Annotated in this window: 50 protein-coding genes, 1 tRNA gene and 3 pseudogenes (1 of these 54 only partly in view); 24 read left to right on the top strand and 30 right to left on the bottom strand. The window is 62.6% G+C overall.

The window, feature by feature from the left end; genetic code table 11:
* Positions 1–1059, bottom strand: partial view of an amidohydrolase family protein gene (locus tag WKH79_RS02385; protein WP_341859490.1) — the 5' portion only. The gene continues 945 nt to the left of window position 1, outside the view; the window shows 1059 of its 2004 coding nt (coding positions 1–1059); the start codon lies at positions 1057–1059; its stop codon lies off the left edge, out of view.
* Positions 1060–1453: 394 nt separating this feature from the next.
* Here WKH79_RS02385 and WKH79_RS02380 point away from each other — a divergent pair, with 394 nt between their 5' ends.
* Entirely contained in the window at positions 1454–2959 is a 1506-nt protein-coding gene (locus WKH79_RS02380) for an acetyl-CoA acetyltransferase (RefSeq protein WP_341859489.1), read from the top strand.
* A gap of 8 nt (positions 2960–2967) precedes the next feature.
* Here the strand turns inward: WKH79_RS02380 and WKH79_RS02375 are convergent, their stop codons facing one another.
* The 8 genes and pseudogenes from WKH79_RS02375 to WKH79_RS02340 form a co-directional block, all read right to left on the bottom strand.
* A complete protein-coding gene (locus WKH79_RS02375) occupies positions 2968–3171 on the bottom strand; it encodes a hypothetical protein (RefSeq protein WP_341860082.1) in 204 nt (67 codons plus the stop codon).
* Positions 3172–3222: 51 nt separating this feature from the next.
* Positions 3223–4145: pseudogene (locus tag WKH79_RS02370) on the bottom strand (molybdopterin molybdotransferase MoeA); the annotation flags it as partial.
* Positions 4146–4153: 8 nt separating this feature from the next.
* Complete coding sequence (gene moaC / locus WKH79_RS02365; protein ID WP_160767098.1) at positions 4154–4633, bottom strand: cyclic pyranopterin monophosphate synthase MoaC; 480 nt, start codon at positions 4631–4633, stop codon at positions 4154–4156.
* Between the two features lie 126 nt (positions 4634–4759).
* A complete protein-coding gene (locus tag WKH79_RS02360; RefSeq protein ID WP_341859488.1) occupies positions 4760–6961 on the bottom strand; it encodes an EAL domain-containing protein in 2202 nt (733 codons plus the stop codon).
* A gap of 242 nt (positions 6962–7203) precedes the next feature.
* On the bottom strand, positions 7204–7803 hold the full coding sequence (locus WKH79_RS02355) for an SDR family oxidoreductase (RefSeq protein WP_341859487.1): 600 nt from the start codon (positions 7801–7803) through the stop codon (positions 7204–7206).
* Positions 7804–7848: 45 nt separating this feature from the next.
* A complete protein-coding gene (locus tag WKH79_RS02350; protein ID WP_341859486.1) occupies positions 7849–9228 on the bottom strand; it encodes an NAD-dependent succinate-semialdehyde dehydrogenase in 1380 nt (459 codons plus the stop codon).
* A 184-nt stretch (positions 9229–9412) separates the two neighbouring features.
* On the bottom strand, positions 9413–10459 hold the full coding sequence (locus tag WKH79_RS02345; RefSeq protein ID WP_050599976.1) for a LacI family DNA-binding transcriptional regulator: 1047 nt from the start codon (positions 10457–10459) through the stop codon (positions 9413–9415).
* Positions 10460–10465: 6 nt separating this feature from the next.
* Positions 10466–11800, bottom strand: coding sequence for an MFS transporter (locus WKH79_RS02340; protein ID WP_063506432.1), 1335 nt, complete (start codon positions 11798–11800; stop codon positions 10466–10468).
* Between the two features lie 162 nt (positions 11801–11962).
* Between WKH79_RS02340 and WKH79_RS02335 the strand changes: the two genes are divergently transcribed.
* The 3 genes from WKH79_RS02335 (at position 11963) to WKH79_RS02325 (ending at position 16519) form a co-directional block, all read left to right on the top strand.
* Positions 11963–14440, top strand: a complete 2478-nt coding sequence (locus WKH79_RS02335; RefSeq protein WP_341859485.1) for a TonB-dependent receptor — start codon at positions 11963–11965, stop codon at positions 14438–14440.
* Positions 14441–14519: 79 nt separating this feature from the next.
* Positions 14520–15635: a glycoside hydrolase family 68 protein gene (locus WKH79_RS02330; protein WP_341859484.1), complete on the top strand. Its 1116-nt coding sequence runs from the start codon at positions 14520–14522 to the stop codon at positions 15633–15635.
* Entirely contained in the window at positions 15632–16519 is an 888-nt protein-coding gene (locus WKH79_RS02325; protein ID WP_341859483.1) for an ROK family protein, read from the top strand. The genes WKH79_RS02330 and WKH79_RS02325 overlap by 4 nt, the downstream gene beginning before the upstream one ends.
* 38 nt (positions 16520–16557) lie before the next feature.
* Here WKH79_RS02325 and WKH79_RS02320 read toward each other — a convergent pair whose 3' ends face one another.
* The 10 genes and pseudogenes from WKH79_RS02320 to WKH79_RS02275 form a co-directional block, all read right to left on the bottom strand.
* Positions 16558–17205 carry an ankyrin repeat domain-containing protein gene (locus WKH79_RS02320; RefSeq protein ID WP_233996593.1) on the bottom strand — a complete coding sequence of 216 codons (648 nt, stop codon included), beginning with the start codon at positions 17203–17205 and terminating at the stop codon, positions 16558–16560.
* An 82-nt stretch (positions 17206–17287) separates the two neighbouring features.
* Positions 17288–18967, bottom strand: a complete 1680-nt coding sequence (locus WKH79_RS02315) for a catalase (RefSeq protein ID WP_156488974.1) — start codon at positions 18965–18967, stop codon at positions 17288–17290.
* A gap of 342 nt (positions 18968–19309) precedes the next feature.
* On the bottom strand, positions 19310–20599 hold the full coding sequence (locus WKH79_RS02310; RefSeq protein WP_341859482.1) for an O-acetylhomoserine aminocarboxypropyltransferase: 1290 nt from the start codon (positions 20597–20599) through the stop codon (positions 19310–19312).
* Positions 20600–20720: 121 nt separating this feature from the next.
* Entirely contained in the window at positions 20721–21791 is a 1071-nt protein-coding gene (gene arsB / locus WKH79_RS02305; protein WP_341859481.1) for an ACR3 family arsenite efflux transporter, read from the bottom strand.
* Positions 21788–22288 carry an arsenate reductase ArsC gene (locus WKH79_RS02300; RefSeq protein ID WP_341859480.1) on the bottom strand — a complete coding sequence of 167 codons (501 nt, stop codon included), beginning with the start codon at positions 22286–22288 and terminating at the stop codon, positions 21788–21790. The genes arsB and WKH79_RS02300 overlap by 4 nt, the downstream gene beginning before the upstream one ends.
* Before the next feature lie 8 nt (positions 22289–22296).
* Entirely contained in the window at positions 22297–22767 is a 471-nt protein-coding gene (locus tag WKH79_RS02295) for an ArsI/CadI family heavy metal resistance metalloenzyme (RefSeq protein ID WP_160767109.1), read from the bottom strand.
* On the bottom strand, positions 22764–23105 hold the full coding sequence (locus WKH79_RS02290; RefSeq protein WP_063512438.1) for a metalloregulator ArsR/SmtB family transcription factor: 342 nt from the start codon (positions 23103–23105) through the stop codon (positions 22764–22766). The genes WKH79_RS02295 and WKH79_RS02290 overlap by 4 nt, the downstream gene beginning before the upstream one ends.
* Before the next feature lie 1197 nt (positions 23106–24302).
* Positions 24303–25199 (bottom strand): annotated as a pseudogene (locus WKH79_RS02285) (IS3 family transposase); the annotation flags it as partial.
* On the bottom strand, positions 25126–25413 hold the full coding sequence (locus tag WKH79_RS02280; protein WP_341859479.1) for a hypothetical protein: 288 nt from the start codon (positions 25411–25413) through the stop codon (positions 25126–25128). The pseudogene WKH79_RS02285 and the gene WKH79_RS02280, both read right to left, overlap by 74 nt.
* Positions 25414–25487: 74 nt before the next feature.
* On the bottom strand, positions 25488–25781 hold the full coding sequence (locus tag WKH79_RS02275) for a hypothetical protein (protein WP_341859478.1): 294 nt from the start codon (positions 25779–25781) through the stop codon (positions 25488–25490).
* 751 nt (positions 25782–26532) lie between these two features.
* Between WKH79_RS02275 and WKH79_RS02270 the strand changes: the two genes are divergently transcribed.
* The 10 genes from WKH79_RS02270 (at position 26533) to WKH79_RS02225 (ending at position 36357) form a co-directional block, all read left to right on the top strand.
* Positions 26533–27840 carry a hypothetical protein gene (locus WKH79_RS02270; protein WP_341859477.1) on the top strand — a complete coding sequence of 436 codons (1308 nt, stop codon included), beginning with the start codon at positions 26533–26535 and terminating at the stop codon, positions 27838–27840.
* A 450-nt stretch (positions 27841–28290) separates the two neighbouring features.
* Positions 28291–30111, top strand: coding sequence for a class I SAM-dependent DNA methyltransferase (locus WKH79_RS02265; RefSeq protein WP_341859476.1), 1821 nt, complete (start codon positions 28291–28293; stop codon positions 30109–30111).
* Positions 30108–31448 (top strand): restriction endonuclease subunit S, encoded by a 1341-nt coding sequence (locus WKH79_RS02260; protein ID WP_341859475.1) that lies wholly within the window; start codon positions 30108–30110, stop codon positions 31446–31448. Before WKH79_RS02265 ends, WKH79_RS02260 begins: the two co-directional genes overlap by 4 nt.
* Positions 31445–31804 (top strand): hypothetical protein, encoded by a 360-nt coding sequence (locus WKH79_RS02255; RefSeq protein WP_341859474.1) that lies wholly within the window; start codon positions 31445–31447, stop codon positions 31802–31804. Before WKH79_RS02260 ends, WKH79_RS02255 begins: the two co-directional genes overlap by 4 nt.
* On the top strand, positions 31804–32886 hold the full coding sequence (locus WKH79_RS02250; protein ID WP_341859473.1) for a DUF4268 domain-containing protein: 1083 nt from the start codon (positions 31804–31806) through the stop codon (positions 32884–32886). The genes WKH79_RS02255 and WKH79_RS02250 overlap by 1 nt, the downstream gene beginning before the upstream one ends.
* Positions 32887–32896: 10 nt before the next feature.
* Positions 32897–33394, top strand: a complete 498-nt coding sequence (locus WKH79_RS02245) for a hypothetical protein (protein WP_341859472.1) — start codon at positions 32897–32899, stop codon at positions 33392–33394.
* Positions 33342–33896 carry a recombinase family protein gene (locus WKH79_RS02240; RefSeq protein WP_341859471.1) on the top strand — a complete coding sequence of 185 codons (555 nt, stop codon included), beginning with the start codon at positions 33342–33344 and terminating at the stop codon, positions 33894–33896. Before WKH79_RS02245 ends, WKH79_RS02240 begins: the two co-directional genes overlap by 53 nt.
* Before the next feature lie 244 nt (positions 33897–34140).
* Positions 34141–34788: a hypothetical protein gene (locus WKH79_RS02235; RefSeq protein WP_341859470.1), complete on the top strand. Its 648-nt coding sequence runs from the start codon at positions 34141–34143 to the stop codon at positions 34786–34788.
* Positions 34789–35323: 535 nt separating this feature from the next.
* A complete protein-coding gene (locus tag WKH79_RS02230) occupies positions 35324–35689 on the top strand; it encodes a PRC-barrel domain-containing protein (RefSeq protein WP_341859469.1) in 366 nt (121 codons plus the stop codon).
* A gap of 80 nt (positions 35690–35769) precedes the next feature.
* The gene (locus tag WKH79_RS02225) at positions 35770–36357 is read left to right on the top strand and encodes a hypothetical protein (RefSeq protein ID WP_341859468.1); all 588 of its coding nucleotides are present in this window, start codon (positions 35770–35772) and stop codon (positions 36355–36357) included.
* A 9-nt stretch (positions 36358–36366) separates the two neighbouring features.
* On the opposite strand, the gene WKH79_RS02220 is transcribed toward WKH79_RS02225, so the two are convergent.
* From WKH79_RS02220 to WKH79_RS02200, 5 genes are all read right to left on the bottom strand, one after another.
* A tRNA-Met gene (locus WKH79_RS02220) sits at positions 36367–36443 on the bottom strand.
* Positions 36444–36685: 242 nt separating this feature from the next.
* Complete coding sequence (locus tag WKH79_RS02215; RefSeq protein ID WP_050599982.1) at positions 36686–37213, bottom strand: 2'-5' RNA ligase family protein; 528 nt, start codon at positions 37211–37213, stop codon at positions 36686–36688.
* Positions 37210–38181, bottom strand: coding sequence for an endolytic transglycosylase MltG (gene mltG / locus WKH79_RS02210; RefSeq protein WP_160767111.1), 972 nt, complete (start codon positions 38179–38181; stop codon positions 37210–37212). The genes WKH79_RS02215 and mltG overlap by 4 nt, the downstream gene beginning before the upstream one ends.
* Before the next feature lies 1 nt (position 38182).
* Entirely contained in the window at positions 38183–39442 is a 1260-nt protein-coding gene (fabF, locus tag WKH79_RS02205; RefSeq protein WP_063506692.1) for a beta-ketoacyl-ACP synthase II, read from the bottom strand.
* Positions 39443–39536: 94 nt separating this feature from the next.
* Positions 39537–39773 carry an acyl carrier protein gene (locus WKH79_RS02200; RefSeq protein WP_006834437.1) on the bottom strand — a complete coding sequence of 79 codons (237 nt, stop codon included), beginning with the start codon at positions 39771–39773 and terminating at the stop codon, positions 39537–39539.
* Positions 39774–39929: 156 nt separating this feature from the next.
* Here WKH79_RS02200 and WKH79_RS02195 point away from each other — a divergent pair, with 156 nt between their 5' ends.
* Positions 39930–40361, top strand: coding sequence for a PA2169 family four-helix-bundle protein (locus WKH79_RS02195; protein ID WP_063512431.1), 432 nt, complete (start codon positions 39930–39932; stop codon positions 40359–40361).
* A 91-nt stretch (positions 40362–40452) separates the two neighbouring features.
* Here the strand turns inward: WKH79_RS02195 and aspS are convergent, their stop codons facing one another.
* Together aspS and WKH79_RS02185 are read right to left on the bottom strand one after the other, a co-directional pair.
* Entirely contained in the window at positions 40453–42270 is a 1818-nt protein-coding gene (gene aspS / locus WKH79_RS02190; RefSeq protein ID WP_341859467.1) for an aspartate--tRNA ligase, read from the bottom strand.
* 121 nt (positions 42271–42391) lie between these two features.
* A complete protein-coding gene (locus WKH79_RS02185; RefSeq protein ID WP_341859466.1) occupies positions 42392–43249 on the bottom strand; it encodes a cupin-like domain-containing protein in 858 nt (285 codons plus the stop codon).
* 210 nt (positions 43250–43459) lie between these two features.
* On the opposite strand from WKH79_RS02185, the gene rnd reads away from it, so the two are divergent.
* Together rnd and WKH79_RS02175 are read left to right on the top strand one after the other, a co-directional pair.
* On the top strand, positions 43460–44662 hold the full coding sequence (gene rnd, locus WKH79_RS02180; protein WP_341859465.1) for a ribonuclease D: 1203 nt from the start codon (positions 43460–43462) through the stop codon (positions 44660–44662).
* A 24-nt stretch (positions 44663–44686) separates the two neighbouring features.
* Positions 44687–45583, top strand: coding sequence for a hydrogen peroxide-inducible genes activator (locus tag WKH79_RS02175; protein WP_050599989.1), 897 nt, complete (start codon positions 44687–44689; stop codon positions 45581–45583).
* Positions 45584–45634: 51 nt separating this feature from the next.
* On the opposite strand, the gene pgsA is transcribed toward WKH79_RS02175, so the two are convergent.
* The gene (gene pgsA / locus WKH79_RS02170) at positions 45635–46228 is read right to left on the bottom strand and encodes a CDP-diacylglycerol--glycerol-3-phosphate 3-phosphatidyltransferase (RefSeq protein ID WP_050599990.1); all 594 of its coding nucleotides are present in this window, start codon (positions 46226–46228) and stop codon (positions 45635–45637) included.
* Between the two features lie 113 nt (positions 46229–46341).
* Here pgsA and WKH79_RS02165 point away from each other — a divergent pair, with 113 nt between their 5' ends.
* Positions 46342–47679, top strand: a complete 1338-nt coding sequence (locus WKH79_RS02165; RefSeq protein WP_063511354.1) for an MFS transporter — start codon at positions 46342–46344, stop codon at positions 47677–47679.
* Here the strand turns inward: WKH79_RS02165 and WKH79_RS02160 are convergent.
* Positions 47676–47870 carry a hypothetical protein gene (locus tag WKH79_RS02160; protein WP_050599991.1) on the bottom strand — a complete coding sequence of 65 codons (195 nt, stop codon included), beginning with the start codon at positions 47868–47870 and terminating at the stop codon, positions 47676–47678. The genes WKH79_RS02165 and WKH79_RS02160 overlap by 4 nt on opposite strands.
* A gap of 149 nt (positions 47871–48019) precedes the next feature.
* Between WKH79_RS02160 and WKH79_RS02155 the strand changes: the two genes are divergently transcribed.
* Positions 48020–49687, top strand: coding sequence for a thiamine pyrophosphate-binding protein (locus WKH79_RS02155; protein WP_341859464.1), 1668 nt, complete (start codon positions 48020–48022; stop codon positions 49685–49687).
* Positions 49688–49700: 13 nt separating this feature from the next.
* Here the strand turns inward: WKH79_RS02155 and WKH79_RS02150 are convergent, their stop codons facing one another.
* Positions 49701–50108 carry an EVE domain-containing protein gene (locus WKH79_RS02150; protein ID WP_341859463.1) on the bottom strand — a complete coding sequence of 136 codons (408 nt, stop codon included), beginning with the start codon at positions 50106–50108 and terminating at the stop codon, positions 49701–49703.
* Positions 50109–50269: 161 nt separating this feature from the next.
* Between WKH79_RS02150 and WKH79_RS02145 the strand changes: the two genes are divergently transcribed.
* The 5 genes and pseudogenes from WKH79_RS02145 (at position 50270) to WKH79_RS02125 (ending at position 55559) form a co-directional block, all read left to right on the top strand.
* Entirely contained in the window at positions 50270–51961 is a 1692-nt protein-coding gene (locus tag WKH79_RS02145; RefSeq protein ID WP_063512901.1) for an EAL domain-containing protein, read from the top strand.
* A 45-nt stretch (positions 51962–52006) separates the two neighbouring features.
* On the top strand, positions 52007–52816 hold the full coding sequence (dapF, locus tag WKH79_RS02140; protein ID WP_341859462.1) for a diaminopimelate epimerase: 810 nt from the start codon (positions 52007–52009) through the stop codon (positions 52814–52816).
* Positions 52813–53988 carry a MiaB/RimO family radical SAM methylthiotransferase gene (locus tag WKH79_RS02135; protein WP_341859461.1) on the top strand — a complete coding sequence of 392 codons (1176 nt, stop codon included), beginning with the start codon at positions 52813–52815 and terminating at the stop codon, positions 53986–53988. Before dapF ends, WKH79_RS02135 begins: the two co-directional genes overlap by 4 nt.
* Positions 53985–54912 (top strand): annotated as a pseudogene (gene ftsY, locus WKH79_RS02130) (signal recognition particle-docking protein FtsY). The gene WKH79_RS02135 and the pseudogene ftsY overlap by 4 nt, the downstream one beginning before the upstream one ends.
* A complete protein-coding gene (locus WKH79_RS02125; protein WP_341859460.1) occupies positions 54912–55559 on the top strand; it encodes an inner membrane-spanning protein YciB in 648 nt (215 codons plus the stop codon). Before ftsY ends, WKH79_RS02125 begins: the two are co-directional and overlap by 1 nt.
* Before the next feature lie 156 nt (positions 55560–55715).
* Here the strand turns inward: WKH79_RS02125 and WKH79_RS02120 are convergent, their stop codons facing one another.
* Positions 55716–57659 (bottom strand): potassium transporter Kup, encoded by a 1944-nt coding sequence (locus WKH79_RS02120; protein WP_341859459.1) that lies wholly within the window; start codon positions 57657–57659, stop codon positions 55716–55718.
* Positions 57660–57671: the final 12 nt, after the last annotated feature.

Raw genomic sequence — 57671 nt, 5'->3', positions numbered from 1 at the left:
TTTGCCCTCGATAAATCCCGACCGGCTGATGCGAGGCCCCGCGATAATACCCTCGTCGATCCGTTCGATGAGCCCGTCCAGGACTTCGTTCTCATTTCCCATGTCACGGACTGACGTGACGCCCGCCACGATGTTCATCAGGGCATTGTCCTGGCCTATGTGGCCGTGCATTTCGTACATGCCGGGAACAAGCGTGCCCCCCGCCCCGTCGATCACGGTTTCGCCTTCGGTCGGGAGACTGCCCAAGTCCTCGATACTGGCAATGCGCTCGCCGTATATGACGACATCCCTGGCTTCCGTCAGGGCAAGCGTTTTCGGATCGAAAATGCGCACGTTGCGAATGCGAACCGGACCATCGAAGTTGCGGGCGGCCTTTGCCTGTATTTCAACAAAGCGCTGCGTCGAGTAACGTTCGGCTTCGGCGCGAAGCGCCTCGTCAGCCGCTTCATAGCCTTTCCGAACGATCGCGAAACGAGGGTCCGCGACCGAGAATAAATTCAGGTCCTGATCAAGGGTGATATGGGCCGGATCGGTCGACAGCCCTGTGATTTCGTAGGTGGTGACGGTCACCTCCCCTTCGGCCCCGTCGTAGGTCGCAGTATCACGCGCCCTGATCCGGGCAGTTCCGCCGGGAAGCACCGCCATTTCAGCGTGTGGAGTCGCAAGCAGGGCTCTGGCGAGCAAGGAAATGCCCCAAGGGCTCCCGTTCTGGTCGATGTAGAATGAACACGCGTCTGCCGAACCTGGGCCAGTCGAGTCCTGCCAGCTCGCCTTCCCGTCAGTGCAGGCATAGCTCTCGTTCACCGGGTTCCCGAAAGTGGTGCGGCCCGTGATGGTCCAGTTGGTCGGGATGCCCTCCGCATCGACCTCCACCTTCTCCCTGATAGTCGGACCTCTGCCATTCTGCTTGTAGTCGAACTCGATGTTCGACGTGTTGCCAGCGGTTTCGACTTCCAACCCGCCTACATCATCGCCGCCAAAGAGGACGCGATATTGGTAAGTCTCGGCCGACGCGGCAGTTGAAAGCAACACGGCTACGGAAACGACAAGAAACTTCATGGCAGGCCCCCTGATTGAGGCGCCAACCTTAGGCGGGATTGGTAACTTTACAATCAGATTGGACGCAAATCTGGCTGCTGACACGCTCAAGAACCCTGGGGGCGCCTGGATGCACGGCGGGGTTGTCGGGACCGTTTTCAGCGCCCAACTGCGGAACCACGGTCGGTTTGCTGCATCTCTTTTGGCGATTGGAGTAGCGGCGCTGCTTCTATGCGTCTTCCACTAAGTCTTCGTGAACGCAACGCATGCGATCGAACGTTTGCAAGCTCAGTCACTGCGTGAGCGTCTGCATCGGCGAGGTTGCTGCCTCTCCCCATCCTATGAGGGCGATCCTCAAGTTTCGGTTGCAGCATGCAACCTGCTTGCTAGGCATGGCGGTGAGAGGAGAGCGAGCGTGACCGAGCAGGATCCAGAGACCATTCCCGTTATTATCGGTGTTGGCCAGATCAACGACCGGCCCGAACAGCCGGGTGACGGCCTGGACCCCGTCGGGTTGATGGCCGAAGCGCTGCGGCGCGCGGATGCCGATGCGGGCGGCGGCGTACTCGAGGACTGCGATTCGCTGGCGGTTGTCGCGCAGCTGGCGTGGCCGCAACTCAATCCGGTGGATGGCAAGGTAGCCGAGGCGCTCGGCATCGATCCGTCGCATTGCATACAGACGGCCATGCCCAACGGCGACAGCCCGATCCTGCTACTCAACGAGGCTGCCAATCGCATCGGTCGGGGAGAATCCCGGATTTGCGCAGTTACCGGGGGCGAGGCGCTGCGGACTGCGGGTCAGCTGGCTGCACTCAAGGCCCGCGATGGCGGCGAGAAACCCAATGCGCTGCGCGACGCATCGCACCGCGTGCGCAAGGGCTATGCGCAAAGCTATGGGCTTACGGTCCCGACCGATGTCTATCCGCTGTACGAGAACGCCGGCCGCGCGGCCTATGGCCAAACGCTCGCACAGGGGCAGGCCGAAAGCGGGACCATCTGGGCGGGCATGAGTGAAGTCGCGGCTGCTGGCGAGGGTGCGTGGATTACCAAGCCGGTGAACGCGGAGTACGTCATCACGCCATCCGATCGCAACCGCCCGATCGCCTTTCCCTATACCAAGCTGCAGGTGGCCAATTCCTCGGTCAATCAGGGCGCGGGCTTCCTCGTAACTTCGCTCGCGGAAGCACGGCGGCGCGGGATCCCGGACGAGGCGCTGGCCTTCATCGGCTATGGCGCAGCGGCGCATGAAAGCGACAATTTCCTCGACCGGGACCGCTACGATGCTTCACCCAGCCTCGCGACATCGATCGAGCGCGCGATGCAGTTGAACGCGGTCGGCACCGAAGATCTGGCCCATGTCGAACTGTACAGCTGCTTTCCCTGTGTCCCGAAAATGGCCCGCCGGGTGCTTGATTGGCCCCTCGATCGGCCGGCCACGGTGTTTGGCGGATTGACCTTCGGAGGCGGCCCGATCGGCAATTACATGAGCCATGCGGTCGTCGCCATGGTGCAGAAGCTGCGCGGGACCGGGGATAAGGGCCTGTTGTTCGCCAATGGCGGCTATGCAACGCACAATCATACTATCCTGCTTGCGGGGACGCCCACCGGCGCTGCCTTCCCGCACGACTTCGACTATCAGGCCGAAGCCGACGCGCGCCGCGGCGCTGTCCCCACGCTCGACCGGACCTACGAGGGGCCGGCGACGATCGAGAGCTATACGGTCCATTATGGCCGCGACGGTTCGCCCAAATCGGGTGTGATCGTGGCCCTCACCCCTTCGGGCAGCCGCACCCTTGCCGGCGTGGCAGGAGAAGATGCCGCCATGATCGCGTTCCTGACGGACGGCATGCGTGAACCGGTAGGCAGTGCCGGCAATGTGACCCGCGGCGACGGCGACCTGTCAATGTGGATGCGCGGCTAGCCACCCGTTCAGAACAGCAGAGCGGATACCGTATTGCCTGCTTCCAAGCCGGCCTGGCTGGATGGGCAGCGGATCAGCCAGTCGGCGCGGGCCAAGCCGCCCTGCACTCCGCTGTCCTGGTTGCCCAGTACTTCGAGGCCTGCCTGGCCCCAATGCGCCCTGGCGAAGGTCTCGCGGTCACCCGTCGCAGGCAGCGGCGTGGCCAGCGGCATGTCGCGCCAGGCATGATACCCCTCGCCGCCCTGCAAGCGCTCGAGTATCGGAACGAGGAACAGCCGCGCGGTCACCATGGCCGAACTGGGATTGCCCGGGAGTCCGAGAACGAGCCGTGCGCCAGCCCGCCCGAGCCACACCGGCTTGCCCGGCTTGATCGCCAGCCTGTCGAAGACCAGCTTAAGCCCATGCGGCGCGAACATGGGTTTGGCGAAATCACGATCGCCGACCGATGCTCCGCCGATGACAATCACGATATCGGCACTCTCCAGCAATTCGCCCGCCTGCCGCTCGAGCGCGGGTAAATCGTCCTGTGCGCGGCACCGCGAAGTTACGCGGGCACCGGCATCTTGCGCCAGCGACGCGATTGCCAGCGAGGTCGAGTCCGGAATGGCGTAGGGCGCCAACTGCGCGGATCCCGGTTCGGCCAATTCGTCCCCGGTGGCGATGATCGCAATCGCTGGCTGACGATGCACGGTGATCTCGGCGACATCGGCGGCCGCTGCCGCCACCAGCGTCTTCGCATCAAGGCGGGCGCCCCTGCGCAGCAGGACTGCGCCCTTTTCAAAATCGCTGCCACGCTGCCGCACGTGTTTCGCAGGGCCGAACCCCGCGGCGAACCGTACCGTGTCTGCATCGCGCTGCGCATACTCCTGCATGATCACGCAATCGGCACCGTCGGGAAGCGGTGCGCCGGTGAAGATGCGAACCGCCTCTCCCCCGGCAGGACGCCGGCGAAAGGGGCGCCGGGCCGCGCTTCGCCCGCGACCTGGACGGGTTCACCCCCAGCGATATCGCTTTCGCGCACCGCATAGCCATCCATCGCTGAAACGCTGTGCCGCGGAGACGGAATCGCCGCGCGAATATCCGCAGCCAGCACGCGCCCGGCGCCTGCGCTCAGAGGGACGGTTTCGATTTCCAGCGGCGCGACATGGGACGCGATCAGCGCCGACGCTTCACCGAATGTCTTCATGGCAGCTGTCATCGCGGGAGCTGCCAGGCGCCCGAAGCGCCGCCCTCCTTCTCGGTCACGCGGATTTCGCCGATGGTCATGCCCTTGTCGGCTGCCTTGAGCATATCGAACAGCGTAAGGCAGGCAACCGATACTGCAGTCAGCGCCTCCATTTCGACCCCGGTTCGCCCCTCGGTACGGACTACGGCTTCAACGATAAATCCGGGCAGGCTCAGGTCCATGGCGATCGCGACGTCGATCTTGCTGAGCGGCAAGGGATGGCACAGCGGGATCAGATCCGCCGTGCGCTTGGCAGCCATTACCCCGGCCAACTCAGCCGTTGCGATCACGCTGCCCTTGGGGGCCTTGCCTTCCTCTACCAATGCCAGCGTTTCGGCAGAACACGACAAGCGACCCTGCGCCCGCGCGCGCCGCGCGGTGACCGGCTTGTCCCCCACATCGACCATTCGTGCACGACCGTCCTGATCGAGATGCGATAGCTTGGGCAAATGCGGATCCTTGTCGGGTGAAGAAGAGAACCGCCGCTCTATCTCGTGAGCGTATCCGGCGACAACCCATCTCGCTGGGAAGAATTACCGCAATACGGACCATAGGACCTATATCTCAAGCAAGCTTTACCTTTGGAAAGGTGATGAGCCACTCTGACGGGCTGGCTGAAAAAATCGATGTTGTAACGGCGCGCGCGAGCGAGATGTCCCGAGCCGAAGCCGCCCGTTCGGCGGTGCTATTTCTCGCGCGTCAGCGGAAGCGGCCACGCGGACGGTGCCAGCGCTTCCTGCCGGTCGAGTTCCCAGTTTGCGAGGCTGCGCACCTTCGTGCTGTGCGGCCAGTGGTACTGTGCCAGCAGGTCCCGCGTGCCCTCTTCGTCGAGCGGATAACCGAGGTGATAGCCCTGCCCGAACTCGGCACCAAGCTCGCGCGCGGTTTCCCGATCGCCCGAAGTAGCGATGAATTCGGCGACGCTTTCGAGCTTCATCGCGGCAATCATCTTCACCACCCCGCGGAGCATGTCGCGCCCCTGAGGATGGCGCGCCCGCTTGATCAGCGACCCGTCGATCTTGACCTTGTCGAAGCAGAATCTCGCGCAGATAGACCAGCGAGGCGAAACCGGCGCCGAAATCGTCCAGCGCCACCCGGCATCCGGCCTCGCGCAGCATGTCGACATTGCGCCTGGCGGTAGCGAAATCGACCAGCATCGCGGTCTCGGTGATTTCCAGTTGCAGACGCTCGGCCGGGTAATTCTTCTGCTTGATCAGGGCGACGATTTCGCTCGCCGCGTCGCCGCCGCAAATATGCGCTGCGCTTAGATTGAACGACAGACGGCACGATGCCGGCCATTCGGCAGCGAAGTCCACTGCGCGCGAAAGCAATGCGAGAGTGATCGGCCGGATACAGCCGATCCGCTCCGCGATCGGGATGAACTGCCCCGGAGATATATTGCCGAGCACCGGGTGCTCCCAGCGCGCCAGCGCTTCGAACGACGAGAGCTGTCCGGTCCGCAGGTTGAAGATCGGCTGGTAGGCCAGCGAAAGCTGATCCAGCGCGCCCTCCTCGAGCAGCGCGGTCTCGATCGCGTGGAGACGCTTGTTCTTGTCGCGTATCTCTGCGTCGAACAGCTTCGTCTCGATCATATCGTTGCGTTTGGCAAAATAAAGCGCTGCATCGGCATCGCGCAGCGCCTGGTCGACATCTGGGGCGTCCTCGCCAAGCAAGCGAGCGCCAGCGCACGCCCCGATGCTGACCTGCGCATTCGCCAGACGCATTGGTTTGCACAACTGCCTTAGCGCCTTGTCACACACATCGACCAATTGCCCCAGTTCGGCGAGGCAGGAAGATCCCGCGATGAATACGCCAAACTCGTCGCCGCCCAGACGGCCCACGACCGTTCCCTGGGGCAGAACGCGCTGAAGTCGAAGCGCGACCTGGCGCAAGACTATGTCGCCCGCATGGTGGCCGTACAGATCGTTGATCGGTTTGAACCGGTCGAGATCGATCACCGCCAACAGGCCGCACTGCCCACCGTCGAGCTTCGCCTCGATGTCGTGGATGAAGGCCAGCCGGCTGCGCAATCCGGTAAGATTGTCGGTTTCCGCCTGATATTGCGCGTTGCGCCGCGCATCGGCCAGCTCGGTATTGGTGCGCTCCATTCGCAGCAACGCCGCGTCCGCATCGTATTGGGCCTGGAACAGCCGCAACTGCGTCCGGTGACTGGTTTCGGCAATATAGAAATTGACGGCCGTAAGGACGACCGTCGCGACCGAAGCCGGGATATTGGATGCAGCGAAAAGATAGAGAACCGCGGCGACGACCGGCATCACGAAGCAGAAGAAAATCACCCTCGAGGCGAAAATGATCCCGGTGAGTGCGGCACCCTGGGTCAGTGCGGCTAGCAAACCCAGCGCAAGGATGGGCAACCAACTCGGCGTGCCGTCGGCCATGCCGTCGAGATCGAAGGCAAGCGTAAGGTAGAACGCGGCCTGGGTGCAGGACAACAGCACCACCATAAAACCGGTCAGCCGGGCGGCGTTGCGATTGACGTCCTCGGTTTTCCCTTCGGGTACCGGAAGCATCCAGTGCCGGAAACGAAACGCGACGGCCAGCGCCAGAATGCACGCCACGATCCGGGTGACCAGGTGATCCCATGTTACCCAAGCCAGCCCGGCGTAAGGAGCAAGTATGGTAAGGTAGTAATAGTGAATTGTTTCGCGGACCGACTTGACGCGTTCGCGGCTGAACCTGTCAGCAATCTCGTCGTCGGATTCGAATCCGATCAACCTGTCGATGTGCTGCAACAATTTCACCCGATCCTCGATCATTCGGTCGCAGTGCCATGCACAGCCCAAATGATGGTTAAGTGATAGTCAGGGAAACTACTGTGCCACGTGACCTTCGATATCGTTCCTCGTTTCCCGAGCCTTTCCGAGTTTCGAACTCGCTCTACCATTGACCCATGTCCTTGGTGCTTTTCGCGGCTCGGCGAATAGGAAAAGGGGCCCCGCCGCTCACGCGGCAGGGCCCCTTTCTTATCGGTTGCAGCGATGGCGCAGCGTTTCCGCGATCAGCCGACGCTTTCCATATGGAGCGCCTTGCCGACCCATTCCGGCGATTCCGCCGCATCAGCAAGCAATTTGGCGACATCCCCCCGGGCAGCCTCGCCCTTGGGGTCGACATTCTCGCCCAGGCGGACCTCGCCGGTCCCGCTTTCATCGGTCAGCGCGACCGGCCGCAGGATCGCATATTCGAGATCGGTCGCCTTGAGGTGTTCGTCCGCTTCGTGCTTCGCCTGCAAATAATGGCCCAGCTCATGGTCGGGATCAGGGTCGCCCGCGCCGATGCTGCTGAGCATGACGAACCGGCGCACGCCGTTCGCCACCGACAGGTCGATCAGCTTCTTTGCCCCGTCGCGGTCGACCTTGTCGGTCATTTCGGCCGAAGTGTCGCCGCCCGAACCGGCGGCAAACACGACGACGTCGCAGCCTTCGGTGATGTCGTCGGACAGGTCGGTGAGATCCGCCTGGCGCTGGGCGACACCCTCGGGCAGGCCCGAGGTGTCCGAGCTTTCGCGGACCATTGCGACGGGGTTGAGCCCGCGCTCGTGCAGTTCGCGGACGAGGCGCTCGCCGGTGTTACCGGTTGCGCCGGCTACAAGTACTTGCATAATAATTCTTCGAACTTCTTTTTGGGCGTGCGGGCGATTCACTGCTCAGGAAGGCAGGAAGATCGCCTTCGCATTGACGAATTCCTTCATGCCGAAGCCGCCGTGTTCGCGGCCGTAACCGGAATCCTTCACGCCGCCGAAAGGCATGTTCGGGTCGGCCGCGCCGAACGAGTTGATCCGGACCATGCCGGTGTCGAAATGGTCGCGGGCCAGGCGGACCGCCTTGTCTTCGTCCTTGGTAAAGATGCCTCCGCCGAGGCCGTAACGGCTGTCATTGGCAATCCGCATCGCATCTTCGTCGTCCTTGGCGCGGATGACCGATGCGACCGGGCCGAAAAGTTCATCGTCATACGCGGGCATGCCGGGCTTGCAGTCGGCGAGTACGGTGGCGGGATAATAGCAACCGGCATCGTCTGCGGGATCTCCGCCGCAAAGCAGCGTGGCGCCCTGGTCGACGCTTTTGGAAACCTGCTCGATGATCGTGTCGAACTGTTCCTTGCTGGAAAGCGGCCCGAGCTGCGTGTTGTCCTTGGTCGGATCGCCCATGGTCACGCCCTTCATCCGTTCGACGAAGGCGGAAACGAATTCGTCATAGACCGCGTCGGTCACGATGAAGCGCTTGGCCGAGACGCAGGTTTCGCCATTGTTGTACAGTCGGCCCATGACGCAGGTCTTGACCGCGGTTTCGATATCGGCGTCTTCGAGCACGAGATAGGCGTCGTTCGAGCCGAGCTCGAGCACCGTTTTCTTGAGGTTCTTCGATGCCAGTTCGCCGATATGGCTGCCGGCGCCGTCGCTGCCGGTCATGGTCACCGCGCGGATGAGCTTGTGTTCGATCACCTTGTCCGACAGGTCATGACCGACGATGATGACATCGAACAAGCCCTTGGGCAGGCCGGCTTCCTCGCAAAGATCCCGCAGCAGCAGCCCACTACCGGTACAGATCGAGGCATGCTTGAGGATTACCGAATTGCCCGCGATCAGATTGGCGGCAAGCACACGGACCGGCTGGTAGAGCGGGAAATTCCACGGCTGTACGCTGTAGATCACGCCGATCGGCGAGAAGGTCACGATACCGCGCTTCTTGCCGCCGCTATGCGTCCGCTCCTGGTCGGCCAGCTCTTCCGGCCCCTTGTCGGCAGCGTATTCGAACAAGCGCGCGCAAAGCTCGACTTCAGTCTTCCCGTCGCGCAGCAGCTTGCCCATCTCGCGCGTCATCAGTTCAGAGAAACGCTCCGAATTGTCGCGCAGCACTCCGGCGATCTTGCGGAGATAGGGCGCGCGCTCTTCATGCGACTTGCTTCGCCAGTCGAGGAACGCTTCATGCGCGCTGTCGATCTTGGCGAACACCTCCTGTTCGCCCATCACCTCGTAGGTTTCGAGCACTTCGCCGGTGGCCGGGTTGCGGGTCTGTATCTGGGACATGGGGGGCCTTCTCGCTTGCATAGCGCCAACCCGCCCGGCGGATCCGGACGGCTGGCGCTGCTGATTGCATGTTCACCAGACTAACGGGACCCCCGCCCTGCCGTTCCTGTGTGACACGAGGAATGCCGCTCAGCGCGCCAGAGCGTGTGGGAAGCAGGACGGTGGCCGCAGGCGCGGCGTACGGTCAGGCGGTCTGCCGGCCGACAAGCTCGGGCGGAAGCACCACGCTCGCGGTGTTCTCGCCCCCCATCCGCCGCAGCAGGAGGTCGGCGAGGCGCGCGGCGCCCGCAGCGATATCCTGCCGGATGGTGGTCAGCGCCGGCCGGGTCTGCGAGGCAATGGGCAGATCGTCGAACCCGACGAGCTTCATCCCCCCGGGCACATCGATCCCGCGCTTCTGCAATTCGGTCATACAGGCAATCGCGAGCATGTCCGAGGCGGCGAAGATTCCATCGATACCCGCCATGTCGCTCGCCAGGTGTGCTGCAATCTCGTCGGCGGCGTGTTCGGGGCTGAGATGGGTCGGCAGCGCACGGATCGGGACGCCCTTGTCATCGGCAACAGACTTCGCCCCCGCGTAACGGGCGGCAAATTCGATAGGGTCGGTTGATCCCAGAAAGCCGATCGTGCTCGCCCCCGCGGCGATCAGGCGTTCGGCGGCCAGCCGCCCGCCGGCAAAATTGTCGGTCCCGACCGCGCAATGGCGCTGGCCTTCCTGATGGTTGCCCCACACCACCATGGGCAGGAAGCGCGCCGCGGCAGCTTCTATCCGCTCGAACTGGTCCGACTGGCCGATCACGATAACCCCGTCGACCATGCCCGATCCGACGAAGCGATCGAGCCAGTCCCCGTCGCGATCGGGGATGACCCGGCGCAGCATGAGGTCATAGCCGCGTTCGGTAAGCTCGTCCGCCAGATAGCCGAGCAGCGTCATGAAGAAAGCGTCCGAAATATGCTGCCGGCGGTCGTGTCCGAGCGGGATGGCGACGCCGATGACGCCGGTCTTCTGCCGTCGCAACCGGCTCGCCATCTGGTTGAGGCGAAAGCCATGTTCGCGCGCCAGCGCCTCGATCCGCTCGCGGGTCTTGGCGTTGACCAGGCTCTTGCCCGCAAGCGCGCGCGACACCGTACCGGGCGATACACCGGCAATCCTGGCGAGATCGGTGATCGTGCGCGCGCGCTCGGGCGGCGGCGCGAGCTCCTGCGCGGTTTCGTGCGTGGGTTCGGACATCGGGTTCTAGTTCGCCTCCGGCCGCAGGCTTTTGGGCACCGGGCGGCCCGCGTCAACGAACATTGTCGCGACCGCACCGACCAGCATCAGCACTCCGCCAAGCAGCAGCACATTGCGCGGATCGCTGCCGAGCAGCGGTTCGTAGAACAGCGGCATGGTCAGCGTCTGGATAAGCATCGGAATCACGATGAACATGTTGAAAATACCCATGTAAATGCCGTTGCGTTCGGGGGGGATGACATCGGCCAGCATGACGTAGGTGTTGCCCATCATGCCTGCCCAGCCGATGCCGATACCCAGCATCAGCACGAACAGCGCGGCGGGTGTCTCGACCCCGGGGATGAGCAGCATCGCCGCGCCCGACGCGGTCAGGCAGATGGCATGCACCAGCCGCGCGCCCAGTTTGCGCACGATCGGGATCAGCAGGAGCGCGCCGAGGAAGGCGATGAAATTGTAGAGCGCCCCGGCCTGCTGCGTCGTCAGCGTCGCGTCCCTGAATGCCGCGCTGGAGGGATCGGAGGTGTCGTAGATCGAACGGCCGACCGCGAAAGTGATGTACTGCCAATAGGCGAACATCGCATACCACTGGCACAGCATCGCCACCGACAGCTGCCGCATCGCCCTGGGCATGTCCTTGATCGCGCTGCCGATTTCACCAAGCGTCGCCTTGACGGTCATGGGCTTGCCGACAAGGTCCGCCTTTTCCTGCGCCGTCATCGGCAATTCGGGTACCCGCCAGACTGACCAGACAATAGTGCTTATCGAGAGGATCGCGCCGATGATGAAGGCAATCTTCACAATGACGGGAATGCCATTCGCATCGAGCACGTCCTTGGCAACGAAAGCGGTCAGCAGCGTCGGCGCAAGATAGGACAGGGTCTGCGCCAGGCCGGTAAAAGCGCTCTGGGTCAGGAAGCCGGTGGCGCGTTGATCGGGCACCAGCCGGTCGGCGACATAGGCGCGGTAGGGTTCCATCGTGATGTTGTTGCCGGCGTCGAGGATCCACAGCAGGCTGGCGGCCATCCACAGCGCGCTGGAATAGGGCATCAGGAACAGGCTGATCGAACAGATGATTGCGCCGATCAGGAAATAGGGCGTGCGCCGGCCCCAGCGCGACTGGGTGCGGTCGCTCATTGCCCCGATGATCGGTTGCACAAGCAGGCCGGTCATCGGTCCGGCGAGCCACAGCAGCGGCATCGTCGCCTCGTCCGCACCGAGGAAGCCGTAGATCGGCCCCATGTTCGCCTGCTGCAGACCGAAACTGAACTGCAAGCCGAAGAAGCCGACGTTCATCTCGATGATTCGTAGCAGCGAAAGCCGCGGTTTTCCTGTGACTTGCATATCCGGTACTCTCTCCCAGCCCCACCTGTAGCAGCGACGTCGAGCAATTTGGTGTCACAAACAACGCCCGATTGCAAACGTTTGCATTTTAGTATTGCAAACGTTTGCACCAGCGGTATGTCTAAGGGGCGAATCGAAAGAATTCCATCTGGGAGAGCAATGATGAAACTTCGCAACGTGCTTGCTGCCGGGGTCGCGCTGTCGGCGATATCCGCCCCCGCCTTCGCTCAGGAAGGCGCACCCGCTGCCGATGGCGACCCGGTCCTCGGCGACAATGTCATCTTCGTCACCGCGGTCGCACAGGGCCAGAACCGGCTGGAAAGCTCGGTCTCGGTCAGCGCGCTCGACGCGGAATCGATCGCCGATCTCAACCCCAGCTCTTCCGCCGATCTCATCCGCCAGATCCCCGGCATCCGTTCGGAAGCCTCGGGCGGCGAAGGCAATGCCAACATCGCGGTTCGCGGCATTCCGGTCTCGACCGGCGGCGCGCGCTATATCCAGCTGCAGGAAGACGGGCTCCCGGTCCTCGAATTCGGCGATATCGTGTTCGGCAATGCCGACAATTTCGTGCGCGCCGATCGCAATGTCGGCCGCGTCGAGGCGGTCCGCGGCGGCTCGGCCTCGACCTTTGCCTCGAACTCGCCGGGCGGGGTGATCAACTTCATCTCGAAGACCGGGCTCGAAGAAGGCGGCGCGGTTGCCGGCACGATCGGCATCGATCACGAAACCTACCGGCTCGACTTCGATTACGGCGGCGCGCTCGACGCAACCAGCTATTTCCATGTCGGCGGTTTCTACCGCACCGGCGAAGGCGTTCGCGACACCGGTTTCAACGGCAAGGAAGGCGGCCAGATCAAGGCCAACCTCACCACCGAATTCGACGGCGGCTACATCCGCGTACACGGCAAGTATCTCGACGACAGCACGCCGACGATCCTGCCGCAGCCGGTGGCCGTGACCGGGACCGACAGCGATCCGGAGTATACCGCGATCGCCAATTTCGACCCGCGCACCGCGTCGCTCTACAGCCGGTACATCTCGGCGGCGCGGACGCTCGATGGCGACAACAATCCGACGACTTACGACATCCACGACGGCCTGTCGGTCAAGAGCGCTGCATTCGGCGTCGAGGCGGAAGTCGAGTTCGCCCCCGGTTGGACGCTGACCAACCGCTTCCGCTACGCCGACAACAGCGGCAGCTTCGTTTCGCCCTTCCCCGCCAGCGTGGGCGATGCGCAGGCGATTGCCGATGGGATCGGCGGCGCCGGTTCGAGCATCGTTCTGGCCAGCGGCCCCGATGCGGGCCAGGCAGTCGCCAACCCGGCGACCCTGGGCGGCAATGGCCTGCTGACCAATGTCGTATTGTTCAACGTCCGCCTGAACGATCTCGACTACCTGGTAAACGATCTGCGGGTCGCCAAGGATTTCGATGTCGGCAGCGGCAGCGCGACCTTCACCGCGGGCTTCTATGGCAGCCGCCAGGACATCGACACCGACTGGCTGTGGACGTCCTATGTCCAGACGGTCGAAGGCGACGGCAATTCGGTGCTCGTCGATATCGTCGATGCCGGCGGCAACGTCGTCACCGATACGGGCGTGGCCGGTTACAGCGCCAGCTTCTTCGGCAATTGCTGCCGCCGCAATTACGATGTGCGCTACGACACCTATGCGCCCTTCGCCTCGCTGGCCTTCGATTTCGACCGCGTGACCTTCGACGCCAGCATCCGCTACGATTTCGGCAGCGCCAAGGGCACGATCACCGGCTCGGATACCGGTTTCGGTGCTGGCGTGACCGCATTCGACTTCGACAATGACGGGGTTATCAGCCCCGCCGAAGCGCAGACCGGCGTGCTCCCGCTCGGCAACGCCCGCCCGGTCGATTACGATTACGACTATTTCTCCTTCTCGGTCGGCGCCAGCTACCTGCTGACCTACGACCTGTCGCTGTTCGCCCGCTACAGCCAGGGTGGCCGCCATACGGCAGACCGCAGCCTGTTCTCCCCCGCGATCAGCGCGGTGGACGGCAGCCTGCCGGGCGACGACGACAACGGCGTGATTGCCTCGGTCGACCAGCTCGAAGGCGGGCTGAAATACCAGGGCGGCAATGTCGATCTCTACGCGACCGCCTTCTATGCCGAGACCGCCGAAACCAATGTCGAAATCGCCCCGCTGCGGCTGACCGACAACACTTATGAAGCCTTCGGCCTCGAACTGGAGGGAAGCTATTCGGTGGGTCCCTTCTCGCTGTCGGCCGGCGCCACCTGGACCGATGCGGAGATCAAGGAATCGCTCAACGCCGCGGTGATCGGCAACACGCCGCGTCGCCAGGCCGATCTCGTCTTCCAGGGGACCGCGCAGTACGAGAACGATGTCTTCACCGTCGGCCTCAACGCGATCGGCACCACGGACAGCTACACGCAGGACAACAACCAGCTGAAGCTGCCCGGCTATACGCAGGTCAATGCCTTCGTCGCCGTGCGTCCGATGGACCGGCTCGAGCTGTCGCTCAATGCCAGCAATCTGTTCGACGTCTACGGTTACACCGAAGCCGAAGAAGGTGCGATCCCGGGCAATGGCCTGGTCCGCGCCCGTTCGATTGCCGGACGCAGCATTCTCGCTTCCGCCCGTATCGACTTCTGACCCAGTGTCAGGACACCGGGCCGGCCGGGTCCCCTACCCCCGGTCGGCCCACCCTTTCCTCCCATCTGTGGACGCTGAGATGACAAGCGTATGGACACGCGAAGACGCCAGCAGGATCGACCCGCGTCCTGAGAACCGGATTTCCGAAATCACCCGGCCGCGCGGGAGCGACCTCCACCGCGACCGCGTCTATTGGGACATGTGGCCGATCCAGGACCGCGACGGGTGGATCGCCGATTGCCGCGGCCGGGAATTGTGGATGGCGCTGACTGCACCCGATCGGGGCGATCCCAGCCTGCGCCATTTCGAGGCCAAGATCCGCCTGCTCGAACGCAAGCCGGATGGCTGGACCGATCTCGGCGACGTGCTGCCCGATCGCGCAGTGCCTTACGAACGCGAATGGGCGGGTTCGGCCGTTACCGATGGCACGATCGTCAGCCTGTACTTCACCGCCGCAGGCACTGCCGAGAAGCCCGGCGGTTACCAGCAAGCGCTCTATGAAACGCATGCGCGGATGCGAGAGGACGGGCTGCCGGTCGACTGGTCGGTTCCGGCCCCGTCGGTGCCGGTGATCACCGATGACTACCAGCCTGCCGACGCGCACGAAGGCGAGGCCGGGAAGATCAAGGCGTTCCGCGACCCCGCCTATTTCCGCGACCCCGCCGATGGCCGCGAATATCTGGTCTTCACCGCCTCGCTCGCCAATGCGCAGAGCGAATTCAACGGCGCAGTGGGCATTGCCCGCAAGGATGGGGCGCAGTGGAACCTGTTGCCGCCGCTGGTCCACGCCGATGGCGTCAACAACGAGCTCGAGCGCGCGCATGTGGTGTTCCACGACGGGCGCTATCACCTGTTCTGGGTAACGCAGAGTTCGACCTTCGCCCCGGGTCTGCGGCATGCCCCCAACGGGATGTACGGCATGGTCGCAGACAGCCTGTTCGGCCCCTACCGCCCGCTGAACCATAGCGGCCTGGTGCTAGCCAATCCCAGCGACGAGCCGATGCAGAGCTATAGCTGGTTCGCCTCGCGCGAACTGATCGTGTCGAGCTTCGTCGATTTCTGGGGCATGGACGGGCGCGAATTGCCGCGCGACCATTCCCAGGTGGCCGACCGCTTCGGCGGCGTCCCCGCGCCGCTGCTGCAGTTGACGATCAAGCAGGACCGCTGCGAATTGTTGCAGACGATCGACGCATGACCGGCGCGCGGCCCCTGTTCGGCGGGATCGAGGCGGGCGGGACCAAGTTCGTCCTTGCAGTCGGCCATTCGCCTACCGAAATCCTCGCGCGCCACGCCCTCCCCACGCGCGCGCCCGAGGCCACGCTGCGCCAGACCGAAGCATGGTTTCGCGAACAGGGTCCGCTGGCCGCGCTCGGCATCGCCAGTTTCGGCCCGGCGGTGGTCGATCGGGCGGACGGCAGCTGGGGCCATATCGGGACCACGCCCAAGCCCGGCTGGTCGGGCTGCGACCTTGCCGGCCATTTCGCGCGCGCATTCGATGTTCCGGTCGGCTTCGACACCGATGTTAATGGCGCCGCTCTGGCGGAAAGCGCTTTCGGGGCCGGCCGCGAGCTGACCTCGCTCGCCTATGTCACCGTGGGCACCGGGATCGGCGGCGGGCTGGTTGTCGATGGCCGGGCTCTGCACGGCGCGGCGCATCCCGAAATGGGGCACCTGTTCCCGCGGCGGCATCCTGCAGACGACGATTTTGAAGGGATCTGTCCTGCGCATGGCGATTGCCTCGAAGGGCTCGCCTGCGGGCCGGCGATCCTGCAGCGCTGGGGGGCCTCGCTGTCCGACCTGCCCGACGACCACGAAGCGCACGCGGTCATTGCGTCCTATCTCGGCCAGCTGTGCCACGCGATCTTCGCCATGACCGCCGCCGAAATCGTCGTGCTGGGCGGCGGGGTAATGCATACCCCCGGCCTGCTGGAACGCACGCGTGAAGCGGCAGCGCGCCTCGATCGGGGTTACCTGCCCGGCGGGGCCCGCCACGCGATCGTGGCCCCCGCGCTCGGCCCCAATGCGGGAATTGCCGGGGCGATCCTGCTTGCGCAGGCGGCCCGGGCGGAAAACAGCTAGGCGCCCACCGCGCGCAGGCGGCGGGCGCCTTGACGCGCTTATTTCGCCTGCGGCGTTCCGACCATCGCGGCCACGGCCTCATTGCCCTGTGCCAGCGCGACCGAAGCCGCAGTGTTGCCCTGGAGATCGACCACCCCGGCATCCGCGCCCGCCGCCAGCAGCAGGTCGATCTGGCGTTCGCGGCCGAACATCGCCGCCATCATCAGCGCGGTCTGGCCCATCGCATTGGTCGCGTTGATATCGCAGCCGGTGGCGATCAGCTGGCTGGCGATCGCATCATGCCCGCGGAAGGCGACACCCATCAGCGCCGTATTGCCGCGTGCATCGCCGGGCTTGCAGGGATCCGCGCCGGCTTCGACCAGTGCCGAGACCATTTCGCCGTGACCGGCATAGGCCGCGAGGATCAGCGGGGTGAAGCCCTGCTCGTTCGTCGCGTCGAGATCGGCGCCCAGCTTGATGAGGCCGTCGACCAGATCGAGCCGGTTTAGCCGCGCGGCATCGAACAGCAGCGCCTGCGCGCGATCCGGTCCGGGAAGTTCGGCCGAAGCCGCGGTTGCGCCCTCTTCCGCAGGCTGGGGGTGTTCATGCCCGTGGGCATGGGCGTGCGCATGTTCCTGAGCTTGCAGCGGCATCGCCGCGCAGGCCAGCGCCGCCAGCGGCAGTAGCCGCGTCGTGAATGTCATCATGGGATTGGTCTTTCGTGGGGGGAAGGTGTGGCGGCACCGCGCCTGCCCGCAGAGGCTGGACGCGGTGCCGCGAAGTGTGGCGTCAGGGGCTCGGGAAGGTCTGCGGCGCCGCGGCGTTGAATTCGGCCACGGCCTGCATCACGTCCGGCATGGCCACATCGACCGCTCCGGCCAGCCGCGTGCCGTATTCGGGATCGGCCTGGTAGAAATAGCTCACCATGATCGTCCGCGTGCGGTCCGACACGACCTGGCCGAGGTCGCCCGACAGATTGGCGATGAGCTGCGCCTTGTCGGCTTCGGACAGCGACCGCCAGAAGATGCCGGGCTGCTCGAAATCGGGCGTCTTCTCGATCTGCTTCTGATCGACCATCGCCATGATCTCGTAGTTCGAATAGCGCGCCCGAGCCGGGGTCTGCTTGGGAGCCATCGCCGAGGGGAAGTAGTTGACGTGGCTTTCGCGGCCCGAACGGTTGAGCTGGCCGTTCTGGTTGTTGTTGAGCGGCCCGTCGCCGGCTTCGGCCACGCGCGGCGCGTTCACTTCGAGATCGAACAGGTTGGCACCCACCCGGTAGCGCTGCGTATCGGCATAGGAGAACAGCCGGCCCTGCAGCATGCGATCGGGCGAAGGCTCGATACCCGGGACCATGTTGCTCGGCGCGAAAGCCGATTGCTCGGTCCATTCGAAGAAGTTCTCCGGCACCTCGTCGAGCGTCATCTCGCCGATCTTCATCCACGGACGGTCGAGCCATTCCTTGGTGTCGTCGAACGGATTGTAGTCGAGCGACCCGATTTCGGCGACGGGGAGGACCTGCATCATCAGGTTCCAGCTCGGGTGGTCACCGCGCGAGATCGCGCCGTAGAGATCGTCGGTCAGGTAATTGAAGCCCGCTTCCTTGGCCTGCGCCGCGGTATAGTTCTTCACGCCCTGGTCGCTGATCCAGCGGAACTTGGCGAACACCTGCTCGCCCTCGTCGTTGACGAGGCGGAAGGCGTGCACGCCATTGCCGTCCATCTCACGGTATGACGCGGGCGTGCCGAGATTGGTGTAGAGATGCGTCAGCATGTTCGTCGCTTCGGGAACATGGCTGAAGAAATCGAAGAAGCGGTTGGGATCCTGCCGGTTGGTCACCGGGTCGGGCTTGAGTGAATGGACCATGTCGGGGAACTGCATGGCGTCGCGGATGAAGAACACCGGCAGGTTGTTGCCAACCAGGTCCCAATTGCCCTCGTCGGTGTAGAACTTGGTCGCGAAGCCATGCGGATCGCGCAGATATTCGGGGCTCAGATGGCCATGGATGACGCTGGAAAAGCGCACGAACACAGGCGTTTCCTTGCCCGGCTGGAACAGGCTGGCCATGCTGTAGTCCGAAATGTCGGCAGTGGCGCGGAACATGCCCTTGGCGCCCGTACCGCGGGCGTGGACCACGCGCTCCGGCACGCGCTCGCGGTCGAACCGCGCCAGCTTCTCGATCAGATGCGCGTCTTCGAGCAGCACCGGCCCCATGTCGCCGGCGGTCTTCGAATTGCGGTTGTCACCCACCGGCGCGCCATTGTCGCGGCGGTAGATCGGGGCCGCGCCCGTCGGCGTCTCGATCACGCTCATCGGGACGACTTCGACGCGCTCGGCGGTCTGCATGCGCGATGCGACCTGCGCCTCCTGCGGCGCGAGCTGCTGCGCGGCGGCGGCCGTGGCCAGCGACGAGATCCCCGCCAGCAGGGCGGTGCAACGTGCGAATGTAATGGAAGCAGTCTTGGCGGACATTCATTTTCCCTTTTACCCGCGGCGCACCAGCGCGCCGCTCGATTGAACTGTGTCGCGGGCTGGTGGCAGCAGAAGGGAAGAGAACGAAACGCGGAATATCGTTCACGACAATCGATATAATTGAATATGTTAGACGGGCACGCCATCAATCGCGCGCCAACGCGGGGCACGGCGGCCGCCATGACACCCGCGTCCCCGCGCGGCGAAATACGGATCACATGGCGCGCCCAGAGCATGCGGGGCGGGACCCGGCCTGGCCCCCCGCGCGGCGCCGATTCTCGCCGATGGCCCGCCGCCGGGAAGGAGCGCTCCCCCTCCCCGCCGCAGCGGCCGCGTGGTTCGTCAGAGGCTCTGCAGCGCCTTGTCCAGATCGGCGATGATATCGTCGACATGTTCGATGCCGACCGAGATGCGCACCACGTCCGGCTCCGCTCCCGCGGCGACCAGCTCGGCCTCGCCCAGCTGGCTGTGCGTGGTCGAGGCGGGATGGATGATCAGCGAGCGCGTATCGCCGATATTGGCGAGATGGCTGAACAACTCGACCTGCGAGACCAGCTTCACCCCGGCGTCGTAGCCACCTTTCAGTCCGAAGGTGAACACCGCCCCGCCCTTGCCGCCGAGATATTTGTCGGCGAGCGGCTTGTAGGCATTTGTCTCGAGCCCGGCATAGGACACCCATGCCACCTGCTCATGGTTCTCCAGCCATTCGGCCACGGCGAGCGCGTTGGCGCAGTGCCGTTCCATGCGCAGCGCGAGCGTTTCCATCCCGGTCAGCGCCAGCCATGCGTTCTGCGGGGCCATGGCCGGCCCCAGGTCACGCAGGCCAAGCACGCGGCAGGCCGTGATGAAGGCGATCGGCCCGATGGGCTCCAGCGCATCGACGAGCACGGCCCCGTGATAGGATCCGTTGGGCTGCGTCAGGCTGGGAAACTTGTCCCCTGCCGCCTTCCAGTCGAACTTGCCCGAATCCACGATCACCCCGCCGACCGCATTGCCGTGGCCGTTGAGGAACTTGGTCGTCGAATGCGTCACGATGTCCGCGCCGTGTTCGAACGGACGGCACAGCATCGGCGTGGCCATCGTGTTGTCGACGATCAGCGGGACGCCGTGATCATGCGCGACATCGGCAATCGCCGCGATGTCGGTGACCACGCCGCCCGGATTGGCGAGGCTCTCGACGAAGACGCAGCGCGTCTTGTCGTCCATCGCCGCGCGGACATTGGCGGGATCGTCGGCATCGACGAAACGCGTTTCCCAGCCAAACTTGCGGAATGCCTCGCCCATCTGGTTGAGCGAGCCGCCATAGAGCTTCTTCGCCGCGACGATGTTGCACCCCGGTTCCATCAGCGTGTGGAAGGCGACCAACTGCGCCGCATGGCCGCTGGCAACGCCCAGCGCGCCGACCCCGCCCTCCAGCGCCGCGATCTTCTTCTCGAGCGCATCGTTGGTGGGGTTCATGATCCGCGAATAGATGTTGCCGAACTGCTTGAGCGCAAACAGGTCCGCGGCATGCTCGGCGCTGTCGAAGACGTAGCTGGCCGTCTGGTAGATCGGCGTGATCCGCGCATTGGTCGCGGGGTCGGGCTCGCACCCGGCATGCACGGTGAGCGATTCGAGTTTCAGATCTGTCATGGGGCATCCTGTCCGGTGGAATTGCCCCGAAGGGAGCAGCTAAGCCCGCCCGCCGTCAACCGCATTCTCGCGCGCGGCGGGCTTGCATTCCGCCGAGGTAAGCACCCGGCCTGCTTTTGAATCACCCGGGCGCGAAGCTGCGCCGCGACCGGTTTGCAATCGCCACCAAGGACAGCATTACCGGAACCTCGACCAGAACACCCACGACCGTTGCCAGTGCGGCACCGCTTCCAAGTCCGAAAAGCCCGATAGCCACGGCCACGGCGAGTTCGAAGAAATTCGAAGTGCCGATCAGCGCACACGGGGCGGCTACCGCGTGCGGCACCTTCCACGCCTTGGCCCAGCCGTATGCGATCAGAAAAATCCCGTAGCTCTGAACAATGATCGGCGCCGCGATCAGCGCGATCAGCAGGGGCCGTGCCACGATCGTTTCCGCCTGGAAGCCGAAGAGCAACAGCACCGTCAGCAGAAGCCCGATGATCGACAGCGGCTTCATGCGTCCCGTAAATTCTGTGACCGCCGCTTCATCGCCGCCATGCGCCGCAAGCAAACGATGGCGGACGATGGCTCCTCCCCCCAGTGGCACGACCACATAGAGGGCGACCGAGAGCAGCAAGGTCTCCCACGGCACCGCGATGTCGGTCACCCCGAGCAGCAGTGCGACGATCGGCGCGAAGGCCACGATCATGATCAGGTCGTTCGCTGCAACCTGGACCAGCGTATAGGCCGGATCGCCCTTGGTGAGCTGCGACCAGACGAAGACCATCGCCGTGCAGGGCGCAGCCCCCAGCAGAATGAGACCTGCGATATATTGCTGGGCATCGGCGGGGGCGATCAGGTCGGCAAAGACCACTTCGAAGAACAGCACGCCGAGCGCTGCCATGGTGAACGGCTTGATAAGCCAGTTGACTGTCAGGGTGATGATCAGGCCTTTCGGCTTGTCACCGATCCGGCGCACCGCACTGAAATCGACTGCGACCATCATCGGGAAGATCATCGCCCAGATGAGCACGGCAACGACGAGATTGACCGAGGCATATTCGAAAGCCGCGAGGGCGGCGAACGCATCCGGCGCGAGGTTGCCAAGACCAATCCCGCCGAGGATCGCCCCGCCAACCCAGACCGAGAGCCATTTCTCGAACAGGCCCAGTCCTGCCGCGCCGGCATCGATGTCGGAAGTGACTGTGCTCATTTATCGTCCGCCTCGTAGCCGATGGCCTGCAACTGGTCCCGCAAGGCGATTTGATCCAAGCTGGCGATAGGCAGCGCCAGCATCAGGTCGATGCGCCGCTTGAGCATCCGGAAAGCATCGAGGAAGGCAGCCGCCTTTTCCGCATCGCTTCCCTCGACCGCTGCCGGGTCGGGAATACCCCAATGCGCCGAGGTCGGACGCCCCGGCCAGACCGGGCAGCTCTCGGCCGCCGCACTGTCGCAAACGGTGAAGATCAGGTCGAACTCGGGGCCTTCGGCAAACTCCGTCCAGTTCTTGGAGGAATAGCCCCCGGCGGGATAACCCAGCCTATCGAGCGTGTGAAATGCCCAGGGGTTGACCTCACCGGTGGGATTGCTCCCGGCACTGTAGGCTTTGAAGCGGCCTGCACCGTCATGGTTGAGGATTGCCTCGCCCAGGATCGAGCGTGCAGAATTGCCGGTGCACAGGAACAGCACGTTCAGCGGTCGGCCTGACATGGATGACCTCAACAGCAGGAATTCTTGGGGGACGCCATCTGCGGCGCGCAGCAGGCGCTCGATGCGGCGTTGGCGGAAGCGAGCTGGCCGAGGTCGGGACTGCCGCCATAGGTCGTGCTCTCGCCATCGGTCATGAAGGCTTCCCACACCACGCCGTCGGGATCGGCAATCCAGCTCTTTTCCGACTGCGCATAGCAGCACGTCGTCGCGCCTTCTTCTAAAACGGGACGGTCGGCAGCCTTCAGACGGCCGTAGACCTCTTCGAGTTCGGCCTTGTCCTCGACCTGCAAGCCGACATGCTCGACGCCCTTGGTTGCATCCTCGCGCATCGAGATAGCGAAGTTTATGCGGGGATCTTCAAGCATCCACTTGGCGTAGTCGCCCTTCACCACGGAAGGCCGGGCACCGAAAAGGCTTGAATAGAAGGCTACGGACCTATCGATGTCGGTTACGCCGACATGCACATGAAAACGTTTCATCGGGCGCTCTCTCTTTCGGGTATTGAAGCGAAGGCAGGGTCTTCCGAACACGACATGCCGCCACAGCAATTTTCGGTGAGATAGCCCATCAGGCCGTTCATCGCGGCATAGTCGGCCGAATAGATGATCGACCGGCTTTCGCGCCGCTGCGTGACCAGTCCTGCATTGGCGAGCTGCGCCAGGTGGAAGCTCATCGAGGATGCAGGGACGTCGAGTTTTTCAGCCAGCACCCCGGCAGCAACGCCCTGTTCGCCTGCCTGCACGAGCAATCGGAATGCTGCGAGGCGGTGCTCCTGCGCCAGCGCGGAAAGTGCGCGGATGACCCGATCGGCTTGCATCTTTTTCTCCAACGATTCGATAAATATCGAAATATGGAATTGCGGGGTGCCGGTCAAGGCTGCATTGGCCTGCTTGCAATCGAAATTCCGAAACGGATCGTCGCCAAATTTGCGATAGCGCACCAGTTCTATGTTGCGGCCCATCTGCTTGACGGCATGTTCGTCATACTTTGTGAAATCGGCAGCGATGCAGATGAGGCGCGGCGCTCTCCACTCGATCGCTTCAGCGGCTTGCTTGCCATAACGATCTCGCACGAGGATCTCGAAATCGCCGCGGTGGTCCATCAACCAGTCAAGATAGAAGAGGCCCTGGTTGATGACATTCTCGGAGCGGTCGCGCTTATATTCGATGATGACGGGATAGCCATTTTCGTCGATCCCAAGCGTATCCATACGCCCGCCATGTGAGGTGGCGTATTCGCTGGCGAGGAAGCGCACGCCAAGCAGGGTATCGAGGTTCGTCTCGAACTGCGTCTGAAGCGCTTTCTCCAGCGGCGCTGAGGAGCTCTCCAGCTCGCACATGGAACCGTTCTGGTTCTGGAAAAGCTTAAGGTCACTCACTATAAAAAACCGCCAATTTTGCTATCGATTCAGAAAGTTGCTTCTAGCGCATACGAGATGAGCTCGGAAGCTAGACAGCTCTTCCGCGCAAAGAAAGGAGACTTATGCGACGGGTTGGTCTTTTTGGTTTCTTGATCGCGGCGCCTGGGCTCGCCGAAGAATTGCCGCAACCTCTAGAAGCCTATACATTATTGTGTGAGGGAAATTCTGCACGGGGCTATTCATGGAAGGATGGAGCCTGGGTCGAAGACACTTTTGAACCCAGACGGTGGATAGTGACAAAAAGCCCAGAAAACCAATGCACCACGAATGAAGCAGAATTCGGGCTTACCGGCGCGCAAGGAGAATACCTTCAGACGATTTGCCTAAACGTCCGTATCGAAGGCACTGAATATAACCCTGTCCAATTTCCCGGATCTGGTCACTGCCTTGAGGGATATTTCGCGAATCCCAAAGGGGGCTGGACAATCACATTTAGCTGCGATCAGCCGGCATGGCATTTCTCTGGAGAGGTTGATGGCAGGTATCAGCACCTTGCACCGGCCCGATACGTCTCATTCAGCGAGAAGGCGTCAAAGGACGGTGCGCAAGTGGAAATCGGATATGACGTGACCCCCAGCTTTCCCCCAGCTGGGATTAGAGCCTAGCCGCGTTGTTGCGCATGAGCGCGGTTGAAGCAATGGGCTGCGTAGCGGAGCCCGAAGGGCGTAGCGAAGCAGGCCATTGCTTATCCAGTTCGGCGGCGAACGCCGCCGGTGTTGCGTAGCCAAGGGATGAGTGTGGTCGCTCCCGATTGTAGTCATCCACCCAGGCCGCGATCTCGACACGGGCATGGGCCATGCTCAGGAACAGCGTCTCGTTGAGTAGCTCGTCGCGCATGCGACCGTTGAAGCTCTCGACATAGCCGTTCTGCATCGGCCTGCCTGGGGCGATGTAATGCCACTCCACGCCGATCTCACCACACCATGCCAGCACGGCATTGCTCGTGAGCTCTGTCCCATTGTCGCTGACGATCATGCCCGGCTTGCCCCGCTGTGCGATCAGCTCGGTCAGTTCACGCACCACGCGGCGACCGGAGATCGAGGTGTCCGGCACCGCTGCCAGGCACTCCCTGGTCACATCATCGACCACGTTGAGCACCCGGAACCGCCTGCCTGACGCCATCTGGTCGTGCACAAAGTCGAGGCTCCAGCGCTGGTTCGGCAGCGCCAGCACCGGAGCTGGTGCCCTCGTGCCAACAGCACGCCTGCGGCTTCGTCGTCGCCTGACCGCCAGCCCTTCCTCCTTGTAGAGCCTCTGGGTCTTCTTCCGGTTGATCATGATCCCCTCCCGACGCAGCAGGATATGTAGACGCCGATAGCCGAACCGCCGACGCTGGTTGGCCAGCTCGCGCAGCTTCTCGCGCAACTCGGCATCGTCGTCCCGCGTGGAACGGTAACGCACGCTCTTGCGATCGGCATCAATGACACTGCACGCCCGCCGTTCGCTCATCCCGTGGCACGCCTGGAGATGAGCGACAGCTTGCCATCGCGCGCGTGCTGTCCTGTAGCATCGCATCGAGAAACTCACGGACGTCCGGCGCGCTCAGTTCGTTGAGCAGCAGATGTCCTATCTTCGGCTCGATGTGGTTTTTCACGTGGCCGCGATAGGAATGAAGCGTAGCGCGTTCGAGCTGTTCGAGTTCGCAGCGGCGCATCCAGATCTCGGCTGCTTCGCTGATAGTGCAATTATTCGGGACCTTGGCCATTTGTCGTCCTATAACAGTGGTTTAGATACACCATTATACGACACACGGAGTTGTATGTCGGGCAGGACTTTCGCCTATTCGGCGGGTTTCTTGGCCTGTTTCTCGTGATGCTCAGCGATGATCTTCTGCACCATCGGCGTGACGCTCTGAAAGTTGCGCTTGAGGAATAGCTTCTTCTCGGCCGCGCTTGCTCGGGTCCAGTGATATGTAATCTGGTCAGCGCGTGATGGAGCTGTTCTACGCTTGCGATACCCCATGATCAGAGCCGCCGCGTAGATACTGAGTTCGCCAGCCTCGATCTGCTCCAGGAGATCGTTGCGCCCATCTTGCTTGAGACGCCGAAGGTAGTCTTCGTTATTCCCTGCCATCCGAGGCAGGTAGACACGTCTACATAGGTCGTCAACGCAAGAAGGCGCATCACCTATGCCGCTCTTGTATGACCCCCCCCCGCTTTCGACGAGTGGAGACGTAAAAGCGCTTACACAATCTGCCACAGCGTGCGATAATCGAACGAAGGCATTGGAAGCCTAGTCGCTCGAGTTCGAACCGAGCCGTCGGCTTCTCTAGGTGGAGATATCCCTCGCTCGGCTTTGCGCCGATGGTTGAATGGGAAGCCGGTTTCGATCGACTTGCTTGCATCACTCACGTCCGCTTCCCAGCGAGCGAAAACCTTCCGGTTTCTGGGAAACCGGAAGTCCTAGAAGCCGCGGACCTTCTCCATCCGGAGGGCGCCGATCGCCGAAGGTTCGTTGAATCCATGCCCTTGCATCGCAACGAGGTCCGACGAAGACGTTGTTATTCGAAGCCGCAGCTCTTGAGAAAAGGTAAGCCGCCAACGTGCGGCGATGAGCCTTTCCTTTCTGCGGCGTGAAGCAGTGGCGCTTTCTAGCTTGCTGATCCCTACTCGGTCATTTTTGACAGTCTATCGCAAGCGCATGGATTCAGCAGATCAAGGCGCCGCTGATCGATTGCGCCCATCGCCTTTAACAGTAGTTCGGTAGTCATCAGGCCAAGCGGGTTCTGCGTATTTTCGACCGGGTCTCGTCGGTGCTCAGTGATGTCGGAGTGACTAAACGTCTCGTTCAGGCAGTAGGCAGGACATCAAACTATCTTTGCACCATGAGAAACATCTTCACACTCGCCGCACTTGCTCTGGTCGCGACGGCTGCGGGGGCTACAGCTATTCCTCCGGCCGCTAAGTGGGAAATTGGACCGGTCATCCGCGGTGAGAACTACTCAGTAGGCATGCCACTGAGACCGCAGCCGACGAGAAATGGATGGGCCTTCGACTTTCCTTACAGCACTAAAGAAGCTGGACACGTTCACTACATCACGTTCGATCCGGGTTCGCTTGCAGAAGCTTCGCGCATAAAGGTTCGCTACCGCGTCGACGCCGATCCTGGCACGCATTTTGTCCCACAGGAGCATCCTCATCTGCCTGGCACGGTTTCGCTGTTCTTTCAGCGCCGCGGAGACAATTGGAGCGCGAAAGGGCGTTATGCGCTCTTTCGCTGGTATGCGCCCATTCACACTGTCCAGGAGATTGCGCCGGGCGTGCATGAAATGACGGTTGAGTTTGACGATCCCCGGTGGGGCTCGGTGGTTGGCGGCACGAAGTCAGGCAATAGCCCCAGGCCCTTCCAAGTCGCGCTTGCCAATACCTATACTTCTACCAGCATGTCTTGTTTCTCTCCGCGGTCGAAGGAAATGTCACTTTGTGGCAATGCGATCTCGCGACCGAAGGGCCGAGTGGTGAAGGTGGCTCGACGTATCTCCGCCCTTGCTAAACTCCGATTCAGAGATAGAAGGAGTTGGAAATGGGGGCTCATTCAAATGAAGCAAATAGGCGCTGCGCTGGCTGTATGCGGTTTGATTTATATTCTTTTCGCATTCAACATGGATGTGAGCGTAAGAACAGATAGCCATTACATTGCCGGGGTGGGTTTCGTCGGTGGTCACGAGGTTGCAAACCTCGAATTAATGAACCGGCGGCAAAACCATCTTATAGTTGCCGCTCTCATTACCTTCTGTGGCGTTCTTCTGGGCGTTTTCGGGAAGCACGTATCTCGCGATGACACAGAGCCGCTTTCACACGATAAGCGCAACTTCGATGAGGAACGGAATCTGCAGTCAGACAAGTATCGCCTATGGCTCGTCGATCGCTACGGTATCACGCGAAATGAAGTCTTCGAATGCTTCGTTTTCAACGATCAGACCTATGATAGTCTTGAAGAAGCTTTGCGAAGTGCTCATGATAGAGAAGTCAAGCGTTTCCAGCGCAATAACGCTATCCACCAAGAACAGCTGTCCATGGAGAAAAACTTTCTCGAAAGCTCAGACATCGTAGACGACGCGGCGACTCCACGCCTGGTTGCAGTTGCTGCACTGGTTTTCATAGCGATTGTTGGAGTTGTGTTCAGCGCCTGATCGAATATTCGCACTAGTTGATATACGTCGCTTGCGAGTTGGGCATGCGCTCTTCTTGGAGAAGCAGACAAAACGCTACCGATTGCTTCATTGGCTTTGCTCATCGCAGACGCCGTAGCTTCAATCCAGTGCAAGTGAGTTGAACTGAGGGGAGGTGCAGCGAGAATATTCCGCATCCATGGTGGCGCGATCGGCTTGAAGAACGAGGCGCTGCGGGGTCTGCCAGCGCCCGCTGGAGTTCGACCCGGCCGGCCTCGCGGTCTTCAACAAGGGCGGCTGGTCGCTTAAGGACTAGCAGCGTATTACTGAATCGAGCTTGTCGTGTTTTGGTGTTCCATTTCACGACAAGCTTTTCTTCGTCGCTGCTCCCAGTATCGCGGTGGTCCACATGGAATACTGCCTTGCCGATGACTTCGCGGTGCGGCACTAACCCCTGCAAAGGGGAAAGCAGTGAATCATCAATCGCTTTCGGCGTTTATCTGGTCGGTCGCGGACCTACTGCGCGGCGACTACAAGCAATCTGAATACGGGCGCGTCATCCTGCCCTTCACGGTGCTTCGGCGCCTCGACTGCGTGCTCGCTCCCACCAAGGAAGCTGTGCTCGAAGTGGCTGGCAAGGGCCACCCCGACCCAATGCTGTTGCGCGCATCGCAGACCACCTTCTTCAACCGCAGCCCGCTCGATCTCGTGAAGCTCGTCGGCGATCAGGACAACATCGCCACCAACCTTCTGAGCTATATCCAGGGATTCTCGCCGGAGGTCCGCGACATCTTCGAGCAGTTCGAGTTCGCCGCGCAGATCGACAGGCTCGCCAAGAACGGCCTGCTTTATCAGGTTACCGAGCGGTTCGCCGGCATCGACCTCCACCCCAGCACCGTCGATAACAACCAGATGGGGCTCGTCTTCGAGGAACTGATCAGGCGCTTCGCGGAAATCTCTAACGAGACGGCTGGTGAGCACTTCACCCCGCGCGAAGTCATCCGGCTTATGGTCAACCTGATCTTCGTTGAAGATGACGACGTGCTGTCTAAGCCCAGCGTCGTGCGCACAATCTATGACCCAACGGCGGGCACCGGCGGTATGCTCTCGATTGCGGGGGAATACCTCCACGAGCACAACCCGCAGGCGCATCTCACCATGTCGGGGCAGGAACTGAACCCGGAATCCTACGCGATCTGCAAGGCCGACATGCTCATCAAGGGTCAGGACATCACCAAGATCGTGCAGGGCAATACGCTCTCCGATGACGGTCATCCCGGCCAGACCTTCGACTACATGCTCTCCAACCCACCCTTCGGCGTGGAATGGAAGAAAGTGCAGAAGGAGGTGAAGGACGAACACCAGCGGCTGGGCCATGCCGGTCGCTTCGGCCCCGGCCTGCCGCGAGTTTCAGATGGCTCGCTGCTGTTCCTCATGCACTTGCTGTCGAAGATGCGTCCCAAGGCAGAAGGCGGCTGCCGGTTCGGCATCGTGCTCAACGGCTCTCCGCTGTTCACCGGCGCGGCTGGTAGCGGGGAGAGCGAGATCAGGCGCTACGTGCTGGAGAATGACCTGGTCGAGGCCATCATCGCGCTGCCGACTGACATGTTCTACAACACTGGCATAGCCACCTATGTCTGGGTCCTGTCGAACAAGAAGCCAGCAGAACGTCAAGGCAAGGTGCAGCTGATTGACGCCAGCAGCTTCTGGCAGCGCATGCGCAAATCGCTTGGCAGCAAACGCAAGCAGATGAGCGACGACCAGATTGCCGAGGTGACACAGCTGTTCGGCGCGTTTGTCGAGGCAGAACTGGCAACAGTGCTGGACGCGGAGGGCAAAGAGGCCATTCGGCAGATCGTGCGAGAGGGTGAAGCTGGCCCCACCGCGCCGGACGGCGGCAAGGTGAAGCTGGCACCGCTTTCACGCATCTTCGACAACACAAGCTTCGGCTACCAAACCATCACGGTCGAGCGACCGGAGCTCGACGCGCAAGGCAAGGCGGTGCTCGGACAGCGCGGCAAAGCAAAGGGCAAGGTGCAGGCCGACAGTTCATTGCGCGACACCGAGAATGTTCCGCTGACCGAGGACGTTGACGCCTATTTCGAGCGCGAGGTGAAGCCGCACGCATCCGATGCATGGATCGACAAGGCTAAGACCAAGGTCGGCTACGAAATCCCGTTCAATCGGCATTTCTATGTATTCGAGCCGCCGCGCCCGCTGGACAAGATCGACGCGGAGCTGGCTGAAGTATCTGATCGTATTCGCGCATTGCTGAAGGATATGGCTGCGTGAGCCTTTCAGCCTACAGCGAATACAAGCCAAGCGATGCGGCATGGCTCGGCGACATACCGAAACACTGGTCACTTGAGCCTCTTCGAGGCCAATTCGAGGAGCTGAAAGACAAAAACGTCGGCGCGCTCGACCAGAATTACCTGTCTCTCGTGGCTGGGCGCGGAGTGATGCCCTACGCCGAGAAAGGTGAGATGGGCAACAAGAAGCCCGATGACCTCGAAAAATGCAAACTGGTGAAAGCTGGAAACTTCGTCATCAACAGCATGAACTTCGGGATAGGTGCCTTCGGCGTTTCAACGCACGACGGCGTTTGCAGCCCCGTATACGTAGTGCTTGAGCCGTCCGAGCCGCGAAGCCTCCGCTACTTGCGTTGGATATTCGACAACCCCGGTTTTCGCGAAGTAGCGCAGTCGTTTGGGAACGGGATCTTGGCCCATCGCGCTGCTATTGGCTGGGATGACCTGAAGCTCATGAAAATTGGCGTCCCTCCAATCGAAGAACAGGAAGCCATCGCCGCCTTCCTCGACCGTGAGACGGCGAAGATCGATGCGCTGGTGGCGGAGCAGGAGCTGCTGATCGCGCTGCTGAAGGAGAAGCGGCAGGCGGTCATCTCGCACGCTGTCACCAAGGGTCTCGACCCCGGCGCCCCCATGAAAGACAGCGGCATCGAATGGCTTGGCGACATCCCTGCCCATTGGGAACTTTCACGACTGAAGTTTGTGACAAAGTTCATTACCAGCGGTTCGCGAGGCTGGGGCGATTATTACGCTGACGAGGGGCCGTTGTTCATCCGCATTGGCAACCTCACACGAGACTCAATTCAGCTCGACATGACGGATGAGCAGCGGGTCGCTATCCCTGAAAACACTGAAGGTTCTCGTGCCCGCCTTTTACCCGGCGATTTATTGTTTTCCATCACCGCATATTTGGGGTCAGTCGCTGTGGTGCCGCCTACAATTGAAGAGGCATATATCAGCCAGCACGTTGCACTTTGCAGGCTCGTGGCAGATTCCCCGATTTCAGAATGGTTGGGTCATGTTGCCCTCTCAATCATTGGGCGCACACATTTCGACCTTCGAGCATACGGCGGAACAAAGGTGCAATTAAGCCTCGCCGATGTAGCAGAAATGCCGATCCTCATTCCCCCAGTCGAAGAACAGAAATCAATCCTCGCTGAATTGGCAGCGCAAGTGGCGACCTTCCGTGAACTCGAAGAGCAAGCCCAAGCAGCTATCTCGCTACTGCAAGAACGTCGCGCCGCGCTGATCTCCGCCGCCGTCACCGGCAAGATCGACGTGCGCGGGCTGGTCGAGCAACACGAAATGGAGGCCGCATGAGCGACGTAGAGACCTCGACCAGCCGTGATGAAACGCAGGGTAAAGGTAGCAAGGCCAAATGGTGGCTGATCGGCACAGGAGCGTTTCTGGCGCTGTTCTACGCCTTCTGCGGCTTCTACACCGTGCAGCCCATCGGCGCGCTCCCAGACGGTGCCACGGCCATCGTGTGGCGTGAAAGCGGTGAGCCCTTCTTCAACTCGGCCGACGCGCTCTGCCTCGAACGCACAGGCGGCGTGTCATTGATGTGCCGCGGGATGGCCATGGGACAGGCTCCGACCGAGCGCATCATCCTGCGCCTGCCTTACCTGCACTTCGCCTACACCATGAGCACCGGCGGGAAGGAGTTCGACAGGTAATGGCGATCTATGCCCTGACTGAAAAAGAGCTCGTCCCCGTCTCCGCAACAAGTTTCACCGCGGAGAACATCCACGAGCGCAAACACATCCAGCAGCTGATCAAAGCGAACATCACCGTGCTGGACGCGAGCCTGATGGTGATTGCCGAAGAATTCGGCGACTGGATCGACAGTTCGCGCAGGATCGACCTGCTGTGCATAGACAGTGATGCCAATCTGGTGGTGGTCGAACTCAAGCGCACCGAAGATGGCGGGCACATGGAGCTTCAGGCGCTGCGCTATGCGGCGATGATCTCAGCCATGACCTTCGAGCAGTTAGTGGAAACCCACGCGCGCTTCATCAATCCCGCACAACCGGATCACGATGATGCACAGGCTGCGATCCTGAAGTTCCTCGGATGGGACGGCCCCGATGAAGATCAGTTCGGCCAAGACACACGCATCATCCTGGCGTCTGCAAATTTCAGCAAGGAACTGACCACAGCTGTCCTGTGGCTCCGGGACCGCGACATCGACATCCGGTGCGTGCGGCTTCAGCCATACCGGCTTGCCGACGGCACCGTTCTAGTTGACGCCCAGCAGATCATTCCTCTCCCGGAAACGGCCAGCTACCAAACACAGATCGGCGTCAAGCGGCAGGCTGAACGCAAGCAGCGCATCGTTCGCCACGATGAGCGGCTGGAATTTTGGCAACAGCTGCTCGAACTCGCCGCTCAACACACCGATCTGCATGCTGGACGCAGCCCATCGAAAGACAACTGGCTTGGCGGATCAACCGGACATCGAGGTATCCATCTCGACTACAAAATACGGCTGCAAGACTCCGCCGTGCAGCTTTGCATCGACGACAATCCGCAAGCATACGAAGCATTGGCAGCGGATCGTGAACGGATCGAAAGCGACTTCGGTGCTCCCTTAATTTGGGATCGCAAGGCCAATCGAAAAAGCACCTTTATCCTACTCATACTCGACGGAGGTTATCGCTCTGATCGAGAACGATGGCCGGAAATCCAACAGAGCCTGGTGGATGCCATGGTGCGGTTAGAAAACGCCATCAAGCCGCGACTGGGAAACTTGCGGTAGGAAGGAAGCTATGAGCCTGCATAAAGAAATCAGCTTTGAGGGCGAAATTTGCGATCACCTTGGCGCGGCTGGATGGATTTACGAGGAAGGCGCAGGAGCACGCTATGATCGCGAGCGAGCGCTCTTTCCTGAAGACCTTCGCGACTGGTTCACACGCATCTATGCCTTCTTGTCCCAGATTTTTGACTATGGCAGCACGGAGATCGAGAAGCGCTACATGTTCTACAAGCGCCTTACCCCGTTGTTGCAGTTCGGACGTGAGCGAGATGGCGTGGACCTGTCAGGAGTCCGGCTCACGCATCACAACCTCAAGGACGAGGGTGCGCGCGCGCTTCAGGTGGGAGAGGACCGTCCGACGCTTCCACCCATCACCGGCATTGGCTCTGGCGCAGTGCAGGAGAAGGAAAAGGCTCTGCTTGCCGAGATCATCGCCAAGGTGAACGATCTGTTCGACGGTGATCTACGCGCGCGTCAGCAGCAGCTCCCAGAACCTCGACCTCCAGCTTGAGCAACTCGCCGACGCAGGGTGCGAAAAGGTATTCTCGGAGAAGGTCACCGGGACGTCGCGCAACGACCGCCGAGCGCTTGAAGAATGCCTCGACTGGCTGCGCGAAGGTGACACGCTCGTGGTCACCCGCCTCGACCGACTTGCCCGATCTGGTCGCGATTTACACGACATCATCGCCCAGCTGTCAGCGAAGCAGGTCGGGTTCCGGTGCGTGCAGCAAGGTGCGGTCGATACCACCACGAGCATGGGGAAGCTGATCTTGGGTATTCTCGGCGCCGTCGCAGAGTTCGAGACCGACATCCGCAAGGAACGCCAACGCGAAGGCATAGAGCGCGCCAAGGCGGCTGGTGTCTACAAAGGGCGCAAACCTACCGTTGGCGTCGAGCAGGTGCGCTCCCTCCGCGATCAGGGCATGGGGGCGACCGATATAGCAACGAAGCTGGGGATCGCACGAGCGAGCGTGTATCGGGCGCTGAAAGACGAACCCGTCACCGCGGCATGATCGACGCCAGATCAGAGAAGTCCTAGAGCCTGCCGGAGTCTTCGACCCTGATGGTGCCAATCAGGCGGCGTTGCGGCGTTCCACCCATCCACCAAGGGGCGAGCGTCCGCTACGGGGGCAAACGACCTATGTCCTTAGTTCAAATATTTCCAGGCGTTGCGGCGCGATGCCATCACAGTTTCATCAGCCATTTTTACATCGCTTCTACGTTAGGTAAAATTACTTCGCGTTTTGGGAGAATATAGTGGAGACATTCAAACGAACTTGGTTGGCTATTTGCACTATTTTGACTGGCCTTACATTACTCGATATTCTATCCCTGATAGAAACCTTTCGCGGAGCCTCCGTCACGGCAATGTGGATCTCTGATTGGTGGATATGCTTTGCCAATTGGCCCTTCGAACTTCTTCCATTCGATCTCCCGCGCCTATTCGGACCAGTCCTTTCCGTCCTGCTAGTATTATTTGGCATAGCTTCAAAACTTGGGCCAAAACTTGATGATCAGAGAATCATTGGGGTCAACTGGGAAACATTACTTTTGGCTGCCGTTACAAGTTTGGGGATCGGCTACGTTATCGCAGGCTTCGGGATGGCCTCAGCCGAATACTTTTTCCCATTTACCTGGGCGCCATATCTGTTCGCTATTGTATGGGGCAGCATAGTGATCGTTTGGACAGTGTTCGTCGCGGTTGGGGGGCACAATAGTCATCCGTGGGCCGTTTACTGGGTTCGACCAATCGCGTTGGTCCTACAAAATCGCAATTCCATCATGGCTTTTTTCATCGGTTTCGCCTTCGTAGTTGGATGCGCCTCTGTGCTCGAGGCAACCGTCCCATTGATTGCAGAGAAAGCTGCCGAATTACCCGCGCCGCCATGCGCAAGCCCTGTTTAGAGTTAGCTCCGCCCAAAACATTTTCAAACCAGGTCGAGCTTCTCTGCTTCGGCGTCGGGCTTCTGTGGCCGCGCCCCACTTTAACATGCGGCTCCAGAACGCTCGATAACTTAGCGCTGCTGAGCAAAATATTATGCTCATCAGGATCTCGCGATTATCTCGATCGGTCCCTAACAATGATGGTGATGTCTCTCGACCAACTGAAGCTGGCAGAGGCGTAATTTGAAAGGGGGAATCCGACCTGATGATAGCGGTCACTAGCCCCCAAACCCAACTCTATTCCCACCGTTAGCGCGGACCGCCAGGCGGACATCGCATGACCCACCCGAGAGATGACTATGAACCCGCTTTCTGACAGGAAATTGTAGCGGAGAAGGGACACACCATCCGACACGCGGATTATGATCAGAACACTGTCGATGCCTTCTGAATTTTCGGGCACACATCGCGTGCTGATGCATTGAAATGTCGAGGAGTTATCTTCTCATTCGAATGCGATAGCTCCTCCACCATCCCAAAATTACGGAGAAGGAGTATGCTCGAAGAGAAGACGCGAAATCATTTCCTAATCGGCAGCGATCGGGTCGAAGGAACGACCGTCTACGGCCGCGAAGGCAACAAGATCGGAACCGTCCGACGCATCCTTATCGACAAGGTCTCCGGCCAGGCACGGGATGTGGAAATCTCGGTCGGCGCTTTTCTGGGTATGGGTGGTGAACTACACAGCCTGCCCTGGCAGAAACTCGAATATGACACCGAGTTGGGCGGTTATCGGCTCGACGTGACCGAAGAGCAGTTGAAGAACGCCCCGACCTACGCCGACACCGACAGCGATCGGCAGCACGACCGAGAATACCAGTCGAGGGTTTATTCCTACTGGGTTGTCACACCTTATTGGTAGCCTTGTTGGCGACGCCCCGGAACACAGTCCAGCTTCTGAGCGTCGCTCTTCAAGACATACGAATGATCAGGAGAGGCAGGATGGAAGCCTTAAAACTCTCTTCCGTCGTTGCGTTGGGCGTATTGCCGGCATGCGGTAGCGCCGGCGACGGCGCCGCGCCCCCGACCGAAGAAGCGACCGATACAATCGAAACCGCTCAAGCTGATCCAAACTCGCGATCGACAGCCGAACGCATTGGTCAAGACGATGGTTCAAGTTTCGATCGGGACATGTCCTATCACTTCTCGCAGGACGATCGCGGACCGGCGCTAAGCTTTGGAGTTCCCCGCACCGACGATATCGCGCTCAACCTTCGCTGTCCGCCAGGCGCATCGGCCAAGACAGTCCTTGTGTCTTTCAACCGACCACCCGACCTCGTGGCCAGGCGACCGGATACGATAACGCTCAAAGCCGGCGGTGCTTCACAGCAACTCACAATCGAGACGCGCGAAACCCGGTTGGGAACAACGGTGGAGGTAGCAGCCGCCCCGGATGGGCCTGTAATGCAAGCCTATCGTCGCGGTGCCACTCTCAATGCGTCTTATAGCGAAGAGACAATCGGAATACCGTCACGCGCGGAAGACGCCGAGATTGAAAAATTCTTCGACGCATGCCTAGCAGAAACTTGAGCAAGGAATTGGTAGCGGAGGAGGGACTCGAACCCCCGACACGCGGATTATGATTCCGCTGCTCTAACCACCTGAGCTACTCCGCCCCAAAGAGGCATGCCGGGGCAATAGCCCGCTCGGCAGGCGGCGCGTTTAGGGCGGTCGGGGCATGCGGTCAACCGCGCAAATGCGTATTGTCCGTGATTTCTTCAGGCGCTCGCGTTCGGGGGCCTGCGGGGCGCCGTTTGCCGCCGGTTGACAGCGCATCGAACAGGCCGGGCAGCGCGCCATTTCCGGGGTGCCGCCGGCACCTGACGCGCACCACCCGAGCGGCGATCGGCGGGCACGCTTAGGGTGCGGCGGTGCCGCGAAAGGCGAAGTCCCGCACCCGCTCCCACGGGCCGCCGCGGTAGCGAAACAGTTCGAGGCCGCGAAAGGCGAACGGCGCCGGCGCGATCGTCCCCGCCAGCTGCGCCTGCAGCGCCTTCGCTTCCTTGCCCGTGACCTTGTTCTGGATCGTGACATGCAGGCGCGGACGCTGCTGGTCCTGCTGCGTCAGCAATCCGTGGAAGTGATCGGCAATGATGCCGCGCAGATCGAGCATGGCGGGCGCAGACAGCTTGATTGCGGTGCCCCGCCCCAGCGACATCAGCCCTTCGACCTGCCCCGGTACCGGCGCGAATTCCGCCGCCATGCGCTTGAGAACGCTGCAGGCTTCCGCCTCGCACATCGCCGGCAATGCGTGGAACAGCGTGACATGCGCTTCGAGATAATTGCGTTCAGGCGGGAAATGGGCAGTGCGCAGCGCGGTGAAACGCGCATGCAGATCGCGCGGGAGCTGCGCGGTGAGGATCAGCGGAGCGTCTTCCCCGCTCACATTTCCCCGCGCTGGCGGCGGATTTCGAACCACTTGGCGACGTTGCGGTTATGCTCTTCCAGCGTTTCCGCGAAGGCATGGCCACCGGTACCATCGGCAACCATGTAGCGCGCGCTCGTTTCCGCCGGGTCCAGCACCGCCGCGATCGCCTCGCGCCCGGGATTGGTGATCGGACCCTTGGGCAGGCCGACCATCGTATAGGTGTTGTAATCGTTGATCGCGGCGATTTCGGACTGGCGGATGCGCCGGCCCAGCGGCTTGCCCTTGGTCAGCGGGTAGATGATGGTGGGATCGGCCTGCAGCAGCATGCCGTCCTTGACCCGGTTCGAATACAGGCCGGCGACCATCCTGCGCTCGCGTGCGACGCCGGTTTCCTTTTCCACGATCGAGGCGAGGATCACGGCCTCCTGGACGCTGTCGACCGCAATATCCTCCGCGCGTTTGGGCCAGGCCTCGGCGAGATAGTTCTGCATCGCCGCCTGCATCCGCGCGAGCACCGCGCTGCGCGCCTCGCCGCGTTCGAAATCATAGGTATCGGGCAGCACCGAGCCTTCGACCGGCACCGGGATTTCGCCGGTCAGGTGATCTTCCGCCATCAGCCGTTCGTGGACGAGGATCGACGGCAGGCCTTCGGGGATGGTGACGAAGCGGCGGATCACCTCGCCATGCTGGAACGTGTCGAGGATCGCGGCGCTGCTGGCCCCGGCGGGGAGCAGGAATTCGCCGGCCAGGATCGGATCCGAGGAGCCGAGGATCTTGGCGCGCAGCAGGAATCCCTGCGGATCGGCGATCACGCCTTCCTCAGCCAGCTTTTCGGCGACCGAGGTCAGGCTCGCACCCGAGGGGACGATGAAATTCGTATCCTCCTCGATCTCGGCACTGCCCCACCATCCCGAGACGAACCAGATCGCCGCGACGGCAAGGACCAGCGAGAGGACGCCTGCGAGGAGGCACCCGGCCTTTTTCACGTCAATCGACCTTCTGGACGATCAGCGAGGCATTGGTGCCGCCGAATCCGAAGCTGTTGTTGAGCGCTGCGCGGACTTCGCGCTGCTTGGCTTGCTTGGGCACGAGATCGACGCCTTCGGTGCCTTCGTCCGGATTGTCGAGATTGAGCGTGGGCGGCACGATCTGGTCGCGGATCGCGAGGATGCAGAAAATCGCCTCGACCGCGCCGGCGCCGCCGAGCAGGTGCCCGATCGCCGATTTGGTGCTGCTCATCGACGCGCCGCTGAGATCGTCGCCCAGCACGCGCTTGACCGCGCCGAGCTCGATCGTGTCGGCCATGGTCGACGTGCCATGCGCGTTGACGTAATCGATATCGCCGGGCGCGAGACCGGCCTTCTTCAACGCCATGCGCATCGCCAATTCGGCGCCCTTGCCCTCGGGATGCGGCGCGGTGACGTGATAGGCATCGCCCGACAGGCCGTAACCGGTGACTTCGGCGTAGATCGTCGCGCCGCGCGCCTTGGCGTGTTCGTATTCCTCGAGCACGACCACGCCCGCGCCTTCGCCCATGACGAAACCGTCGCGGTCCTTGTCATAGGGGCGGCTGGCCTCGGTCGGTCGGTCGTTCATGCTCATGTTGAGCGCGCGGGCCTGCGCGAAGCCGGCCACGCCCAGCGGGTTGATGGTGCCTTCGGCCCCGCCCGCCAGCATGACGTCGGCATCGTCGAGCGCGATCATCCGCGCGGCATCGCCGATCGAATGCGCGCCGGTCGAACAGGCGGTCACCACCGCGTGATTGGGGCCCATCAGGCCGTATTTGATTGACACCTGGCCCGAGATGAGATTGATCAGCCGCCCGTGGACGAAATGCGGCGACACGCGGCCGGGACCGCGTTCGTGCAGCACGATGCTTTCCTTCTCGATCCCCGGCAACCCGCCGATGCCCGAACCGATCGAAACGCCGGTGCGCAGCTTGAGCTCGTCGTCCATGTCGACAAGACCCGCATCCTCGAGCGCCTGGCCCGCCGCGTCGATGCCATAGACGATGAACGGATCGACCTGCCGCTGGACCTTGTGATCGACGCGCTTGTCGGGATCGAAGCCGAATTCATGATCCTTGGGCTTCACCTCGCAGGCGATGGTGCATTTCTGCCCCTCGGTGTCGAAGCGCGTGATTTGCGCGGCTCCGCTCTTGCCCGCGATCAGGTTCTTCCAAGAAGTCTCCACGTCCCCGCCGAGGGGGGTGACGAGGCCAAGTCCGGTTACGACCACACGACGCATGTAATTCTCCGCAGATAAGACAACAGGCCCGGCCCGCTATGGGGTCGGGCCTGTCCGGTCCCGCATATAGTGCGGGATTCGAAAAGCGCGAGCCTTAGCCCTTGTGCTCTTCGATATACTTGGTCGCGTCGCCGACGGTGGTGATCTTCTCGGCCGCATCGTCGGGGATTTCGACGCCGAATTCCTCTTCGAAGGCCATGACCAGCTCGACGATGTCGAGGCTGTCCGCACCGAGATCGTCGATGAAGCTGGCTTCCTGGGTGACCTTGTCGGCCTCGACGCCGAGGTGCTCGACGACAATTTTCTGCACGCGGTCGGCAGTATCGCTCATTTGTATCCCTCTCGAATTTGGGGGTTTCTGAATTGCCAATCGCCCTAATCAACGGAGCGGCGCAGCGCAAGGGCAACTCGCCGTGTACCCCGGACCCAAACGCGTTGCGGTCGATTTCCCCTGCATAGCACACACTGCAAAAAGGGAAGTAAAACAATGGCTAGCACCGTTTTCAAGAGCCTCACCGATACCACTTTCGATTCCGTCGAAGGCTATCGCCAGGCGGCCGAAACCGCCAACAATCCGCAGCTGACGCAGGCCCTGCAGCAGCGCGGCCAGGAACGCGGCCAGACGCTGCAGCAGATGAATGCCGAACTGCAGCGCCAGGGCGAGGAACTGGTCACCAAGGGCACGCTGACCGGCGAAGCGCACCAGATGTGGCAGAGCGTCACCGCCGCCTTCGAGAACAACGACGAAGCGGCCGCAGAGCGCGTCGAGGAAGGCGAGGACTACATCAAGAACAAGTTCCAGCAGGCACTCGAGAGCGACCAGCTCGAAGTGCAGGAGCGCGCGGTCGTCCAGCAAGCATATAGCGAGATCTGTGCCGGCGAACGCTTCGGCGACTTCGCCGCGAAGCAGTTCGACTGACATAACCTTGAATAACGAAGAAAGGGCGCGGGATCCGGTCCCGCGCCCTTTTTCGTTCGCGCTGCGCGGCTTGTCGCCCTGCGCTTGCCGGTCAGTCGCCCGCGCGATCGACGCGGGTCGCCTCTGCCCCCTGCGGCTTGGGTGCATCGACGGTCCGGATATGGACATCGCGCAACTGGCGCGGACTGACGAGGCTGGGTGCACCCATCATCAGGTCCTGCGCCTTCTGGTTGAGCGGGAAGGCAATCACTTCGCGGATATTGGGTTCGTCCGCCAGCAGCATCACGATCCGGTCGATCCCCGGGGCCGAACCGCCATGCGGCGGGGCGCCGAGCTTGAACGCCTCGATCATGCCGCTGAAGTTCTCGTCGACATCGGCCTGGCTGTATCCGGCCAGTTCGAACGCCTTGTACATGATGTCCGGGCGGTGGTTCCGGATCGCGCCCGAGGACAGCTCGTAGCCGTTGCAGACGATGTCGTACTGCCACGCGAGGATATCGAGCGGGTCCTTGGTTTCCAGCGCTTCCATCTCGCCCTGCGGCATCGAGAAGGGGTTGTGGCTGAAATCGATTTTCTTCTGTTCTTCGTCATATTCGAACATCGGGAAATCGACGATCCAGCAGAACTTGAAGCAGCCTTCCTCGATCAGGCCGAGTTCCTCGGCCACGCGGGTACGCGCGGCGCCCGCCAGCTTGGCGGCGTCCTTTTCCTTGCCCGCGGCAAAGAACAGGCCGTCGTTTTCGCCCAGCCCCAGCTCGGCATAAAGCTTTTCCATGCCTTCGGTGCCGTGGTTCTTGGCGATCGGCCCGCCGAACTCGCCGCCCTTGCGGGTGACATAGCCGAGCCCGGCAAAACCTTCGCGGCGTGCCCAGTCGTTCATTTCGTCGAAGAACTTGCGGCTCTTCTCATGCGTGTTCGGCGCGGGGATGACGCGCACGCGCCCGCCGCTGCCCACGATCTTCTCGAACAGGCCGAAGCCGGAGGTTTCGAAGTGTTCGGTTACGTCCGAGATGATCAGCGGATTGCGCAGGTCGGGCTTGTCGCTGCCGTATTTGAGCATCGCTTCGGCATAGGGGATGCGCGGGAACTCGCCCGCGGGCGTGACGCTCTTGCCGCCCGAAAACTCCTCGAACACGCCGGCCAGCACGGGCTCGATCGTCTGGAAGACGTCTTCCTGCGTGACGAAGCTCATCTCGAAATCGAGCTGGTAGAATTCGGGACTGCGGTCGGCGCGCAGGTCTTCGTCGCGGAAGCACGGCGCGATCTGGAAGTACCGGTCGAAGCCCGCCACCATCAACAGCTGCTTGAACATCTGCGGGGCCTGCGGAAGCGCATAGAAATGGCCGGGATGCAGGCGGCTCGGGACCAGATAGTCGCGCGCGCCTTCGGGGCTCGATGCGCCGAGGATCGGGGTCTGGAACTCGCTGAAGCCCTGCTCGATCATCCGGCGGCGCAGCGAGGTAATGACCCGGTTGCGCAGCATGATATTGGCGTGGACACGCTCGCGGCGCAGATCGACGAAACGGTATTTGAGGCGCGTTTCTTCGGGATAGTCCTCTGCCGAATTGACGATCAGCGGCAGGTCGTCGGCACGGCTCTGGACGTTGACCGAGCGCGCGAAGACCTCGATTTCGCCGGTCGGCAGGTTGGCGTTGACCGCAGCGCCGTCGCGGGCCTTTACCACGCCGTCGATGGTGACCACCGATTCCAGCTTCATCTTGTCGAGGATCGGCAGCGCCTCGCTGTCCTCGTCGGCTACGATCTGGGTAATGCCGTAATGGTCGCGCAGATCGACGAACAGCACGCCGCCATGGTCGCGCTTGTTGTGGACCCACCCCGACAGGCGAACGGTTTCGCCGACATTGTCCTTGGTCAGCTGGGCGCAGGTATGGGTGCGGTAGGCGTGCATGAAAAGCTCGATCTTTCTGCCGGAATCGGATGGGACCGCGCGCGCATCCGGGCGCGGCGCGAAAGCGCGCCCCTAACAGCCATCAAGGGCTGTTTTGTCAAGATTCGTCTGGTCTGGAAGGTCAGGTGATTCGCGCGCGCCGCAGCGCCCGCAGCGCAGCCGCACGCAGCCAGGGTCGCGCCCCCGGCGCCGGCAAGCGCACGCGGTAGCGGCCAAGCAGGCCGTTCAGGGCCCAAGCATCGTCCTGCATCAGGCTGCTGTGCGAGCGCCAGGTTACCGAGAGCGAGATCGACGGTTCGGCCCCGACCGTGACCGTGTGCGGGGCCTTGAAGGGAACGTGGAGCGCATCGCCCGGGGCAAGGTCGAAAGGCCAGCCCTGAGCCGCCAGTTCGGGCCGCCAGTCGAGCAGATTGTCGCCGCTGCGATGGAAGCGTTCATTGTCCGACCGGGACGGCAGGCCGCAGGATGGCGGCAGGATCGTGAACCGTTTGCGGCCGCAGATCTGGAACAGGATATTGTATTCCGGATCGAAATGCAGCGGGGTGACAAGCCCCGGCGAACTGATGAACAGGAAGGCGGTGGGTTTGACGATCGCGCCGGTACGCGTTTCGACCACCGGCGCCACAGCCTGCAGGATATCGGCGACGAGCGGCGCGAAATCGGGCCATCTGTCCAGCTCGCGCAGCATGATCCAGCGCTTCGTGCCGTCGAGCCCATGCACCAGTGCCCGCAGATCCGCCGGGTGTTCGGGCAAAACGCGAAAGCGCTGCTGCGGCGTATCCTCGCGTATCTCGATCAGCGCGCGATCGGCTACCGCGATGGTATCGGCCAGCCGCGACCAGTCGAAGCACGGCTCGATGTCGAGCCTATGCGAAAGCAAGTGCGCGGCTTCGGGATAGGCCCGCCACAGCGGGGCGCGGTCGAAGCCGGGCGTGGCTGCGACTGCATCGAAAGCATGCTGGAATTCCATGCGGGACATGGGGTGTACCATGGCACGCAAGCGTTAAGACCGCCTTGACCCGGCCCCGTGCAGGTCTAAAGCGGCGCGCATCGCGACGGTGCATAGCTGCATGGCCGCGATTGCAGGCAGCGCGCACAGCCCGCTAGCCTGCCCTTGCGGGATGACCCCGCGCATTCATGGGCCCCGGCCCGGGGGCGGTACTCCGCCCGACAGAAACGAAAAGATACGATGAAAATCCACGAACTTATAACCGAAACCGAAGTGCTGGCGGAACTGTGCGAGCGGCTGGGCCAACACGAATTCGTGTGCGTCGACACCGAATTCATGCGCGAGAACACCTTCTGGCCCGAACTCTGCCTCGTGCAGATCGGCAATGGTGAAGAAGCCGCTGCGATCGACCCGCTCGCACCCGGGATCGACCTGGCCCCGCTGTGGGACCTGCTGTGCGACAATGACGACGTGCTCAAGGTCTTCCATGCAGGCGGACAGGACGTCGAGATCGTCTATAATTTCACCGGCAAGACGCCGCAGCCGATCTTCGACACGCAGATCGCGATGATGGCGATCAGCCAGTCCGAACAGATCGGCTATGCCAATCTGGTCGAAAGCTGGCTGGGTCTGACAATCGACAAGGGTGCGCGCTTTACCGACTGGAGCCGCCGCCCGCTCACCGATCGGCAGATCGAATATGCGATCGGCGACGTGACGCATCTGGCGGACATCTTCCCGCGGATCCTCAAGAAGCTGATCAAGACCGGCCGCGGCGCATGGCTCGATGCCGAGATGGAGAAGCTGGCCGATCCGCAGAATTATGCCAACGATGCCGATCTCGCCTGGAAACGGATCCGATCGTCGGGCCGCAATCCCGCGGTTCTCGGCCGCCTGAAGGCGCTCGCCGCCTGGCGCGAGAGCGAAGCGCAGCACAAGAACATCCCGCGCGGCCGGATCATGCGCGACGAAACGCTGGCCGATATCGCCAGCCATCCGCCCAAGCAGCAACCCGATCTCGTCAAGGTGCGCGGCTTGTCGAATGCGTGGAAAGACAACGATATCGGCAAGCGCCTGATGAAAGTGCTCGAAAAGGCCGAACCGCTGCCCAAGGACGAAATGCCCGACAAACCCAAACGCGGTGCGCCGCTCGGCAAGGAAGGCGCACTCGTCGCCGACCTATTGAAGCTGCTGCTCAAGATCCGTGCCCGCGAGATCGACGTCGCCTCGCGGCTGCTGACCCGCGCCGACGAAATGGAAGCGCTGGCCGCAGGCGCGCGCGACCTGAGCATCCTCAAGGGCTGGCGCTACGACGTGTTCGGCAAGGACGCGCTCGAACTGGTCGAAGGCCGCCTCGCCTTCGCCGTCAAGGACGGGCGGCTGCTGATGACCCATGTCGATGAACTGCACGCCGGCATGGTCGAAGCCCAGGCCGCCGAATAGCAGCCGGGCAGGAACCGAACCGCCATGTCGACCTATCTCCCCACGATCAAGCAGCTGCAGTATCTCGTGGCGCTGCACGAACACGGCCATTTCGGCCGCGCTGCCGAGGCGAGCTTTGTTTCGCAATCCACCCTATCGGCAGGCATCCGCGAGCTCGAATCGCTGCTCGGCGTGACCTTGGTCGAACGCAGCCGCCGCGTGGTGCGGTTCACACCGCTCGGCAATACGGTGGTCGAGAAAGCGCACCGCCTGCTGCGCGAGGCGGAAGAGCTGTCCGACCTCGTCCTCGCCGCCGGCAAGCCGCTGTCGGGCGAGCTGCGGATGAGCGTCATACCGACGATCGCGCCCTTCCTGCTGCCGCGGATCCTGCCCCGCCTGCGCGAGGAACGCCCCCAGCTGAAGCTGTTCCTGCGCGAGGAAACCACCGATCACGCGCTGGAATCGCTGCATCACGGCCGCGCCGACTGCGTGCTGATGGCGCTGCCCTTCGCCACCGGCGATGTCGCCAAGGCGACGATCCGCGAAGATGCGCTGTATGTCGCTTTTCCCAAGGACGATCCGCGCGATCCGCCCGCCGTCATTCCCGCCAGCATGATCGACCAGGGGCGGCTGCTGCTGCTCGAGGACGGGCATTGCCTCAAGGAACATGCGCTGGCGGCCTGCAACCGGCCCGAATTGCGCGCCAGCGCGACAATGATCGGGACCAGCCTGCACACGATGGTGCAGATGGTCGACAATGGCCTCGGCCTGACGATGCTGCCCGAAATGGCGATCGAAGCGGGCATCCTGCACGGCACCGATGTCGTGGCGCGCCCGCTCAAGGGCGACAACACCAGCCGCGAGATCGCGCTGATCTGGCGCACGAATTCGCCGCGCGAAGAGGAATTCAAGCTGCTGGCGGAAGAGCTGCGCGCGGGCTGATTTCGCCTGAGCCGCTGATGCCGAGCCGGCGCAAAGGCCTTCTCGCGCGCGTCAGTCCATGTGCTTGAGGCCGACGCGCAGATAATCCCAGCCGGTAATGACCGTCAGGATCGCCGCGCCCCACAGCGTCACCAGGCCGACCAGATGCGGGATATTGTGCAGCACCCCGCCCGCTGCGAAGTTCCATCCGGGCAGGCCCTGGCCGAGGATGAGTGAGCCCAGCGAGACCATCTGCAGCGTGGTCTTCCACTTGGCGAGCTTGCTCACCGGCACCGAGACCTGCAGCGGCCCGAGAAATTCGCGCAGGCCCGACACGGCAATTTCGCGCATCAATATGACCAGCCCGGCAACCACATGCATGTCGCCGACATAGGGTCCGCGCAGCACGCCTTGCGCCGCCAGCACCAGGATGACCGCCGCCACCATGATCTTGTCCGCGATCGGATCGAGAAAGATGCCGAGCTTGGACACCGTGCCGCTGGTCCGCGCGAGATAGCCGTCGAAATAGTCGGTGATCCCCATCAGGCAGTAGAGCCCGAAAGCGAGCAGGTAGCCCGCCGCCCAGCCCGGCCACCAGAGGAAATAGGCCAGCAGCGGAATCGCGAAAATGCGCGACAACGTCAGGATGTTGGGCAGCGTCAGCATGATGCCCGACTGCCTAGCGATATTCGGCCCATCGCAAAAGCCGCTCAATTCCCTTGTCCGCCATCACGATAGCTCTAGACTCGCGCGGGAGAATGGGTTTCGCCCGGGGGGTCATGCTTACATCCACGCATCTGCTGCGGCGCAGGCGATTCCTGCCGCTGTTCGTCACGCAGCTGTTCAACGCGTTCAACGACAATCTCTACAAGACCACGATGGTCCTGTTCGTGGTCTACGCGGTCTACAATGACGAAAGCACCGAAGCTGCCTTCAGCGGGCTGGCATCGGGGCTGTTCATCCTGCCGTTCTTCCTGCTGTCCGCACTGGCCGGACAGCTTGCCGACATGCGCGACAAGGCGCGGATCATCCGCACCGTCAAGCTGTGCGAAATCGGCCTGATGACAATCGGCGCGGCAGGGCTCTACATGGCCTGGCAAGGCATATTGGTCCAATCGGTCGCCATCCCGCTGCTGCTGCTGGCGCTGTTCCTGACCGGGGTGCAATCGACCTTCCTCGGGCCGATCAAATACGCCATCCTGCCCCAACACCTGAAACAGGACGAGGTCCTGGCCGGGACCGGGCTGGTCGAAGCCGGCACCTATATCGCGATCCTCGCCGGGACGATCCTGGCGGGGCCGCTCGCTGTCGAGCACACCGGTTGGGCTGCGATCGGGATCATCGTGATTGCCTGTATCGGCTATCTGGTCAGCCGGCAGGTGCCCGCTGCCCCGCCCATGGGCGAGGTCGAGAAACTCGACTGGCACATTCTGCGCGCCTCGGTGAAATTGGTGCGCGACACGATGCACAACGCCGAAGTCTATTACGCCATCCTGGCGATCAGCTTCTTCTGGACGATCGGCGCGGTCCTGTTCATCCAGTTCCCGCCGCTGGCCAAGAACACCATCATGGCCAGCCCCGAAGTCGCCAGCCTGTTCCTCGTCGTTTTCTCGATCGGCGTGGCGATCGGGTCGGTGGCCATCAACGCGCTGCTGAAAGGTCGCGTCTCGGCGCGCTATTCGCCGGTTTCGGTGATCGTCATGGGCGCATTCGTGGTCGCCTTCTATGTCGTGGCGAAGCTATGGGAAGCGGACCAGCCGCAAAGCCTGCTCGGCGTGGGCGCGTTCCTCGCCTGGCCGATGGCGACCGTGCTGCTCGGCTGCCTGCTGGGGATCGCGATTGCGGGCGGGATGTTCGTCGTCCCGCTTTACGCCTTTCTCACCACCCGCGTCGCGCCGCACAAGGCTTCGCGCACGATTGCCGCGAACAATATCGTCAATTCGGGCGCAATGGTGGCCGGATCGCTGGTCGCCATGGCGATGAGCGCAATCGGCATTCCGATCACCGAACAGGTGCTGCTGTGCGCGGCGATGTGCCTGGTGTCCGCCTGGCTCGGCAAGCGGCTGGTTGCCGCCGAGAACGAGGCCGCCGACCTCGCCGCGGCAATGCGCATCTAGACGATAAAGGCGAGCACGGCGGCGAGCGTGGCGAAATAGGTCGAGGCGGCACCGCGGACGTCCTGCGCGGTCAGGCGCCAGTCGACCGGGGCAACGGGAGCGATATCGGCGAATGCGCGGCGGCGCTGCGGCAGGCTGGCGCGGAACCAGTGGCGGCGGGACTCGGTCGAGAGGACTAGGGAGCGTCGCATAGGAAACGGTTAACGAATTCTTAAGGATGTTGTCTCCTGCTCCGGCGCGGTTGTCCCCCGCTGGTACGCCTCATTCCATGTCCGGCATTGCGTGGCGCCCTCGCGCGGCGCGATTGCACGCCGCGACCAGCCGGGCTAACCGCTGCAGCATGCAAGCGCCCGATACGCCCGCCGCCGCCAAACTCCTCGTCGATTGCCTGGCCGAGCAGGGGTGCGACCGCGTCTTCACCGTTCCCGGCGAAAGCTTTCTCCAGGTCCTCGACGGCCTTGGCCGGCAGGACGCCATCGACGTGGTGACGTGCCGTCAGGAAGGCGGGGTCAGTTTCATGGCCTGCGCCGATGGCGCGATGACGGGGCGTCCCGGAGTGGCCTTCGTCACCCGCGGACCTGGCGCCACCAATGCGAGCATCGGCGTCCATGTCGCGCAGCAGGATTCGCAGCCGATGATCCTGTTCGTCGGCGATGTCGACAGCGAGATGCGCGACCGCGAAGGCTTCCAGGAAGTCGATTTCGCTGCCTTCTTCGGCCCGATTGCCAAGTGGGCCGCGCGGATCGATTCCGCCGATCGCATCCCCGAGTATGTCGCGCGGGCCTATGCCACCGCGATCTCGGGACGCCCCGGCCCGGTCGTACTGGCCCTGCCCGAGGACATGCTCGGCCGCGAGACCGCCGCGACCCCGCGCGCACGGGTAGAACGCCCCGCGCAGGCCCCCTGCCCCGATGCCATGCAGGCGATGATGGCGCTGATCGGCGACGCCGCCGCACCGCTCGCCATTATCGGCGGCGGGGGCTGGAATGCGCGGGCACGCGCGCATTTCCAGGTGTTCGCCGAGCGGCTCGGTCTGCCTGTTGCAACCGCCTTCCGCCGCCAGGATGCAATCTCACCTTCAAGTAAGGTTTATGCCGGCAATCTGGGCTATGGTCCCAATCCTAGGCTGGTCGAGCGCGTCAAACAGGCCGACCTGATCCTGGCGATCGGCGCGCGGCTGGGCGAGGCGACGACCGATGGCTATACCGTCCCGCCCCCGACCGCGCCCGACAGGCGGCTGGTCCATGTCCATCCCGATGCGGACGAACTCAACCGCGTCTATCCCGCCGACCTCGCGATTTGCGCCAGCATGGACGAATTCGCCGAAAGCGCCGCGCTGTGGGATGATGGCGCGGTCGTCGATTTCGACGCCGGGGCCGAAGCGCATCGCGAGTGGGAGGAATGGGCCACCGCGCATCCCAATGGCCACAGGCTCGACATGGGCCAGGCCGTGCAGTTCATGCGCGATACGCTGCCTGCCGACACCATCATCTGCAACGGCGCCGGCAATTTTGCCGGCTGGTGGCACCGTTACTGGCGCTATGAAGGCTTCCCCACCCAGTTGGCCCCGACCTGCGGGGCGATGGGCTATGGCGTGCCCGCCGCGGTCGCTGCCGCGCTGCGCCACCCCGACCGCACGGTGGTCGCCGTGGCGGGCGATGGCGATTTCCTGATGAACGGACAGGAACTGGCCACTGCCGCCCAGCATGGGGCGCAGATGATCGTCATCGTGGTCGACAATTCCGCTTACGGGACGATCCGCATGCACCAGGAACGCGAGTTTCCGGGCGAGGACCGGATCAGTGCGACCCGGCTTGCCAATCCCGACTTCGCCGCGCTGGCCGAGGCCTATGGCGCATGGTCGGCGCGCGCTGCCACCACCGACGAGTTCAAGGACGCGCTCGTCGCCGCGCAGGGGCGCAGCGGCTTGCGCCTGATCCACTGCACGATCGATATCGAGCAATTGGCTGCCAGCGGTGCCAGCGTGAGCGGTTTGCGCGGGGCCTAGGCGGCGAGGCGGGTCAAATCCCCGCCATGGCGCAGATCACCGACCATTCGTCAGGCTTGATCTCCGCCACCGACAGGCGCGACAGCTTGACGAGTTCGCAATCGGCCAACTTGGGTTCGGCCTTGATCTGCTTGAGCGTCACAGGATGCGGCAGCTTGGTCTTCGGCTTGACCTTGACCGCGGCCCATTTGCCTTCGGGGTCGGTGGGATCCATGATCCCGGCCACGCTGACTTCGCAGATGCCGACGATCTCGAGCCCTTCGCGTGAGTGGTAGAAGAACACCTGGTCGCCCACTTCCATCGCCGCGAGGTTGTTCTTGGCCCGGTGGTTGCGCACGCCGTCCCAGGTCCCCTCCTCTTCTGCGACGAGATCGCCCCAGCTGTATTTGAAGGGTTCCGATTTCATCAGCCAGTAACGCATCGCGTAACCATCTCCGTCTACTCATTCGCGTGCCTGCGCCGTTAGCCGCTGCAGCGAGAGCTGACCACCCTGCGCAGCGCCGGGTCCCCGCCTTGCGGGTTAACCTGTTTTTAGGCGGCGCGCCTTAAGCAAGCGGAACTCAGCCAAGCCAGGGGGCGGGATTGACCGCGAACAAGACCACGACCAAGGACGCCCGATCCCCGCGAAAGGGCGTCCAGACGCGCCGCCGCGACCATGATGTCGTGACGCTGGGGATCGCTTTTGCGGCGATCATCCTGTTCGTGGGCACAGCCGGCGTGGTGCTGCCCAACCTGATCGAGGCATGGACGGGCGACAACCCCTCGCCCGATTCGGCGCTGACCAATGCCCTCCTGCTCAACATTGCGCTGATCCTGCTCGGCTGGCATCGCTACAAGGCGCTCACCGAGGAACTCAATTCGCGCCGCGAATCCGAGGAAGAGGCCCGCCGCCTCGCCGATATCGACCACCTCACCGGATGTCAGAACCGCCGCAGTTTCACCACCGCGCTGGGCGATCTGCTGCACGATCTGGAACGCCGCGAGGAAGCGCTGGCGGCGATCGCGGTGGATCTCGACAATTTCAAGCAGGTCAACGACCTCCACGGCCACCAGGCAGGCGACGAAGTGCTGCGCGTTACCGCCGGACGGATCCAGCGCCTGCTGCCCGAAGGCGGCATTCTGGCCCGGCTCGGCGGCGATGAATTCGTCTGCGTCGTCCCTTATCACCCGCAGGTGCCCGACCGGGTCGACCAACTGGCAACGCGGATGGTCGAGAACGTCGCGCGGCCGGTCGAATATGGCGACATGCCGGTGGATGTGACGATGTCGATCGGGATCGCCTCGAGCACGCAGATGGACAATGTGCGCGACGGGACCGCTGCCGCCCAGACGCTGATGCACAAGGCGGACATCGCCATGTATCACGCCAAGAAGCAGGGCAAGAACCGCTTCTACTGGTTCGAACCGCAAATGGAAAACGAACTGCGCTTCCGCAACGAACTGGAAGCGGGCATCCGCCGCGGCATCGTCAACGGCGAATTCCTGCCCTATTACGAACAGCAGATCGATCTCGACAGCGGCAAGCTGGTCGGCTTCGAAATGCTCGCCCGGTGGGAATCCCCCGAAATGGGTGTGGTCGGACCCGACATCTTCATCCCCATCGCCGAGGAAATCGGCGTGATCGGCGAAATGAGCGAGGCGTTGATCACGCGCGCGTTCGAAGATGCCAAGAAATGGGATTCGGACCTCTCGCTTTCGGTCAATATCTCGCCGGTCCAGATGCGCGACCCCTGGTTCGCCCAGAAGCTGCTTAAGCTGCTGGTACGCCACAATTTCCCCGCCAACCGGCTGGACATCGAGATCACCGAGAGCTGCCTGCACGAAAACGTCGGCATGGTCCGTTCGATGATCTCGAGCCTGCGCAACCAGGGCGTGAAGATCAGCCTCGACGATTTCGGCACCGGCTATTCGAGCCTGTCGCAATTGCGCGCGCTGCCGTTCGACCGGATCAAGATCGACCGTGCGTTCATTTCCGAACTCAAGCAGGAAGAGCACGGGGCCAAGCTCGTCGATGCGATCCTGACGATGAGCGACGGGCTGAACCTGCCGGTCACCGCCGAGGGGATCGAGAACGAAGTCGTGCTCGAAACGCTCAAGCGGATGGGCAAGATGAAGGGCCAAGGCTATCATTACGGCCGCCCGGAACCCGCCGCCAAGGTGCTCGAACGGCTCGACCAGCAGAACCTGCTGGCCAAGGACCGGCTCGACAATGTGACCGAAGTCGACTTCACCGCGCAGGAACATCGCCCCGGCGGCGGCAAACGCGCCGGCTGATCCGCACTGGACGCTCTGCGGGCGAATGCATAGATGCGCTGCACAATGCGCGTCGATTTCGTAAAAATGCATGGCTTGGGCAACGACTTCGTCGTGCTCGATGGGCGTGCGCAGGCCTTGCCGCCGCTTGGCGAGGGCATGGCGAGCGCGTTGGCCGACCGCCGCAGCGGCATCGGCTGCGACCAGCTGATCCTGCTCGAACCCAGCGGCGCTGCCGATTTCCGCATGCGGATCTTCAACGCTGACGGCAGCGAAGTGGGCGCCTGCGGCAATGCCAGCCGCGCGGTCGCCCTGCTTCATGGCAAGCCTGCGCGGGTCGAAACGGGCGGCGGCATAATTGCGGTCGAACCGCGCGGCGACGGGGCCAGCGTCGACATGGGCGAACCGCGCTTCGACTGGCAGGATATTCCGCTGGCCTATGGCATGGACACCGCGCTGATGCCGGTGAGCTGGGAGGGCCTGGACCAGCCGGGTGCAGTCAATGTCGGAAACCCGCATGTCATCTTTTTCGTCGCGGATTGCGATGCCGTGCCGCTCGACCGGATTGGCCCCGAGATCGAAACAGATCCGCTGTTTCCCGAGCGCGTGAACGTCAACGTCGCGAGCGTGACCGACCGCGGGCACATCCGGCTGCGCGTGTGGGAACGCGGCGCCGGCCTCACCCGGGCCTGCGGCACCGGCGCCTGCGCCACCGCGGTCCATGCCATGCGCCGCGGCCTTGTCGAACGCGAGGTGGCCGTGGCCCTGCCCGGCGGAACGCTGACGATCGCCTGGGGCGAGGACAACCGGATCCGCATGACCGGACCCGCGACCGAGGCCTATCGCGGCAGCTTCGAATGGGGCGATTTCGCGTGAGCGGCACGCAGGTCATCACGCTGGGTTGCCGGCTCAACCTGTCCGAAAGCGAACAGATCCGCGCGATGCTGGGACGCGAGGACGATCTCGTCGTGGTCAACAGCTGCGCAGTAACGAGCGAAGCGGTGCGCCAGACGCGCCAGGCGATCCGCCGCGCCCGCCGCGCCAATCCCGATGCGCGCCTGCTGGTGACCGGCTGCGCGGGCGATATCGAGCGCGACCAGCTGGCTGCAATGCCCGAAGTCGACGGTTTCGTCGCCAATACGCAAAAGCTTGATCCGCGTGCGTGGAACGCCCCGGCCAACGTACCGCCCACCCCGCAGGACCGCACGCGCGCCTTCATCGCCGTCCAGAACGGCTGCGACCATGCCTGCACCTTCTGCGTCATTCCGCAGGGACGCGGGCCGAGCCGCTCGCTGACCATCGGGCAAGTGCTGGGCGAGGTCGAACGCCATCTCGATCACGGTGCAGCCGAAGTGGTGCTGACCGGTGTCGACGTGACGTCCTGGGGGCATGACCTGCCCGACACTCCGCCGCTGGGCGCGCTGGTCGAGGCGGTACTGCGCCGCTTCCCGCAGCTCGAGCGGCTGCGCATGTCCTCGCTCGACGGGATCGAGATCGATCCGCTGCTGTTCGAGCTGTTCGCCGGCGAGCGGCGGCTGATGCCGCACCTGCACCTGTCACTGCAGCACGGGCATGACCTCATCCTCAAGCGCATGAAGCGCCGCCATTCGCGCGCCGACGCGATCGATCTGGTTACCCGGCTGGCAGCGCGGCGCCCCGACCTTGCCGTCGGCGCCGATCTGATCGCGGGCTTTCCGACCGAAACCGAAGAGCACCACGCGGCCAATCTGGCGATCATCCGCGAACTGCGGATCGTCCACGCGCATGTCTTCCCCTATTCGCCCCGCCCGGACACGCCAGCCGCGCGCATGCCGCAGGTCGATCGCGCCACGATCAAGCGGCGCGCTACCGATCTGCGCGATACCGCGCGCACGACACGCGACGCGTGGCTATCCACGCTCGTCGAAAAGCCGCATGCGGTCCTCGCCGAACGCGATGGTACCGGCTACACCCCGCATTTCGCACGCGTCGCGCTGCCCGGCACGGTACCCGCGGGCACGATCACCACGGTGACGCCGTCCAAGCATGAGAATGGCCTTCTAGAATGACCGAGAAGCAGAGCTGGAGCGACCGGCTGTTCGGCGGGTTTCGCAAGACCTCCGAGAAACTGACCAGCAATCTGACCGAAGTGGTCGGCACGGCAAAGCTCGACGATGCCACGCTCGACGACGTCGAGGACGCGCTGATCCTGTCGGACCTCGGACCGGCCGCGGCTGCGCGGAATCCGTGCGAAACTATCCGAAAAGCGGTTCGGGCTGGAGATTACCGAGCAGGAACTGAAGGAAGCGGTCGCCGAAGAAATCGCCGCAATCCTGCGGCCGGTGGCCAAACCGCTCGAGATCACCGCCTTTCCGCGCCCGCAGGTGCTGCTGGTGATCGGCGTCAACGGCAGCGGCAAGACCACGACGATCGCCAAGCTGGCACACCTGTTCCAGGAAGACGATTACGCCGTCATGCTGGCGGCCGGCGATACGTTCCGCGCAGCGGCCATCGGCCAGCTGGCGACGTGGGCCGACCGTGTCGGCGTGCCGCTGGTGCGCGGACCCGAAGGCGGCGATCCTGCCTCGATCGTGTTCGACGCGGTGAAGAAGGCGACCGAAGCCGGCACCGACGCACTGATCGTCGACACCGCCGGACGTCTGCAGAACAAGCGCGAGCTGATGGACGAACTCGCGAAGATCCGCAAAGTCCTCGGCCGGCTCAACCCCGAGGCACCGCATGACGTGGTGCTCGTCCTCGATGCGACGAACGGCCAGAACGCGCTGTCCCAGATCGATGTGTTCAAGGAAGTTGCCGGGGTCACCGGCCTCGTGATGACCAAGCTCGACGGCACCGCGCGCGGCGGCGTGCTGGTCCAGGCGGCCGAACAATACGGCCTGCCCATCCACGCGATCGGCGTGGGCGAGAAAATCGACGACTTGCGGCCCTTCGATCCCGATCTGGTGGCGCGCGTGATTGCAGGAGTAGCCTGATGACCGAGAGTGCCAAACCCAAGCCCAAGACCGGCTGGCTCAACATCCTCGTCGATTACGGGCCGCTGCTGGTCTTCCTTGGCGTGTACAAGTTCTACCAGCCGCCTGAAACGTCGACCTTCGGGGAAATCGCGGCGGTCATCTACGGGACGATCGCCTTCATGATCGCGGCGGTCGCCGCGCTGGTCTTCAGCAAATTCAAGTTCGGCCATGTCAGCCCGATGCTGATCCTCTCGACTGCACTGATCGTGGGGTTCGGCGGGCTGACCATCTGGCTGCAGGATGAAAAGTTCATCCAGATCAAGCCGACCGCAATCTACCTCTTGTTCGGCGTGCTGCTGATCGGCGGCTGGCTGCGCGGCAAGGCGCTGCTCCAAATCTTGCTCGAAGCCGCTTTCGAAGGCGTGGATCGCGAAGGATGGCTCAAGCTGTCGCGCAATTGGGGCGTGTTCTTCGTGTTCATGGCGGGCCTGAACGAAGTCCTGCGGCTGCAGCTGGACTTCGAAAGCTGGCTGTGGGCGAAGCTGTGGGTGTTCATGCCGCTCAGCTTCCTCTTCACCTTCAGCCAGATCCCCATGTTGCTCAAGCATGGACTGGCGATCGAAGACCGCGACGAAGTGGTCAAGGACGAGCCGCCTACGGCTTAGATCCGGGAAAAACCTCAACCCAAATCGAAGTTCGGGTTCGACCCCCTGCTGGCCCGGCTTTCTCCCAGTTTTCTAGCCCGGCCACGGTGAGTCTGCTGGCAATACCCAGCGGGTGGTCAATGCCGCACCCGGGGGCGCTGCCCCCGCATCCTGCAATCAGATTTCCACCTGGCTGCCCAGTTCGACCACGCGGTTGGTGGGCAGACGGAAGAAGTCCATCGCAGTCGCGGCGTTGCGCAGCATCCAGGCGAAGATCTTCTCGCGCCAGATCGGCATGCCGGGCTTGTCGCTGGCGAGCAGCGTCTGGCGGCTCAGGAAGAAGCTGGTGTGCATCATGTCGAACTCGCCGCCACAGCGCTCCATTTCCTTCAGCCCCTGCGGAACATTGGTTTCCTGCATGAAGCCATAATGCAGCACCGCACGGTAGAAACCGTCGCCCAGATCGTGGATCTCACACCGCTTGTCGCTGTCGACATAGGGACTGTCGGCAATCAGCACGGTGAGGATCACCACGCGTTCGTGCAGCACCTTGTTGTGCTTGATATTGTGCAGCAATGCGCTCGGCACGCCGGCGGTCTGGCTGGCCATGAAGATCGCAGTGCCCGGCACGCGGGTTGCCGAATTCTTCGCGCTCTTGGCGAAAATCTCGATCGGCAGCGCGGTCTCGCTCATCCGGTCGCGCATCAGTTTGCGCCCGCGCGCCCAGGTCGTGAGCAGCGTGAATGCCACGAGACCGACCACCAGCGGGAACCAGCCGCCGTCGGGGACCTTGGCCAGATTGGCCGCGAAATAGGCGCCGTCGACGATCAGGAAGAAGGCCACCACCGGGAGTGCGATGAACCATTTCCATTTCCACACCCCGACGAACAGCACGCCCATCAGCAGCGTATCGATCGTCACCGCGCCGGTCACCGCGATGCCATAGGCTGCCGCGAGGTTCGACGAGGTCTGGAAGGTCAGCACCAGGATGATCACCGCGACCATCAGCGCCCAGTTGACCACCGGAATGTAGATCTGGCCCGCCTCGGTTTCGCTGGTGTGGCGGATCGACAGGCGCGGCATGAAGCCCAGCTGCATGGCCTGGTGGGTAATGCTGAAGGCGCCCGAGATCACCGCCTGGCTGGCGATGAAGGTCGCCACGGTCGCCAGGATGACCAGCGGCAGGCGGAACTCTTCGCTGGCGAGAAGGAAGAACGGGTTGCGCACCACTTCGGCGGCCTGTTCGGGCGGTAGGCCAGCGATCATCGCGCCCTGTCCGAAATAGTTGAGCAGCAGGCACGGCATTACGAAGCCGAACCACGACAGACGCATCGGCCCGCGACCGAAATGGCCCATATCCGAATAGAGCGCTTCGGACCCCGTCACTGCCAGCACCACGGCGCCAAGCGCGAAGAAGGCCACCGCACCGTCGGTGACGAAGAACATCACCGCGTAATAGGGGTTCAGCGCCCACAGGATATCGGGGTTCTGGATGATCTGGTTGAGGCCGAGCCCAGCGATGGTGATGAAATAGACGATCATCACCGGCGCGAAGAGTGCCCCCACCTTGGCCGTACCCCGGCTCTGCAGCAGGAACAGGAAGATAAGCAGGACCAGCGCGATGGGGATCACGAGCGGGTCGAGCCCCGGATTGACCACGGTAAGCCCTTCGACCGCGGACAACACCGAAATCGCCGGCGTGATCATGCTGTCACCGTAGAACAGCGAAGTCGCAAACACGCCAAGCAGGACGACCAGCCAGCCATAGCTCGACTTGCCGATATGGCGGCTGAGCAGCGCAACGAGCGCGAGGCTGCCGCCCTGCCCCTTGTTGTCCGCGCGCATCAAGATGGTAACATACTGGATCGAGACGACGATCAGCATCGACCAGAAGATCAGGCTGACGACGCCCAGGACGTGCAGCCGGTCGATCGCAATATTCGCCGCCCCGGCGAAGGTTTCGCGAAAGGCGTATAACGGACTGGTGCCGATGTCGCCGAAGACCACGCCGACCGCGCCGACAGCCAACGCCGTGCGCGAGCCGCTGTGGCGGTGGCCTTGGCCGTCTTTCGACGGCACTCCCTCGGGAACCGGGTCTTGCGCTAACGCAGTATCGTTCATGTGGGATCGGTT

The organism is Qipengyuania sp. GPGPB31 (genome assembly GCF_038396345.1).
Taxonomy (GTDB): Bacteria; Pseudomonadota; Alphaproteobacteria; order Sphingomonadales; family Sphingomonadaceae; genus Qipengyuania; species Qipengyuania citrea.
This window is presented reverse-complemented; position numbering and strand designations above follow the sequence as displayed.

What these genes read in the sequence shown, in the direction of transcription:
- WKH79_RS02375 (WP_341860082.1), bottom strand. Translation starts at nt 3,171, where the DNA reads ATGCCGCTGGCCACGCCGCTGCCTGCGACGGGTGACCGCGAGACCTTC.
- WKH79_RS02360 (WP_341859488.1), bottom strand. Translation starts at nt 6,961, where the DNA reads ATGATCGAGGATCGGGTGAAATTGTTGCAGCACATCGACAGGTTGATC.
- WKH79_RS02355 (WP_341859487.1), bottom strand. Translation starts at nt 7,803, where the DNA reads ATGCAAGTACTTGTAGCCGGCGCAACCGGTAACACCGGCGAGCGCCTC.
- WKH79_RS02350 (WP_341859486.1), bottom strand. Translation starts at nt 9,228, where the DNA reads ATGTCCCAGATACAGACCCGCAACCCGGCCACCGGCGAAGTGCTCGAA.
- WKH79_RS02345 (WP_050599976.1), bottom strand. Translation starts at nt 10,459, where the DNA reads ATGTCCGAACCCACGCACGAAACCGCGCAGGAGCTCGCGCCGCCGCCC.
- WKH79_RS02340 (WP_063506432.1), bottom strand. Translation starts at nt 11,800, where the DNA reads ATGCAAGTCACAGGAAAACCGCGGCTTTCGCTGCTACGAATCATCGAG.
- WKH79_RS02335 (WP_341859485.1), top strand. Translation starts at nt 11,963, where the DNA reads ATGAAACTTCGCAACGTGCTTGCTGCCGGGGTCGCGCTGTCGGCGATA.
- WKH79_RS02330 (WP_341859484.1), top strand. Translation starts at nt 14,520, where the DNA reads ATGACAAGCGTATGGACACGCGAAGACGCCAGCAGGATCGACCCGCGT.
- WKH79_RS02325 (WP_341859483.1), top strand. Translation starts at nt 15,632, where the DNA reads ATGACCGGCGCGCGGCCCCTGTTCGGCGGGATCGAGGCGGGCGGGACC.
- WKH79_RS02320 (WP_233996593.1), bottom strand. Translation starts at nt 17,205, where the DNA reads ATGATGACATTCACGACGCGGCTACTGCCGCTGGCGGCGCTGGCCTGC.
- WKH79_RS02315 (WP_156488974.1), bottom strand. Translation starts at nt 18,967, where the DNA reads ATGTCCGCCAAGACTGCTTCCATTACATTCGCACGTTGCACCGCCCTG.
- WKH79_RS02310 (WP_341859482.1), bottom strand. Translation starts at nt 20,599, where the DNA reads ATGACAGATCTGAAACTCGAATCGCTCACCGTGCATGCCGGGTGCGAG.
- arsB (WP_341859481.1), bottom strand. Translation starts at nt 21,791, where the DNA reads ATGAGCACAGTCACTTCCGACATCGATGCCGGCGCGGCAGGACTGGGC.
- WKH79_RS02300 (WP_341859480.1), bottom strand. Translation starts at nt 22,288, where the DNA reads ATGTCAGGCCGACCGCTGAACGTGCTGTTCCTGTGCACCGGCAATTCT.
- WKH79_RS02295 (WP_160767109.1), bottom strand. Translation starts at nt 22,767, where the DNA reads ATGAAACGTTTTCATGTGCATGTCGGCGTAACCGACATCGATAGGTCC.
- WKH79_RS02290 (WP_063512438.1), bottom strand. Translation starts at nt 23,105, where the DNA reads ATGCAAGCCGATCGGGTCATCCGCGCACTTTCCGCGCTGGCGCAGGAG.
- WKH79_RS02280 (WP_341859479.1), bottom strand. Translation starts at nt 25,413, where the DNA reads ATGGCCAAGGTCCCGAATAATTGCACTATCAGCGAAGCAGCCGAGATC.
- WKH79_RS02275 (WP_341859478.1), bottom strand. Translation starts at nt 25,781, where the DNA reads ATGGCAGGGAATAACGAAGACTACCTTCGGCGTCTCAAGCAAGATGGG.
- WKH79_RS02270 (WP_341859477.1), top strand. Translation starts at nt 26,533, where the DNA reads ATGAGAAACATCTTCACACTCGCCGCACTTGCTCTGGTCGCGACGGCT.
- WKH79_RS02255 (WP_341859474.1), top strand. Translation starts at nt 31,445, where the DNA reads ATGAGCGACGTAGAGACCTCGACCAGCCGTGATGAAACGCAGGGTAAA.
- WKH79_RS02250 (WP_341859473.1), top strand. Translation starts at nt 31,804, where the DNA reads ATGGCGATCTATGCCCTGACTGAAAAAGAGCTCGTCCCCGTCTCCGCA.
- WKH79_RS02245 (WP_341859472.1), top strand. Translation starts at nt 32,897, where the DNA reads ATGAGCCTGCATAAAGAAATCAGCTTTGAGGGCGAAATTTGCGATCAC.
- WKH79_RS02230 (WP_341859469.1), top strand. Translation starts at nt 35,324, where the DNA reads ATGCTCGAAGAGAAGACGCGAAATCATTTCCTAATCGGCAGCGATCGG.
- WKH79_RS02225 (WP_341859468.1), top strand. Translation starts at nt 35,770, where the DNA reads ATGGAAGCCTTAAAACTCTCTTCCGTCGTTGCGTTGGGCGTATTGCCG.
- fabF (WP_063506692.1), bottom strand. Translation starts at nt 39,442, where the DNA reads ATGCGTCGTGTGGTCGTAACCGGACTTGGCCTCGTCACCCCCCTCGGC.
- WKH79_RS02200 (WP_006834437.1), bottom strand. Translation starts at nt 39,773, where the DNA reads ATGAGCGATACTGCCGACCGCGTGCAGAAAATTGTCGTCGAGCACCTC.
- WKH79_RS02195 (WP_063512431.1), top strand. Translation starts at nt 39,930, where the DNA reads ATGGCTAGCACCGTTTTCAAGAGCCTCACCGATACCACTTTCGATTCC.
- aspS (WP_341859467.1), bottom strand. Translation starts at nt 42,270, where the DNA reads ATGCACGCCTACCGCACCCATACCTGCGCCCAGCTGACCAAGGACAAT.
- WKH79_RS02185 (WP_341859466.1), bottom strand. Translation starts at nt 43,249, where the DNA reads ATGTCCCGCATGGAATTCCAGCATGCTTTCGATGCAGTCGCAGCCACG.
- rnd (WP_341859465.1), top strand. Translation starts at nt 43,460, where the DNA reads ATGAAAATCCACGAACTTATAACCGAAACCGAAGTGCTGGCGGAACTG.
- WKH79_RS02175 (WP_050599989.1), top strand. Translation starts at nt 44,687, where the DNA reads ATGTCGACCTATCTCCCCACGATCAAGCAGCTGCAGTATCTCGTGGCG.
- pgsA (WP_050599990.1), bottom strand. Translation starts at nt 46,228, where the DNA reads ATGCTGACGCTGCCCAACATCCTGACGTTGTCGCGCATTTTCGCGATT.
- WKH79_RS02165 (WP_063511354.1), top strand. Translation starts at nt 46,342, where the DNA reads ATGCTTACATCCACGCATCTGCTGCGGCGCAGGCGATTCCTGCCGCTG.
- WKH79_RS02160 (WP_050599991.1), bottom strand. Translation starts at nt 47,870, where the DNA reads ATGCGACGCTCCCTAGTCCTCTCGACCGAGTCCCGCCGCCACTGGTTC.
- WKH79_RS02155 (WP_341859464.1), top strand. Translation starts at nt 48,020, where the DNA reads ATGCAAGCGCCCGATACGCCCGCCGCCGCCAAACTCCTCGTCGATTGC.
- WKH79_RS02150 (WP_341859463.1), bottom strand. Translation starts at nt 50,108, where the DNA reads ATGCGTTACTGGCTGATGAAATCGGAACCCTTCAAATACAGCTGGGGC.
- dapF (WP_341859462.1), top strand. Translation starts at nt 52,007, where the DNA reads ATGCGCGTCGATTTCGTAAAAATGCATGGCTTGGGCAACGACTTCGTC.
- WKH79_RS02125 (WP_341859460.1), top strand. Translation starts at nt 54,912, where the DNA reads ATGACCGAGAGTGCCAAACCCAAGCCCAAGACCGGCTGGCTCAACATC.
- WKH79_RS02120 (WP_341859459.1), bottom strand. Translation starts at nt 57,659, where the DNA reads ATGAACGATACTGCGTTAGCGCAAGACCCGGTTCCCGAGGGAGTGCCG.